The 54812-nt window shown below is 70.8% G+C and carries 56 protein-coding genes (2 of these 56 only partly in view); 38 read left to right on the forward strand and 18 right to left on the reverse strand.

Annotated elements, in window-relative coordinates; all coding sequences use genetic code 11:
- Positions 1-1074: the 3' portion of an alpha/beta hydrolase gene (locus ACW5E8_RS13610; protein ID WP_456966069.1), read on the forward strand. Its footprint begins 108 nt before the window's first position; only the last 1074 of its 1182 coding nucleotides appear in the window; the start codon falls outside the window, past its left edge; the stop codon is at positions 1072-1074.
- 35 nt (positions 1075-1109) lie between these two features.
- Here the strand turns inward: ACW5E8_RS13610 and ACW5E8_RS13615 are convergent, their stop codons facing one another.
- Positions 1110-2597: an AAA family ATPase gene (locus ACW5E8_RS13615; protein ID WP_456966070.1), complete on the reverse strand. Its 1488-nt coding sequence runs from the start codon at positions 2595-2597 to the stop codon at positions 1110-1112.
- 108 nt (positions 2598-2705) lie between these two features.
- Here ACW5E8_RS13615 and ACW5E8_RS13620 point away from each other — a divergent pair, with 108 nt between their 5' ends.
- The 10 genes from ACW5E8_RS13620 (at position 2706) to ACW5E8_RS13665 (ending at position 11747) form a co-directional block, all read left to right on the forward strand.
- Positions 2706-3341: a nucleotide-binding protein gene (locus tag ACW5E8_RS13620; protein WP_456966071.1), complete on the forward strand. Its 636-nt coding sequence runs from the start codon at positions 2706-2708 to the stop codon at positions 3339-3341.
- 32 nt (positions 3342-3373) lie between these two features.
- Positions 3374-3862: a SixA phosphatase family protein gene (locus tag ACW5E8_RS13625; RefSeq protein WP_456966072.1), complete on the forward strand. Its 489-nt coding sequence runs from the start codon at positions 3374-3376 to the stop codon at positions 3860-3862.
- Positions 3859-4428, forward strand: coding sequence for a YceI family protein (locus ACW5E8_RS13630; RefSeq protein WP_456966073.1), 570 nt, complete (start codon positions 3859-3861; stop codon positions 4426-4428). The genes ACW5E8_RS13625 and ACW5E8_RS13630 overlap by 4 nt, the downstream gene beginning before the upstream one ends.
- On the forward strand, positions 4425-6305 hold the full coding sequence (locus tag ACW5E8_RS13635; RefSeq protein ID WP_456966074.1) for a phospholipase D family protein: 1881 nt from the start codon (positions 4425-4427) through the stop codon (positions 6303-6305). Before ACW5E8_RS13630 ends, ACW5E8_RS13635 begins: the two co-directional genes overlap by 4 nt.
- A gap of 135 nt (positions 6306-6440) precedes the next feature.
- A complete protein-coding gene (locus tag ACW5E8_RS13640; protein WP_456966075.1) occupies positions 6441-6629 on the forward strand; it encodes a hypothetical protein in 189 nt (62 codons plus the stop codon).
- Positions 6630-6708: 79 nt separating this feature from the next.
- Positions 6709-7143 carry a hotdog fold thioesterase gene (locus ACW5E8_RS13645; protein WP_456966076.1) on the forward strand — a complete coding sequence of 145 codons (435 nt, stop codon included), beginning with the start codon at positions 6709-6711 and terminating at the stop codon, positions 7141-7143.
- A 51-nt stretch (positions 7144-7194) separates the two neighbouring features.
- The gene (locus ACW5E8_RS13650) at positions 7195-7995 is read left to right on the forward strand and encodes a lysophospholipid acyltransferase family protein (protein ID WP_456966077.1); all 801 of its coding nucleotides are present in this window, start codon (positions 7195-7197) and stop codon (positions 7993-7995) included.
- Positions 7992-8984, forward strand: a complete 993-nt coding sequence (locus tag ACW5E8_RS13655; protein ID WP_456966078.1) for a YheT family hydrolase — start codon at positions 7992-7994, stop codon at positions 8982-8984. Before ACW5E8_RS13650 ends, ACW5E8_RS13655 begins: the two co-directional genes overlap by 4 nt.
- 64 nt (positions 8985-9048) lie before the next feature.
- The gene (locus ACW5E8_RS13660) at positions 9049-11118 is read left to right on the forward strand and encodes a tetratricopeptide repeat protein (RefSeq protein ID WP_456966080.1); all 2070 of its coding nucleotides are present in this window, start codon (positions 9049-9051) and stop codon (positions 11116-11118) included.
- 17 nt (positions 11119-11135) lie between these two features.
- Complete coding sequence (locus ACW5E8_RS13665) at positions 11136-11747, forward strand: YbhB/YbcL family Raf kinase inhibitor-like protein (protein ID WP_456966081.1); 612 nt, start codon at positions 11136-11138, stop codon at positions 11745-11747.
- Between the two features lie 124 nt (positions 11748-11871).
- On the opposite strand, the gene ACW5E8_RS13670 is transcribed toward ACW5E8_RS13665, so the two are convergent.
- Both ACW5E8_RS13670 and ACW5E8_RS13675 read right to left on the reverse strand, forming a co-directional pair.
- A complete protein-coding gene (locus tag ACW5E8_RS13670) occupies positions 11872-12699 on the reverse strand; it encodes a DUF4377 domain-containing protein (RefSeq protein WP_456966082.1) in 828 nt (275 codons plus the stop codon).
- A 64-nt stretch (positions 12700-12763) separates the two neighbouring features.
- Positions 12764-13558 (reverse strand): undecaprenyl-diphosphate phosphatase, encoded by a 795-nt coding sequence (locus ACW5E8_RS13675; protein WP_456966083.1) that lies wholly within the window; start codon positions 13556-13558, stop codon positions 12764-12766.
- Positions 13559-13832: 274 nt separating this feature from the next.
- Between ACW5E8_RS13675 and glnA the strand changes: the two genes are divergently transcribed.
- The 6 genes from glnA (at position 13833) to ACW5E8_RS13705 (ending at position 20304) form a co-directional block, all read left to right on the forward strand.
- Positions 13833-15242, forward strand: coding sequence for a type I glutamate--ammonia ligase (gene glnA / locus ACW5E8_RS13680; RefSeq protein WP_456966084.1), 1410 nt, complete (start codon positions 13833-13835; stop codon positions 15240-15242).
- Between the two features lie 371 nt (positions 15243-15613).
- Positions 15614-16372, forward strand: coding sequence for an N-acetylmuramoyl-L-alanine amidase (locus ACW5E8_RS13685; protein ID WP_456966085.1), 759 nt, complete (start codon positions 15614-15616; stop codon positions 16370-16372).
- 121 nt (positions 16373-16493) lie between these two features.
- Positions 16494-17630, forward strand: coding sequence for a two-component system sensor histidine kinase NtrB (locus tag ACW5E8_RS13690; protein ID WP_456966086.1), 1137 nt, complete (start codon positions 16494-16496; stop codon positions 17628-17630).
- A complete protein-coding gene (gene ntrC / locus ACW5E8_RS13695; protein ID WP_456966087.1) occupies positions 17617-19062 on the forward strand; it encodes a nitrogen regulation protein NR(I) in 1446 nt (481 codons plus the stop codon). Before ACW5E8_RS13690 ends, ntrC begins: the two co-directional genes overlap by 14 nt.
- Before the next feature lie 70 nt (positions 19063-19132).
- Positions 19133-19687, forward strand: a complete 555-nt coding sequence (locus tag ACW5E8_RS13700) for a superoxide dismutase family protein (protein WP_456966088.1) — start codon at positions 19133-19135, stop codon at positions 19685-19687.
- 5 nt (positions 19688-19692) lie between these two features.
- A complete protein-coding gene (locus tag ACW5E8_RS13705) occupies positions 19693-20304 on the forward strand; it encodes a superoxide dismutase family protein (RefSeq protein WP_456966089.1) in 612 nt (203 codons plus the stop codon).
- A gap of 1 nt (position 20305) precedes the next feature.
- Here ACW5E8_RS13705 and ACW5E8_RS13710 read toward each other — a convergent pair whose 3' ends face one another.
- Positions 20306-21223 carry a hypothetical protein gene (locus ACW5E8_RS13710; RefSeq protein WP_456966090.1) on the reverse strand — a complete coding sequence of 306 codons (918 nt, stop codon included), beginning with the start codon at positions 21221-21223 and terminating at the stop codon, positions 20306-20308.
- A gap of 76 nt (positions 21224-21299) precedes the next feature.
- Here ACW5E8_RS13710 and ACW5E8_RS13715 point away from each other — a divergent pair, with 76 nt between their 5' ends.
- Entirely contained in the window at positions 21300-22577 is a 1278-nt protein-coding gene (locus ACW5E8_RS13715) for an acetyl-CoA C-acetyltransferase (RefSeq protein WP_456966091.1), read from the forward strand.
- Positions 22578-22583: 6 nt separating this feature from the next.
- Here ACW5E8_RS13715 and ACW5E8_RS13720 read toward each other — a convergent pair whose 3' ends face one another.
- The 3 genes from ACW5E8_RS13720 to ACW5E8_RS13730 form a co-directional block, all read right to left on the reverse strand.
- Positions 22584-23831 carry a heme biosynthesis HemY N-terminal domain-containing protein gene (locus ACW5E8_RS13720; RefSeq protein ID WP_456966092.1) on the reverse strand — a complete coding sequence of 416 codons (1248 nt, stop codon included), beginning with the start codon at positions 23829-23831 and terminating at the stop codon, positions 22584-22586.
- An 82-nt stretch (positions 23832-23913) separates the two neighbouring features.
- A complete protein-coding gene (locus ACW5E8_RS13725; protein WP_456966093.1) occupies positions 23914-24939 on the reverse strand; it encodes a uroporphyrinogen-III C-methyltransferase in 1026 nt (341 codons plus the stop codon).
- A gap of 36 nt (positions 24940-24975) precedes the next feature.
- Positions 24976-25752, reverse strand: a complete 777-nt coding sequence (locus tag ACW5E8_RS13730) for a uroporphyrinogen-III synthase (protein ID WP_456966094.1) — start codon at positions 25750-25752, stop codon at positions 24976-24978.
- 70 nt (positions 25753-25822) lie between these two features.
- On the opposite strand from ACW5E8_RS13730, the gene ACW5E8_RS13735 reads away from it, so the two are divergent.
- The 6 genes from ACW5E8_RS13735 (at position 25823) to ACW5E8_RS13760 (ending at position 29767) form a co-directional block, all read left to right on the forward strand.
- The gene (locus ACW5E8_RS13735; RefSeq protein WP_456966095.1) at positions 25823-26290 is read left to right on the forward strand and encodes a YiiD C-terminal domain-containing protein; all 468 of its coding nucleotides are present in this window, start codon (positions 25823-25825) and stop codon (positions 26288-26290) included.
- Positions 26291-26320: 30 nt separating this feature from the next.
- Positions 26321-26752 (forward strand): hypothetical protein, encoded by a 432-nt coding sequence (locus ACW5E8_RS13740; protein ID WP_456966096.1) that lies wholly within the window; start codon positions 26321-26323, stop codon positions 26750-26752.
- Between the two features lie 81 nt (positions 26753-26833).
- Positions 26834-27274, forward strand: a complete 441-nt coding sequence (locus ACW5E8_RS13745; protein WP_456966097.1) for a rhodanese-like domain-containing protein — start codon at positions 26834-26836, stop codon at positions 27272-27274.
- A gap of 57 nt (positions 27275-27331) precedes the next feature.
- Positions 27332-27871, forward strand: coding sequence for a protein-export chaperone SecB (gene secB / locus ACW5E8_RS13750; RefSeq protein WP_456966098.1), 540 nt, complete (start codon positions 27332-27334; stop codon positions 27869-27871).
- A 19-nt stretch (positions 27872-27890) separates the two neighbouring features.
- Positions 27891-28919 carry an NAD(P)H-dependent glycerol-3-phosphate dehydrogenase gene (locus ACW5E8_RS13755; protein WP_456966204.1) on the forward strand — a complete coding sequence of 343 codons (1029 nt, stop codon included), beginning with the start codon at positions 27891-27893 and terminating at the stop codon, positions 28917-28919.
- Between the two features lie 59 nt (positions 28920-28978).
- Entirely contained in the window at positions 28979-29767 is a 789-nt protein-coding gene (locus ACW5E8_RS13760; RefSeq protein WP_456966100.1) for a DUF481 domain-containing protein, read from the forward strand.
- A gap of 102 nt (positions 29768-29869) precedes the next feature.
- Here ACW5E8_RS13760 and ACW5E8_RS13765 read toward each other — a convergent pair whose 3' ends face one another.
- From ACW5E8_RS13765 to ACW5E8_RS13775, 3 genes are all read right to left on the reverse strand, one after another.
- The gene (locus tag ACW5E8_RS13765; RefSeq protein WP_456966102.1) at positions 29870-30436 is read right to left on the reverse strand and encodes a porin; all 567 of its coding nucleotides are present in this window, start codon (positions 30434-30436) and stop codon (positions 29870-29872) included.
- Positions 30437-31069: 633 nt separating this feature from the next.
- Complete coding sequence (locus tag ACW5E8_RS13770) at positions 31070-31534, reverse strand: tRNA (cytidine(34)-2'-O)-methyltransferase (protein ID WP_456966103.1); 465 nt, start codon at positions 31532-31534, stop codon at positions 31070-31072.
- 60 nt (positions 31535-31594) lie between these two features.
- Positions 31595-32308, reverse strand: a complete 714-nt coding sequence (locus ACW5E8_RS13775) for an SDR family oxidoreductase (RefSeq protein WP_456966104.1) — start codon at positions 32306-32308, stop codon at positions 31595-31597.
- Between the two features lie 114 nt (positions 32309-32422).
- Between ACW5E8_RS13775 and ACW5E8_RS13780 the strand changes: the two genes are divergently transcribed.
- From ACW5E8_RS13780 to ACW5E8_RS13795, 4 genes are all read left to right on the forward strand, one after another.
- Complete coding sequence (locus ACW5E8_RS13780; protein ID WP_456966105.1) at positions 32423-35287, forward strand: M16 family metallopeptidase; 2865 nt, start codon at positions 32423-32425, stop codon at positions 35285-35287.
- 182 nt (positions 35288-35469) lie between these two features.
- A complete protein-coding gene (locus ACW5E8_RS13785) occupies positions 35470-35778 on the forward strand; it encodes a DUF4156 domain-containing protein (RefSeq protein WP_456966106.1) in 309 nt (102 codons plus the stop codon).
- A gap of 101 nt (positions 35779-35879) precedes the next feature.
- A complete protein-coding gene (locus ACW5E8_RS13790) occupies positions 35880-36896 on the forward strand; it encodes a 3-oxoacyl-ACP synthase III (RefSeq protein ID WP_456966107.1) in 1017 nt (338 codons plus the stop codon).
- A gap of 110 nt (positions 36897-37006) precedes the next feature.
- A complete protein-coding gene (locus ACW5E8_RS13795; protein WP_456966108.1) occupies positions 37007-37795 on the forward strand; it encodes a TSUP family transporter in 789 nt (262 codons plus the stop codon).
- Here ACW5E8_RS13795 and ACW5E8_RS13800 read toward each other — a convergent pair.
- The 3 genes from ACW5E8_RS13800 to ACW5E8_RS13810 form a co-directional block, all read right to left on the reverse strand.
- Positions 37779-38426: a hypothetical protein gene (locus ACW5E8_RS13800; RefSeq protein WP_456966205.1), complete on the reverse strand. Its 648-nt coding sequence runs from the start codon at positions 38424-38426 to the stop codon at positions 37779-37781. The genes ACW5E8_RS13795 and ACW5E8_RS13800 overlap by 17 nt on opposite strands.
- A gap of 156 nt (positions 38427-38582) precedes the next feature.
- Positions 38583-38852: a hypothetical protein gene (locus tag ACW5E8_RS13805; protein ID WP_456966109.1), complete on the reverse strand. Its 270-nt coding sequence runs from the start codon at positions 38850-38852 to the stop codon at positions 38583-38585.
- Between the two features lie 108 nt (positions 38853-38960).
- Positions 38961-39287, reverse strand: coding sequence for a hypothetical protein (locus ACW5E8_RS13810; protein WP_456966211.1), 327 nt, complete (start codon positions 39285-39287; stop codon positions 38961-38963).
- Between the two features lie 154 nt (positions 39288-39441).
- On the opposite strand from ACW5E8_RS13810, the gene ACW5E8_RS13815 reads away from it, so the two are divergent.
- The gene (locus ACW5E8_RS13815; RefSeq protein ID WP_456966110.1) at positions 39442-40359 is read left to right on the forward strand and encodes an alpha/beta fold hydrolase; all 918 of its coding nucleotides are present in this window, start codon (positions 39442-39444) and stop codon (positions 40357-40359) included.
- 99 nt (positions 40360-40458) lie between these two features.
- Here ACW5E8_RS13815 and ACW5E8_RS13820 read toward each other — a convergent pair whose 3' ends face one another.
- Together ACW5E8_RS13820 and ACW5E8_RS13825 are read right to left on the reverse strand one after the other, a co-directional pair.
- A complete protein-coding gene (locus ACW5E8_RS13820; protein WP_456966111.1) occupies positions 40459-40914 on the reverse strand; it encodes a YkgJ family cysteine cluster protein in 456 nt (151 codons plus the stop codon).
- Between the two features lie 84 nt (positions 40915-40998).
- Positions 40999-41667: a TenA family protein gene (locus tag ACW5E8_RS13825; RefSeq protein ID WP_456966112.1), complete on the reverse strand. Its 669-nt coding sequence runs from the start codon at positions 41665-41667 to the stop codon at positions 40999-41001.
- A gap of 117 nt (positions 41668-41784) precedes the next feature.
- Between ACW5E8_RS13825 and oleC the strand changes: the two genes are divergently transcribed.
- The 9 genes from oleC to ACW5E8_RS13870 all read left to right on the forward strand — a co-directional run bounded on the left by oleC (position 41785) and on the right by ACW5E8_RS13870 (position 50240).
- Entirely contained in the window at positions 41785-43476 is a 1692-nt protein-coding gene (gene oleC / locus ACW5E8_RS13830) for an olefin beta-lactone synthetase (protein WP_456966113.1), read from the forward strand.
- 17 nt (positions 43477-43493) lie between these two features.
- Positions 43494-44498, forward strand: a complete 1005-nt coding sequence (oleD, locus tag ACW5E8_RS13835) for a 2-alkyl-3-oxoalkanoate reductase (protein WP_456966114.1) — start codon at positions 43494-43496, stop codon at positions 44496-44498.
- 62 nt (positions 44499-44560) lie between these two features.
- The gene (locus tag ACW5E8_RS13840; protein ID WP_456966115.1) at positions 44561-44719 is read left to right on the forward strand and encodes a DUF1328 domain-containing protein; all 159 of its coding nucleotides are present in this window, start codon (positions 44561-44563) and stop codon (positions 44717-44719) included.
- 67 nt (positions 44720-44786) lie between these two features.
- Complete coding sequence (locus ACW5E8_RS13845) at positions 44787-45443, forward strand: ubiquinone biosynthesis accessory factor UbiJ (RefSeq protein WP_456966116.1); 657 nt, start codon at positions 44787-44789, stop codon at positions 45441-45443.
- A complete protein-coding gene (gene ubiB / locus ACW5E8_RS13850; RefSeq protein WP_456966117.1) occupies positions 45440-47110 on the forward strand; it encodes a ubiquinone biosynthesis regulatory protein kinase UbiB in 1671 nt (556 codons plus the stop codon). The genes ACW5E8_RS13845 and ubiB overlap by 4 nt, the downstream gene beginning before the upstream one ends.
- Before the next feature lie 227 nt (positions 47111-47337).
- A complete protein-coding gene (locus ACW5E8_RS13855) occupies positions 47338-48021 on the forward strand; it encodes a pseudouridine synthase (RefSeq protein ID WP_456966206.1) in 684 nt (227 codons plus the stop codon).
- Positions 48022-48055: 34 nt separating this feature from the next.
- On the forward strand, positions 48056-48472 hold the full coding sequence (gene arfB / locus ACW5E8_RS13860) for an alternative ribosome rescue aminoacyl-tRNA hydrolase ArfB (protein ID WP_456966118.1): 417 nt from the start codon (positions 48056-48058) through the stop codon (positions 48470-48472).
- Between the two features lie 12 nt (positions 48473-48484).
- Positions 48485-49090, forward strand: a complete 606-nt coding sequence (locus ACW5E8_RS13865; RefSeq protein ID WP_456966119.1) for a lysophospholipid acyltransferase family protein — start codon at positions 48485-48487, stop codon at positions 49088-49090.
- Positions 49091-49127: 37 nt separating this feature from the next.
- Complete coding sequence (locus ACW5E8_RS13870; RefSeq protein WP_456966120.1) at positions 49128-50240, forward strand: isoaspartyl peptidase/L-asparaginase family protein; 1113 nt, start codon at positions 49128-49130, stop codon at positions 50238-50240.
- A gap of 12 nt (positions 50241-50252) precedes the next feature.
- On the opposite strand, the gene ACW5E8_RS13875 is transcribed toward ACW5E8_RS13870, so the two are convergent.
- The 3 genes in view from ACW5E8_RS13875 to ACW5E8_RS13885 are tightly spaced (each overlapping or abutting the next) and all read right to left on the reverse strand, a layout consistent with a single transcriptional unit that may run on beyond the window.
- Positions 50253-51764: an efflux transporter outer membrane subunit gene (locus tag ACW5E8_RS13875; protein WP_456966121.1), complete on the reverse strand. Its 1512-nt coding sequence runs from the start codon at positions 51762-51764 to the stop codon at positions 50253-50255.
- Positions 51757-51891 (reverse strand): hypothetical protein, encoded by a 135-nt coding sequence (locus ACW5E8_RS13880; protein WP_456966122.1) that lies wholly within the window; start codon positions 51889-51891, stop codon positions 51757-51759. The genes ACW5E8_RS13875 and ACW5E8_RS13880 overlap by 8 nt, the downstream gene beginning before the upstream one ends.
- On the reverse strand, positions 51884-54812 hold the 3' portion of the coding sequence (locus ACW5E8_RS13885; protein WP_456966123.1) for an efflux RND transporter permease subunit. It continues 248 nt past the right edge of the window; the window shows 2929 of its 3177 coding nt (coding positions 249-3177); the start codon falls outside the window, past its right edge; its stop codon occupies positions 51884-51886. The genes ACW5E8_RS13880 and ACW5E8_RS13885 overlap by 8 nt, the downstream gene beginning before the upstream one ends.

Here is a 54812-nt window from a genome sequence, read left to right on the forward strand (position 1 = left end):
GTGGTTCCGGTCACGCTGCCCGACTCCGAAACCACGCTGCTGCGCTCGCGCACCGGGCTGGAATACCGGGTGTTCGTGGCCTGGCCGGACTATCCGGCGCCCGAAGGCGGCTACCGCGTGATCTACGTGCTCGACGCCAATGCGATGTTCCTGACCACGGTCGAAGCCGTGCGTGCACATGCACGCAGGGGTGACGCCGGGCCGGATCCCGGTGCGCTGGTGGTGGGCATCGGCTACCCACCCGGTGCCGACATCGGCGCGCGGCGCACCTGGGACCTGACGGTGCCCGTGGCCGAGCCGCGTGCAAAGGCGCCCACGGGCGGCGCGGCGGACTTCTTCGAGTTCATCCAGAGCGAGCTCAAGCCCCGGATCGAACGCGACTACAGGGTCGACCGCGCCCGGCAGACGCTGATGGGGCATTCGCTTGCGGGCATGTTCGCAACGCGCGTCATGACGCGCCATCCGGATGCCTTCGAGAGCTACGTCGGCATGAGCAGTTCATTCTGGTTTGGCGGCCACGGCCTGAGCGGTGAGGTCGAAGCCTTCGCGAAGGCACGCACGCCGGGCGATACGCCGGTGCGGGTGATGCTGCTGGCCGCGGAGTTCGAGGAGGCTGTGCATCCGCGCGCTTGGGCCAGCAGCCCGGACAGCGCGGCGAAAGCCCGGGATGATCTCACGCAGCGCGGGCAGGTCACGCGAGCGCGCGCCGCGGCCCAGCAGCTGGCGGCGGCCCCGGGCATGATCGTGGACATGGCCGAGATCGCGGGCGAGGACCACGGCAGTGTGGTGCCCGCGGCCATCGGACGCGGGCTGCGGTTCGTGCTGTCCGGACCGACCGCGGTGCCGGCCCTGCCCAGCGCCCGCGAGTACATGGCGATGACGCCGGAGGCGCGCTACCAGCTGCGGCTGGATGTGCGCGCGCTGCCCGATCCCCACCGCGTCCCGTGGCTCAACGGACTCAAGAGAACGCTGCACGGCGGCCTGGCCAAGGAAGAGCTCGAGCTGCTGCACACCGAGCGCAACGCCATGGACGCCCGCCACGGCACGCGCCCGCATCTGATCAACGCCGACTGACCGGCGCGCCTGCGCGTTGCCCGCGCGCAGGCCCTTCAGTCCGCCGGCACCGTCCGTCCCCGCGCCCAGCCGCGCAGCGCCTCGACCTGCTCGCGCATCACCACCGACAGCGGCCGGGTGCGCTTGATCTCGGCGCGCAGCATGAAGTCGTTGAGTGGCGTGCCGGCGGCGTGCGCGGCGTACAGGCCGGAGACGATCGCCTGCTCGATCTCGGCGCCGGAAAAACCGTCGGCCGCGGCGGCCAGGCCGTCGAGATCGAAAGCCGTCGGGTCCAGTTCGCGCTTGCCCAGGTGCAGCGCGAACAGTTCACGCCGCGTGTCCGCACCGGGCAGGTCGACGAAGAAAATCTCGTCGAAACGCCCCTTGCGCAGCAGTTCCGCCGGCAGCTCGTGCACCTGGTTGGCGGTGGCCACCAGGAACACGTGTGACCTGCGCTCTGCCATCCAGGTCAGCAGGTAGCCGAGCACGCGCCGCGAGACGCCGCCGTCGCCGTCGCCGGTCGACGAGGCAAGGCCCTTCTCGATCTCGTCGATCCAGAGCACGCAGGGCGCGAGCTGCTCGGTCGATTCTAGGGCGGCGCGCAGGTTCTTCTCGGTCTCGCCGTGGAACTTGTCGTACAGGGTGCCGAAATCCAGGCGCACCAGCGGCACGCCGAAACCGCCGGCGATCGACTTCGCCAGCAGCGACTTTCCACAGCCCTGCACGCCCAGCAGCAGCACGCCCTTGGGCGGGTCCAGCCCGGGCGGCGCGCTGCCCGAGGTGAACACCGCGCGCCGCTGGTCGATCCAGCGCTTGAGCGCGCGTGCGCCAGCGACGTCGGCGAAGCCGGCGGTGTCGTACTCGTAGTGCAGGTGGCCGCTGCGGTTGAGCAGCTCGAACTTGAGCTTCGCCAGGCGGGGCAGGTCATCGTGGCGCAGCGCGCCGTCGTTGAAGATCAGCTGGCGGGCGATGCGGCCGGCGTCGCCCAGCGACAGGCCCTGCAGGTTGCGGACGATCAGCTGCACCGCCTCGGCATCGGCCTCGACGCGGCGGCCGCCGTGTTCGACCTGGTAACGTTCGGCCTCCTCGCGCACCAGCTTGAGCAGGGCGCGGGCGTCGGGCAGGCGGGTGCGGAAGCGCACCGCCTTGGCCTCGAGTTCGGCCGGCAGTTCCACCTTGTGGCCCACCAGCACCAGCACGTGCGGCAGGCAGCCGCGGCGCTGCACCAGGTCGCGCAGCATGCGCTGGGTGCCGGCGTAGCCCAGGTAGGGGTGGAAATCGAGCAGCAGGTAGACGCCACGCTGTTCCGCGGCATGGATCGCGCGCAGCGTGGTGGTTGCGTCGGGCGCGTCTTCGGCCGGGTCCTCGCCGTCGAGGTCCAGGCGGCGCAGGCCTTCGGTGATGGTCCAGCGGTAGAGCGCGCGCCAGACGTGCAGCAGGGATTGCCGGAACAGTTCGACCACCCGCGGCTCGTCGGGGGTCTCGACGATGATCAGCGGGGTGTCGGCGCGGATCAGCGCGGCCAGGTCCTTCAGGTCACTCATCTGTCACACGCGGAGGGTGTCGGGAACGGAGGCATTCTATGTGCGCGATCCTGCGCCGGGCGGTGTACCCTCGACTGCCGTACGTTGGCGAACGTGACCGGAGGGCGCATGAAGACAGTGCTGGTGGCCAGTTCCAAGGGCGGTGCGGGAAAGACCACGATCGCGACCCACATCGCCGCGCACGCCGCGGTCGAGGGCCTGCATACGGCGATCATCGATGCCGATCCGCAGCAGTCCTCCACGCGCTGGGCGGAACGCCGTGCCGGGCTGGACGCCGCGGTACTGCCGATCGCCGGCGCCAGCCGCGCGAAGACGGCGTGGAAGTCGCTCCCCGAGGACACCCAGCGCGTGGTGATCGACGCCCCGGCCGGGGCGATGGCGGCGGACCTCGAACACTGGCTTGAACACGCCGACGCCGTGGTGGTGCCGGTGCAGCCTTCGGCGCTGGACCTGGACGCCACGGTGCCCTTCCTCAATACCCTGGCCCAGCATCACCGCGTCCGCCGCGGCGACCTGCGCGTGGGCCTGGTGGCCAACCGCATGAAGCCCTGGACGAATGCGTCGCAGGCCACGCTCGAGCTGCTCGACCAGTGGCCCTATCCGGTGGTGGCCTCGCTGCGCGACAGCCAGGCCTACATCCTGCTCACGGGACTGGGCCGGAGCATGTTCGACTATCGTTCGGCCCAGGTGCGCAAGCACCAGGAAGACTGGGCGCCGCTGCTGAAGTGGCTGCGCAAGGCGTGACGGGCCCACGGAACGGCATGGAGGATCGCGCGATGGAAAACGACACCAGGGACATCCTGCTGCTGCGCCATGCCCACGCCGAGGCGGCAGGGCCCGGCCATGCCGACATGGACCGGCCGCTGTCGCCGGAAGGCCAGGCCGAGGCCGAAGCCGCCGGCCGCTGGCTGCTCGAGCAGAAGCTGTTGCCCGACCAGGTGCTGTATTCGCCTTCGCGACGCACCCGCGAAACGCTGGAGGCGGTGCTGGGCGTGATCGGCTATGTCGACCAGCGCCTGGAACCGGCGATCTACGACGCCACCGCGGGCACGCTGGCGGCGCTGGCCGACCAGCACCGCGACGTCGGGCGGCTGATGATCGTCGGCCACAATCCGGGACTCGAGCGCCTCGCCGCGCTGCTGCACAGCGGCCAGTCGGGCGATTACCGGGGCATGCCCCCGGGGGCGGTCGCGGTGCTGCGGCTGCAGGTGGGTGCCGAGGTCGAACCCGGCGCGGCCATGCTCGTCGACTTCTGGTGGCCGTGAGCCGTGCCGGCCTGCACGCCTGCGTACTCGTGGTGGTCGCCTTGCTGGCGGCCGCGGCCCCTGTCCGCGCGGCCGAGATCGACCCGCTGCGGTCCGAGGTTGGATTCAGCCTCGTCACCCGCTGGGGCGAGGTGGTCGACGGCCGCTTCCCGGTCTTCGATGGCCGCCTGAGCGACCTCGGCGACGGCCGCCAGCAGGTCTGGCTGTCGCTGTCGGCGACCGACGTCGAGATCCTCGGCAACCTGCGCCACACGCACCTCACGCGCGGCAAGGGTTTCTTCGAGTCCGAGCGCTATCCGACCATCACCTTCGTGTCCGACCCTTTCGTTCTCGCGCTGCTGGTGGATGGCGGCGCGCTGCCCGGCGTGCTCCAGATCCGTGACGTGCAGCAGCGGGAGGTGTTCACGATGCTGCCTTCGGCCTGCAGCCGGCCGGCGGTGGACTGCCCGGTGCTGGCCGCGGGCATCATCGACCGCGCCGACTACGGCATGACCCGCTGGAGCTTCGCGATCGGCCGCAAGGTCCGCTTCCAGCTGCGCATTCGCGCACAGGGCGGCGTGGAGTGACGATGCGGGCACGACTGCTGGTTCTCGCCTGGTTGCTGCTGGCCGGCGGCGGCTGCGCGCTGACCCCCGAGCAGGGTGCGGCTGCGACGCGCATCGCGGACGAGGCGCGCTCGGTGCTGGTGGACTGCGCCCGCGAAGACGCCTGCGCCACCCCGTCGCCGCTGCGCACCCTGGGTGTCGACGCGCTCGCGGCCAGCGCGCCCGACGCGCCGCGCCACCACGCGCTGATCCTCGACTACGGCCAGGACGCCCTGCTGGCGCGGCTGAGCATGGTGCGGTCGGCGCAGCACAGCGTGGACGTGCAGACCTACATCTTCGACGAGGACGACGCCGGCCACATGTTCCTCGACGAGCTGCTGGCGGCGGCGCGGCGCGGCGTGACGGTGCGGGTGCTGGTGGACCAGCTCTCGGCGCTGCGCGAGGTCGAGACCCTGGCGGCGCTGGCCGGCGCCCACGTCAACTTCGAGATGCGCATCTACAACCCGGTGCTCGGGCGCGCGCGCATCAACTATCCGCAGTACGTGCTGGCGGCGGCCTGTTGCTGGCGCCGGCTCAACCAGCGCATGCACAACAAGTTGCTGCTGGTCGACGGCGTGGCCGGCATCACCGGCGGCCGCAACTACCAGGACAGCTATTACGACTGGGACCCGGAATACAACTTCCGCGACCGCGACCTGTATGTCGCCGGCCCGGTGGTGGCGGAGATGGCCGCAAGCTTCGAGCTGTACTGGGACGCGCGACTGACCCGCAGCCTGCCGGGCCTCTCGGATGTCGGCCGCCTGCTGCTGCGCGACGGCGTGCCGGAACTGCCGCACGAACCCTTCACGCTGCCGGCCCGGGTCGAGCGGATCTCGCGCGACGCCGACGACGCGATGCTGGTCGGCGCGCTCGCGGCCCAGTCGCTGCCGGTGGGGGAGGTGGTCTTCATCTCCGACCTGCCGCAGAAGCACCGCGCCGGTCATGACGAGGTCGCGCCGTCCACGCGCGGCTTGCTGGAGCTGATCGAAGGGGCGCAGGAGGAGATCCTGCTGCAGACGCCCTACCTGGTGCTGTCGCCCTCGGCGCAGGACCTGTTCCGCCAACTTCGGCAGCGCGAGGATCCGCCGCGGGTGCTGGTGTCGACCAACAGCCTGGCGGCCACCGACGCCTTCATCACCTATGCGCTGTCGTACAAGTACAAGCGCCGCCACTTGCGCGAATTCGGCTTCGAAATCCACGAGTTCAAGCCCTTTCCGCAGGACGCGCCGATCGACGTCGAGGCGACCGGCACCGTGGATCTGGGCGATGCCGGCGCGGCGCAGGCCGACGAAGGCCGCTCGCGGCCGCGGCCGCTGGAGCGCGAGTACTCGGCGCTGCGCTGGTCGGGCTTCTCCGCGCACGACCGCGTGCCGCTCAAGCGTGGCGGCGTGCGCTTCGGCCTGCACGGCAAGTCGCTGGTGGTGGACGAGCGCATCGGCGTGGTCGGCACCCACAACTTCGATCCGCGCGGCGACAACTACAACACCGAGAGCGCGGTGGTGATCGAGGACCCCGCCTTCGCGCAGGCGCTCGCGGCCAGCATCCGCCGTGACATGGCGCCCGCCAACGCCTGGACCATCGCCCCGCGCGATCGACCGGTGGTGCTCTCCGGTCTCGACTACTCGCTGGGCAAGGTTTCGGAATCGCTGCCGGTGTTCGACCTCTGGCCCACGCGCTATGCCACCAGCTACGAGTTCCGCCCCGGCCCCGACTGCCCCGAGCCGCCGTCGATCCGTGACCCGCACTTCCGCGCGTGCCACGAGCCCGTGGGCGACTTCCCGGAGGTCAGCATCGGCTTCCGCAGCCTGCTGACGCGCATCTTCACCGCCTTTGGCGCCGGGCTCGCCCCGATCCTCTGAACCTCCTTCCGGATGACCGTTCGTCGGCAGGACCGCCGAAACGGGCGATCATGACCTTTGACCTATTGCAGTAGGCGGGTGGTGTAGTAGTCTACCAACACACCAAGCCACACCCCCCCAGCAAAGGACACCGCCATGTACCGCACCGACTCCAACGCCCTGGTCGCCCCCGCCGCCTCCACCGCCACCAGCCGCAATGCAGCGCTCCCCTCTCGCTACCCGTCACGCGATTTCGGCACCGGCTACGGCCGCAGCAGTGGCTACGCCGCCGCCCACCGCTACGCCCCGGCCAGCCAGCCGATCGCACGCTTCCGCCTGGTCTGATCGATGCTGTTTGACCCGGGGGGGAACCGAACCTAGGCTGGCGCGCCCCTGCCGCCAGCCCGGGAACCGGAATCCCCTCATGAACACCCCGACTTCGATCTTCCGCCAGCGCCTGGACCTGGCCGCCCTCAACACCCTGTCCAAGGGCACCGCGATCGAAGCCCTGGGCATCGAGTTCATCGATATCGGCGACGACCATCTCGTCGCGACCATGCCGGTGGATGCCCGCACCCTGCAGCCCCATGGCCTGCTCCACGGCGGCGCCTCGGTGCTCCTGGCAGAAACCCTGGGCAGCAGCGCCGGCAACATGTGCGTCGCCCAAGGCGAGGTCTGCGTCGGCATCGAGATCAACGCCAACCACGTCCGCGGCGTGCGCGATGGCCGCGTCACCGGCACCGCGCGCGCGCTGCACGTCGGGCGCAGCACCCAGGTCTGGGAGATCCGGATCGAAGACGCCCGCGGCCGCCTGGCCTGCATCTCGCGACTGACCCTGGCGGTGGTGCCGGCGGCCTGAGCGTCTGTCCGCTGCTACCCGGGCCCGGGGCCATCCGGTATCGTTCCGGCCATGCGTTCCCCCCATGTCCACACCACGCCCGCCGGCGACCGCCTGGCGCGCGCGGGCCGTTATGCGCTGCGCGTACCGATGCTGCTCTGGCACGCGCTGGTGCACCTGCCGCTGGTGATGATCGGCCTCATGCTGCCCAGCGATCGCATCGACCTTGGCGGCGAAAGCCTGCGCGCCCGCCTGGTCCGTTCCTGGCAGGGCGGCCTGTTGCGGATCTTCGGCCTGCGCACGCGCCGCCTGGGCACGCCGCTGCCCGGCGCCACACTGTTCGTGGCCAACCACGTCAGCTGGATGGACATCTCGGCGCTGCACAGCCAGCGGATGATGGGCTTCGTCGCCAAGCAGGAGATCGAAGGCTGGCCGCTGGTCGGGCGCATGGCCCGCCGCGGCGGGACCATCTTCCACGCGCGCGGCAGCCAGGAATCGCTCGGCGGCGTGCTGGACGTGATGATCGCGCGGCTGCGCACCGGCCAGTCGGTGGGCGTGTTCCCGGAGGGACGCACCCGCGACGGCAGCGAGGTCGGGCCGTTCCATGCCCGCATCTTCATGGCCGCGGTGGAGACCGGTGTGCCGGTGCAGCCGGTGGCGCTGCGCTATGGCGCCGGCGGCGAGGCCCAGCGCGATGTCGCGTTCTGGCCGCGGGAGCACTTCCTCGGCAACTTCCTGCGCCTGCTCGGCGAGCCCTCGCGGGTTGCCGAGGTGGTGTTCCTGGAGCCGGTGATGCCGGGCGAGGCCGAGGGCCGCGCGGCGATTGCCAGGGTCGCCCGCGAGCGCATCGTCGCCGCCCTGCAGGGGCCGTGAGTCCGGCGCACGCCAGCGGCTACCGTCCGCCGCGCTGGCTGCGCAACCCCCACGTGCAATCGGTGCTGGCCGGCAGCCTGCCGCGCCGGCGCAAGGGCCTGGCCGCGCTGGCCGCCGCCGGCGCGCGGACGCAGCAGTTGATCGTCGATGGCGGCAACGGCGTGCGCCTGATCGGCCTGCACACCGGGCTGCCGGGCGTGGAGCCGCGCGGCATGGCCCTGCTGCTGCACGGCTGGGAGGGCAGCGCCGAATCGGCCTACGTCTGCCTGGCCGCGGCCGGCTTCCTGGCGCGCGGCTACGACGTGTTCCGGCTCAACTTCCGCGACCACGGCGACAGCCACCACCTCAACCCCGACATCTTCCATTCCGCGCGCATCGATGAAGTGGTGCACGCGGCGCTCGACGTCGCCACCCGCATGCCGCGCCCGCGGCTGGTGGTGGCCGGGCATTCGCTGGGCGGTAACTTCGCGCTGCGCCTGGCGCTGCGGGCGCCCGCGGCCGGCCTGCCGCTGGATGCGGTGGCGGCGGTGTGCCCGGTGCTTGATCCGGCGCGCACCATGGAGGCGATGGAGCGGGGGCTGCCGCTGTACGTACGCCACTTCGAGCGCAGCTGGCGGCGGTCGCTGCTGCGCAAGCGGGAACTGTTCCCCAGCCATGTCGGCTTCGACGACGCGGTGCTGCGCCTGCGCATGCGCGAACTCACCGAGTGGCTGGTGCTGCGGCACACCGACTTCGGCAGCCTGGAAGGCTACTTCGACCGCTACTCGATCGCCGGCGACCGCCTGGCCGGCCTCACGATCCCGACCTCGATCCTGACCAGCGCCGACGATCCGGTGATCCCGGTGGAGGGCTTCCACCAGCTGGTCTTGCCGCCCGCGGCGCAGCTGGAGCTCGCGCAGTGGGGCGGCCACTGCGGCTTCATCGAAGGCCCGCGACTGGGCGGCTACGCCGAGCGCTGGGTCGCCGCGCAGCTGGCCGGCGCCAGCTGAGGCGCGTCGACAGCAAGCTACAATCCGGGTTTTCGGCGCGCCGCGCCGGCAGGACAGCCTCTTTATGCAAGAACAGATCCTCGATGCGCTGCGCGGCGGCGATACCGAAGCCGCCCTGGATGCAGCACGCGCCTTTGCCGCCGAGGCTCCCGGCAATGTCGAAGCGCAGCGCATGCTGGCGCTGGCGCTGCGCGTCAGCGGCGATCTCGAGGCGGCTCGCAACGCGGTCCTCGTCGCCATCGCGCTGGCACCCGACGACGCCGACCTGCACATGGAACACGCCAGCCTCCAGCTCGGCATGCGCGACCCGGAAGCGGCGCAGCAGGCGCTGCGGGCCACCGTGGGCATTGACCCCAACCATTTCGCTGCCTACGCCACGCAGGGGCACTTGGCCCTGGCGCGCGGCGACCTCGCCGAAGCCGAGCGCCAGGTCCGGCTGGCCGAGCGGGTGGAGCCGGAGCACCCCGCGCTACAGGCGCTGACGGGCATGATCGCGCTACGTCGCGGCAACGGTGCCGCCGCGGTCGCGCAGCTGTCCGCGGCCGCGCAGCGGGCCCCCGGCGATGCGCTCACGCTGCAGTCGCTGGCCTTTGCGCATTTCCACGAGGGCCATTTCGCCTTTGCCGAGCAGGCCTTCCGCAAGCTGCTGGAGATCTCGCCGCCAGGCAGGGACGCCCGCCTCATGATCGCGCTCCTGCAGGAGCGCCAGGGGCGCCCACGGGACGCCATCGACGAACTGGCGCCGCTGCTGGCCGACACGGCCACCGCCACGCCCCAGGTCCGGCGCTTTGCCGGCGAGCTCGAGCTCGTGGCGGACCGGCCGGCGCGTGCGCTGGAACACCTGCGCGAGGCGTTCTCCGCGCTGCCGGGCGAACCCCGCGCCACGACCGCGATCGTCGAGGCCTGGCGGCGCCTGGGCGCTGTCGACGAAGCGCGGGCGATGCTTGACGCGGCGCTCGCGACCGCGCCGGACAACGACGGCCTGTGGCGCGCGCGCCTGGTCTTCGACCCGTTCGGCGAGGCCGCCGGCAGGCTGATCGAACGCTGGCGCCGGCACAGCCCCACGTCGATCAATGCCCTGGATGCGGAGATGGCCTTCCATGCCAGCGAAGGGCGACCGTCGGACGTCGCGGCCGCGGCGCACGCGCTGCTGGAACTCGCCCCGGGCCATTTCGGCGCCGAGGTGCGGCTGGCGGACGCGCTGCTCGAGACCGATCCTGCACAGGCGCTGCGGCGCATCGAGTCGGTGCTTGGGCGCGAAAACCTGCGCCCGGAAGCGAAGGCGACGTTTGAAGTGCGCCTGGGCCTGGCGCGGCACCGCACGGGCGATTTCGCCGGCGCGCTGGCGCATTGGAACCGGCCCGACGCAGCGGCTCCCGGCAATCGCCTGCCGCTGCCCGAGGCCACCCCTGCGCCGGCCGAATGGCCCGAAGCCGCGGCCCCGGCACCCGACGCCCCGCCGGTGGCGTTCCTGCTGGGCCTGCCGGGCGGGCTGTCCGAGCGCGGTGCGCAACTCCTGCGCCCCGTGCCGACCTTCCGCGACGACCGCGTCGGCGGCTCGCCACCGGCCGATGTCTTCCAGGACATCGGTTCCTGGACGGGCGTCGCCGCCGGCAAGCTCGATGCACCAACGGTGATCAACACCTGGCGCGCCGCACTGCCGCGACGCGGCATCCGTGGCGCGGTGATCGACTGGCTGCCGTGGTGGGACAACAGCTACACCTCGGTGGTGCGCGCGGCGTTGCCCGAGGCGCGGCTGCTGGTCATGCTGCGCGACCCGCGCGACATGCTCATGGACTGGATCGCGTTCGGCGCCAGCACGCCGTTCACGGCGGGGACGCCGCAGGCCGCGGCCGACTGGCTGGCCGTCGCGCTCGCCCAGATCGCCACGCTGCATGAACTCGACCTGGTGGCCCACCACCTGCTGCGCGTCGATGACATCGCCGACGACCCGCCGGCGATGTCCGCCCGGATGGGTGAGGCGCTTGGCGTCAAGCTGCCAACGCCGCCACGCGGCCTCTTCGGCAACCCGCGCTTCAGCGCCGGCGCGTGGCGCAGCTATGCCGACCTGCTTGCCGGACCGTTCGCGGCGCTGGCGCCGGTGGCGCGCCGCTTCGGCTATCCGGACGCCTGACCCCGAGGAGCACGACCATGCACGTCACAAGCGAGAGCTTCGCCCACGGCCAGCCGATCCCCGTCGGGTTCGCCTTCGGCGCGCCCGACGGCCTGGGCGGCAACCGCAATCCGCAGCTGTCCTGGGGCGACGCGCCCGACGGCACGCGCTCGTTCGCGCTGCTCTGCATCGATGCCGACGCGCCCACGGACCCGGCGCTGGCCGCGGACGACGGGACCGACATCCCGGTCGACCATCCGCGCGGCGACTTCGTGCACTGGGCGATGGTGGACATCCCGCCGCAGGTCACCGCGATCGCCGCCGGCAGCTGCAGCGAGGGCGTGACCAAGGGCGGCAAGCGCGCGCCGGCCGGTCCGGCCGGCACGCGCCAGGGCCTGAACGACTACACCGGCTGGTTTGCCGCCGACGCCGACATGGCCGGCGATTGGCTGGGCTACGACGGTCCGTACCCGCCGCCGCACGACCTGCGGGTGCACCGCTATTTCTTCCGGGTGTTCGCGCTGGACGTCGAGCGGCTGGAGCTGCCGGAACGGTTCACCGCCGGCGACGTGCTGCGGGCAATGCAGGGCCATGTGCTGGCCGAAGCCGCCACCTGGGGCAGCTACAGCCTGCACGCTTCCCACGCCTGAGACGACTGCACCAGCGACCTGTGGGAGCAGCCATCGCAGCTATAGCTGCGATGGCGACGGACCCCGTCGCTGCGACAGCCCCTCCCGCAGGAGGATCCGGCCGCCGCCGCCTCGCGACTCCCGCCTATTCGGCGGCAGCCACCTGCTCCTGCTCCACCACCATGTCGAGCACGTGCACCACGGCCGATGCGTCGGCCGGCACGTTCTGGCGCTGGTAGCGGTCCAGGCGCAGCACCGTGCGCACGCCGGGCGTGTGTTCGAAGCCTTCGATCTCTTCGTACATCGGCCCCCATTCGCCGATGTCCTGCTTGAGGCCGCTGTCGTCGTAGTGGATCTCGCGGACCTGCAGGCAGCGATACTCGGGCATCAGAGGATGGTGGCAGTCGACGCGCTCGGCGGCGACTTCAAGGAACACGCGCTCGGGCTCGCCGCCATGGCGGGTGCGCGCGGTGGGCGCGCCGATAAAGACCAGGCGGTCGCCCAGGCCGTTGGTGAGCGCAAGCCGCGGTGGCTCGCCGCCGTCGAGCGCGAGCGCATGGCTGCCCGACAGCCGGGTGTGGGCCTCGCGCTCCATCGCCATCAGTGGTTCCGCGCAGGCCATCTGGGTGCTCACCATCGGGCCGAAGGCGACGGCGTCGGCCTCGAGGTTGAAGTCGCCGCCCATGTGGTTGCAGGCGTTGGACACCGAGACCCGGCCGTCAGCGAAATCAAGCTGCAGCGCGGCGTCGGTGTTCGCGAAGAGGGCGTCGATGCGGCTGCCATCGGCGGCCGTCGCGGCGTCGAGCTGCCAGTGGTGGGCGCCGAGCGTGGCCGCGAGGTCCGGTGCGGGCGCGGTGCCGGGCGCCGCCGGGGCCGCGGCGGGCGAGGGTGTCGCGGGGGGCGCGGCGTCGTTGGTGCCGGGCGAACAGGCGGCCAGCGCGAGCGGCAGGACAAGTGCGAACAGTGGCTTCATGGTGTGGCTCCGGGGCAGGGACCTGGGTTAACGCGCAATGCGCGGGAACGGGGTTGCGTGGACCTCAATCGCCCACCGGCAACCACAGCAGCAGCGCCGCGCCGAGCAGGATGCGATACACCGCGAATCCGGTGAACCGGTGGTGTTCGATGTAGCCGAGCAGCCATTTGACCACCATGAAGCCGGTGATCGTGGCCGCGGCGAAGGCGATGCCGACGTCGGCCCAGGCTTCGCCGCCCAGCCCGCCGTCCATCGCGAGCTCGAGGAAGGTGTAGGCACTGGCCGCGAACATGGTCGGGATGCCGACCAGGAACACGAATTCGGCTGCGTCCCGGCGCCGGCTCAGGCCGGCGAGCATGGCGATGAAGATCGCCGCCGCCGAGCGCGAGGTGCCCGGGAACACGCCCGCCAGCACCTGCGCCAGGCCGACCAGGATGGCGATCGTCCAGGTGACGTCGGTGCCGTCGGGGCGGCGTTCGGCCAGGCGTTCGGCGACGATCATCCACACGCCGCCGATCACCAGCGCCCAGGCGATCGGCGTGACCGTCTCCGGCAGCTCCCAACCCAGCAGCCGCACCGGCAGGCCGACCGCGGCGGTGACCAGGAAGGCGACTGCGAGCTTCATCGCGTAGTCGCGGTTGCGGGCGTCGCCCAGGCCCGTCACCAAGGCGGTGATGCGCTCGCGGAACACCAGGGTGATGGCGAGGATCGCGCCGGCCTGGATGACGATGTTGAAGAAGTCCGAGCGCGCGCCCAGCCAGCGCTGGGCGATCAGCAGGTGGCCGGTGCTGGAGATCGGCAGGAACTCGGTCAGGCCTTCAAGGATGCCCAGGAGCAGGGCGGCCAGCGGGTCGGTCATCGGTCAGGATCCAGGCGGTGGTCGTGCTGTGGGTGGGGAGGATGGCCACAGGCCGGGCGGCCGCGGCGATCAACGCGGCAGCATAGCCGATGCCCTGGCCGCACCCGTTTGGTGCGATCTATCTTGGATCCGCACCTGATTGGTGCAGTGCGGGGCTGCCGTCCCGGTCTGCCCCAAGGAATTCAATCACCTGGGGCATGGCACGGCGCTTGCGATACTTCCTCCCCGACACCCGGGCGCGCCCGGGACCCATCCTTGAGCACCGGAGCCCTCCATGTCCCTCGACACCGTTGAAAAGCTGATCAAAGACCACCGGGTCGAATTCGTCGACCTGCGCTTCTCCGACATGCGCGGCGTCCAGCACCACGTCACCTACCCGGTGTCGGTCATCGAGCCGGCGTTGTTCGAGGACGGCAAGATGTTCGACGGCTCCTCGATCGGCGGCTGGCGCGGCATCCACCAGTCGGACATGGTGCTGCTGCCCGATCCCGGCACCGCCTTCCTGGATCCCTTCACCGCCGACCCGACGATGGTGCTCACCTGCGACGTGCTCGATCCGACCACGATGCAGGCCTACAACCGCGATCCGCGCGGCATCGCGCGTCGCGCCGAGGCCTTCCTCAAGTCCAGCGGCATCGCCGACCAGGCCTTCTTCGGCCCCGAGCCCGAGTTCTTCATCTTCGATTCCGTGCGCTATGCCAACGACATGGGCCACACCTTCTTCCACGTCGACTCCGAAGAAGCCGCGTGGAACTCCGGTCGCGAGTACGAGGGCGGCAACACCGGCTATCGGCCCGGCGTGAAGGGTGGCTACTTCCCCGTGGCGCCGCTGGACTCGCTGCACGATATCCGCGCCGAGATGTGCAAGACGCTGGAGCAGGTCGGCATCGAGATCGAAGTGCATCACCACGAAGTCGCCAACGCCGGCCAGTGCGAGATCGGCACCAAGTTCAGCTCGCTGGTGCAGAAGGCCGACGAACTGCTGACCACCAAATACGTGGTCAAGAACGTCGCCCACCGCAACGGCAAGACCGCGACCTTCATGCCCAAGCCGCTGGTCGGCGACAACGGCAGCGGCATGCACGTGCACCAGTCGCTGGCGAAGGGCGGGACCAACCTGTTCTCCGGCGACGGCTACGGCGGCCTGAGCCAGACCGCGCTGTGGTACATCGGCGGCGTGTTCAAGCACGCGCGCGCGATCAACGCCTTCACCAACGCGAGCACCAACAGCTACAAGCGCCTGGTGCCGGGCTTCGAGGCGCCGGTGATGCTGGCGTACTCCGCGTCCAACCGCTCCGCGTCCTGCCGCATCCCCTACGTGTCCAATCCCAAGGCGCGCCGTGTCGAGTTCCGCTTCCCCGATGCGATGAACGCCGGCTACCTGACCTTCACCGCGCTGATGATGGCGGGCCTGGATGGCATCCGTAACCAGATCGACCCGGGCGGCCCCAGCGACAAGGACCTCTACGACCTGCCGCCGGAAGAGGCCAAGGGCATCCCGACCGTCTGCCACTCGCTCGACCAGGCGCTGGAAGCGCTCGACGCCGACCGCGAGTTCCTCAAGGCGGGTGGCGTGATGAGCGACGACTTCATCGACGCGTACATCACGCTGAAGATGAAGGAGGTCACTGCGTTCCGCTCGGCGACGCATCCGTTGGAATACCAGATGTATTACGCGATCTGACGCAGGGCGCTGGGGCGCCGAGGTGCCGAGGTACCGGGGGCCAAGGCCCTTGAGTGCTCATGTCCCCCGGCGCTGGCCTGCGGCCATCGCCTCCTCCTTGACTTCGCTCTCAAGGGCCTTGGCCCCCGGTGCGCAGCAATACGCAGTGGCCCCAGGAGCAAAGCCGGTATCCCGCGCACCTGCAGCAACGCCGAGCCCCGTCGTGGCCGGGAGGCCTTCGCGGGGAAGTAAAGGAGGAGGCATCCGCCGCCAGGCGGATGCCGGGGGACATGAGCCGCGAAGGCCTCCCGGCCGCGGCGGGGCCCCTCAGGTCACGGCGCCGCTTCTTCCGCCACCTTGCATTGCCTGGCCATCAGAGGTTCGATTGCCGCATGAACGTCAAACCCCTTGCGGCAGTCCTTTGCCTTGCCCTGCTCGCCGGTTGCGCCCACCAGCCGCCTCGCAATCCGATGGCGACCTGGGTGCCGTCGCCCAACCACGACGAACGACGCCCGGTCGTCATCGTCCTGCACTACACCGAGCAGGACTCGGTCGAGCAGAGCCTGCACACCCTGCGCACGCGCAACAGCGGCGGGCCGGTGAGCTCGCACTACCTGGTTGGCGATGACGGTGCGATCTACCAGCTCGTCGCTGACGGCCACCGCGCCTGGCACGCCGGCGGCGGCCGCTGGGGCACGATCACCGACCTCAACTCGGCATCGATCGGCATCGAGATCGACAACAACGGCCGCGAGCCTTTCACCGAGCCGCAGGTGCAAGCGCTGCTGCGCCTGCTCGACGACCTGTGCGAACGCCTGCGCATCCCGCGCAGCCAGGTGATCGGCCATTCCGACCTCGCACCGTCGCGCAAGATCGACCCGGGTGCGCTGTTCCCGTGGAAGCGGTTGGCCGAGGCCGGGTTCGGAATCTGGCCGGCCGACGATGCACCGCCGGCGCCGGAAGGCTTCGATGCCATGCGCGCGCTGCGGCTGGTGGGCTACGACACCAGCAACCCGGAGGCTACGATCCGCGCCTTCCGCCTGCGCTTCCGCGGTGATGCGCAGACGACGCTCGACGTCGAGGACCTGCGCGTGCTGCATGCGCTGACGCTGCCCGATGGGGCGGGGCTTGCGACACAGGGCGCGGACTGACGCGTGTCGCGGATCGCATCGGCACGGGGGTGCAGGACTGCCCGATGACGAGGCGCGGCCCTGCATGGGTGACAGGCATCTTCCAGGTGCCATCGCCCCCGGCATGCACTAGATTGGTGCAATGCAGCCCGGACTCGATCGCGCCCATGACCAGCTGAGCACGCCCGTGCTGGCCGTGTCGGCCATGGGTCTGATCGAGGCGGGGAACCTGGCGAGCGGGCAGTGGCTGGGCGTGTCCCTGCGCAGATTGGCGGGCCTCCCGCTGGGGGCCTTGGAAGCGCAGGGCGATGCGCTGGCGCGCGCGGTTTCCGGCGACCGGGGCGCGGACCATCCTTCGGCTGCGCCCGGCGTGCTTCGCCTGCCCCGATTGCCGCTCGCGTATCCCGGTGCCGCGCCACGGTTCGCCGAGGCCTGGCTGACCCCGCGCGAGGCCGGCGGCTGGCTGCTGGAGTTGCATCCGGTCGACGAATTCCCCGGCGGCGACCCGGTCGCGGCCCTGCCCCTGGCCATGTCGGCAGCGCTCAAGGGGCTGGCCCACGAGCTGCGCAATCCGCTCGCCGGGCTCAAGGGTGCGGCGCAACTGCTGGCGCGGCGCATTCCCGGCGGCGACGCCTCCGCGCGCGAACTGGTGGAGCTTGTGGACTCCGAGGTCGCGCGCCTGGCGCAGCTGGTCGACCGCATGCTCGATCCCGCGCCGCCGCGGCCGCACGCCCCGCTCAACGTGCATGCCGTACTCGAGCGCGTGCTGCGCCTGGCCGAGGCCGACGCCGGGTGGGCGGTGAAGCTGACGCGCGACTACGACCCCAGCCTTCCCGAGATCGAGGGCGATCCCGACCGGATGGTGCAGGCCGTCTGGAACCTGGTTCGCAACGCCCTCGAAGCCGGCGCGGGCGAAGTGGTGCTGCGCACGCGCGCCGAGCACGGCGTGCGCATCGGCAGCGTGCTGCACGCGCTCGCCTTGCGCCTGGAGATCGTGGATGACGGGCGCGGCGTGCCCGAGGAGCTGGCCGAACAGGTGTTCGTGCCGCTGGTGTCGGGTCGCGCCGAGGGCAGCGGGCTTGGCCTCGCGATGGCGCAGCAGGCGGCGCGCGAGCACCGCGGCAGCCTCGCCTACCGATCGCGGCCGGGGCATACCGTCTTCACCCTGCTGCTGCCCTATGCAGCGGCGATCGCGGTTGATGACTCGGGTCACGAGGTCCCGGATCCGGCGCGAGGCGTGGCTGGCAATGTCGAGGAGAAGGGTGATGACCAGCACTGACGGTGCCCGCATCTGGGTCGTCGACGACGACCGTGCGGTGCGCTTCGTGCTCGCCACCGCGCTGCGCGAGGCGGGCTACGCGGTTACCGGCTTCGAGTCCGCGACCGACGTACTGTCCACGCTCGACCGCGGTGGCGCGCGACCGCAGCTGCTGTTCACCGATGTCCGCATGCCCGGCGACGACGGCCTGGCCTTGCTCGATGCCTTGAAGCGGCGGCTGCCATCGCTGCCGGTGGTGGTGATGAGCGCGCACACCGATGTTGCCAGCACCGCCGGGGCGTTCCGCGGCGGCGCGCAGGAGTTCCTGTCGAAACCCTTCGACCTCGACGACGCCGTGGCCCTGGCCGCGCGCGCGCTGGGCAAGGTCGGCGACGCAGCCACGGTCCCGGCCGCCGTGGCGAGCGCGACCGACGGCGACGACATGCTCTTCGGCGAGTCACCAGCGATGCAGCAGCTGTTCCGTGCCATCGGCCGCCTGGCGCAGGCGCCACTGTCGGTGCTGGTCACCGGCGAGACCGGCACCGGCAAGGAACTGGTGGCGCGCGCGCTGCACCGCGAGTCGCCGCGCGCGCGCGGGCCCTTCGTCGCACTCAACACCGCGGCGATTCCCGCAGAGCTGCTGGAAAGCGAACTCTTCGGCCACGAAGCCGGCGCCTTCACCGGCGCCCAGCGCCGCCACGTCGGCCGCTTCGAGCAGGCCCACGGCGGCACCCTGTTCCTCGACGAGATCGGCGACATGCCGCTGCCGCTGCAGACGCGCCTGCTGCGCGTGCTGGCCGAGGGCGAGTTCTTCCGCGTCGGCGGCCGCGAGCTGATCCGCGTCGACGTGCGCGTGGTCGCGGCCACCCATCAGGATCTCGAGGCCAAGGTCCGCGACGGCAGCTTCCGCGCCGACCTGCTGCATCGCCTGGACGTGGTGCGCCTGCGGCTGCCGCCGCTGCGCGAGCGCCGGGGTGATGTCCCGCGCCTGGCCGAAGGCTTCCTGCAGCGCGCGGCGGGGCGCTTCGACGCGTCGCCCAAGCGCCTGTCGCGCCCGGCACTCGAGCGCCTGCAGGGGTACGACTGGCCGGGCAACGTGCGCGAACTGCAGAACGTCTGTTGGCGGCTGGCCGCGCTGGCGCCGGGTGACGTCATCGGCGCGGCGGATCTCGCGGATGCGCTGGGGCCGGACAAGGTTGCTACCGGCGCCTCCAGTGCGCCCGCAGCCGGCGAAGGCCCGGAGTGGGCCGCCCACCTGCGTGACTGGGCGCGCGCGAAGCTGGCCGCGCACGGCGACGGCATCCATGCCGAAGCCCGCGAGCGCCTGGACCAGGTGTTGCTGGATGTCGCGCTGGAGCATACCGGCGGCCGTCGCAGCGAGGCCGCCGCCCGCCTCGGCCTGGGGCGCAACACGCTGACGCGAAAGCTCGGTGCGCGCCGCCCAGGACGCTGAATCCGTGGCTCACGTATCCGACACCGCGGCGCGGCTACCCTTGTCGCTTCCGCGAACCACCGTGAGACCGATGCGTCACCCGATCACCGCCCTTGTCGCCGCCGGCCTGCTCGCCGCGTGTGCCAGCACGCCGCCCGCCCAGCGCGAGCCCGTGCCACTGCCGCCCCCGCCGCGCGCGGATGCCGGCACCGCGCGCCTGGCCCATGCCAACCTGACCGCGGCCTCGGCCACGCTGGCCAGCGGCCGCATCACCCTGCGCGCCGAAGCCGACGGCGTGCGCCTGGGCGGCGACGTCGGCGGCCTCAGCCGCAATGGCGCCCATGTCCTGCAGGTGCACGCACTGGGCGACTGCAGTGCTGTCGACGCCTCCAGCGCCGGTCCGTACTTCGATGCCAGCGGCAGCGGCGCGCTGGACGGTGGCAGCGACCGCATCATCGCCAACGAACGCGGCGTGGCCCGCGTCGACCAGCGGGTCCGCGGCGCCGTGCTCGGCGGCGGCTCGGCCAACGACATCGCCGGGCGTTCGCTCGTCGTGCTCGGCTCCACCGCCGGCGCGACCGGCGCGCGGATCGCCTGCGGCGTCATCACCATCGCGCCCGACGGCGCCTCACTGGAACAGGAGTAACACCCATGCGCACGATCCAGACGACCCTGCTTGCGGCTTCGCTCGCACTCGGCCTCGCGGCCTGCAACCCGCCGCAGGATGCACCCGACGCGGCGGCAACGCCTCCCGCCGGACCGACGGCCATGCCCGCGGACACCGCGCCCGACATGACCACCACGCCGCCAGCGCACACGGTGGCCATCCTGTCGGCGACCGAGGGCAATTCGGTCACCGGCGAGATCGCGTTCGCCGCCGTGGACGGCGGCGTCGCGATCACCGGCCAGGTCAACGGCCTGCCACCCAACAGCGAGCACGGCTTCCACGTGCACGAGACCGGCGACTGCAGCGCGCCCGACGCCACCAGTGCCGGCGGCCACTTCAATCCCGCGGGCGCGGCCCACGGCCGCATCGGTTCCGACGAACACCACGTCGGCGACACCGACAACATCGTGGCCGACGATACCGGCGTGGCGATCATCGACACTCGCCTGGACGGCGCCACGCTTGCCGACGGCGCGCCGTCGGACGTGCTCGGCCGCGGGGTGATCGTGCACGCCGATCCGGACGACTACGCCACCCAGCCGACCGGCAACGCCGGTGCGCGCCTGGCCTGCGGCGTGATCACGCAGTCGATGTGACTCAGCGCGCGGGCGGGGCCTCGAGCTCCGCCCGCGCGTCGCCGCGGCAGTGGATGAACTCCACTGCCAGGCCATGGGCGCGCAGCAGGCTGGACAGCTGGCGCTGGCGGGCTTCGAAGTGGGCGTACAGGCGCTCAAGCCGGGCGCGCGCCTCATCGTCGGCGCCTGCGGCGTCCGGGGCATGGCGGGCCAGCCAGCCGGCATGCGTGAACAAGGCCATCCGCACCTCGCCCGCGGCATAGCGCAGCAGCGGTTCCGGCGGCGCGTCCAGCCAGGCCTCGCGCGTGGGCGACAGCAGCGCGGTTTCCAGCACCGGCCACAGCGGCGCCAGTCCGGCGTGCTCGTACTGCATCGCGGTGAGCGCACAGAGGTCGTGCACGGTGAGGTAGCGCGCGTGCTCGACCTGCATGCCGAAGGCCTCCTGAGCCGCCAGCGCGGTGCCGGCACCGGCCATGCCTTCTTCCATCAGGTCGGCCTCGCAGCGCGCGGACACGCGGGCGAGCGCGGCGGCGTCGCCGTCGAGGACGAAGGGCAGCAGCCGCAAGGGGCCACCGGAGTACTCGGGCGCGGGCGACAGCGCGCCCGGGAGCTGTCCTTCGTGGCTGCCGAACGCGAGCACGCGTGCGCCGCCGCCCGGCGCGCGCGGCGCCTTGGCGGCGAGCTGCCACAGCTCCTGGTGCAGGGGCCAGCCGGGGCGCAGCAGTTCGACCGGGTCGAAGTGCGCCGCGACCAGGGTCAGGTCGAGCCCGGTGGCATCTGGGGCGAACTTCGCGAGGTCGGCGGCAACCAGCGCGGCCAGTGCGCCGCCGTCGGCCTGCGGGACCGCGTCGCGCGCGGCGCGGGTGCCCGGTGCCAGCTCCAGCGCGAGCGCGCCGAGCACTCGCGGGCTACGGGGGGGATTGGATGCGGTCTTGTTCATTGGCCCTGCGCATGGGCGGCGCTAAACTCGCTCCATTATGCCCGCCATGGTCGGTGGGTCGCCCGCGAGGTCCCAGATGCTGCATGGTCGCCCCGTCGCCGTCCTCGGCGGCGTCCGCATTCCCTTCTGCCGCCAGAACACGGCCTACTCCGACGTCGGAAACCTCGGCATGTCGGTGCGCACCCTGGGCGCGCTGGTGGAGAAGTTCGGCCTCCACGGCCAGCGCCTGGGCGAGGTCGCGATGGGTGCGGTCATCAAGCACTCCAGCGATTGGAACCTCGGCCGCGAAGCCGCGCTGTCGTCGGGGCTGTCACCGCTGACCCCCGGCATCACCCTGCAGCGCGCTTGCGGCACGTCGCTTGATTCGATCATCACCATCGGCAACAAGATCGCCACCGGCCAGATCGACAGCGGCATCGGCGGCGGCAGCGACACCACCTCCGACGTGCCGATCGTCTACGGTCGCGCGCTGCGGCGCCGGCTGCTCGCGGCCAATGCGGCCAAGACCACGAAGGACAAGCTGGCGCAGTTCAAAGGCTTCCGCCTGGGCGAACTGAAGCCTGACTTCCCGGGCGTGGCCGAACCCCGCACCGGCAAGTCGATGGGCGAGCACTGCGAGGACATGGCCAAGGAGTGGAACATCGCGCGCGACTCGCAGGACGAGCTCGCGGTGGCGTCGCACCACAAGCTGGCCGCGGCCTATGAGCGCGGCTTCTTCGACGACCTGATCGTGGCCTTCCGGGGCGTGTCGCGCGACAACATCCTGCGCGCCGACAGCACGCTGGAAAAGCTGGCCACGCTGAAGCCGGCCTTCGACCGCACGTCGGGCCGCGGCACGCTGACCGCCGGCAATTCCACGCCGCTCACCGACGGCGCCGCCGCCTGCCTGCTGTCCACCGACGAGTGGGCGGCGCAGCACGGCCACGAGGTGCTGTGCCACGTCCGCGACGCGCACGTGTCGGCGGTCGACTTCGTCCACGGCGAGGGCCTGCTGATGGCGCCGACCGTGGCCGTGGCCGAGATGCTCGCGCGCAACAATCTGACGCTGCAGGACTTCGACATCTACGAGATCCACGAGGCCTTCGCCGCCCAGGTGCTGTGCACGCTGCGCGCCTGGGAGAGCGAGGACTATTGCCGCAACCGGCTCGGACTCGACGCGCCGATGGGCCGCATCGACCCGGTGAAGATCAATCCCGTGGGCTCGTCGCTCGCCACCGGCCATCCCTTCGCCGCCACCGGCGCGCGCGTGGTTGCGACCGCCGCGCGCCAGCTGCAGGAACGCGGCGGCGGCCGCGCGCTGGTCTCGATCTGCACCGCCGGCGGCATGGGCGTGGTCGCGATCCTGGAGCGCTGAGCGGGCTCACTCGCGCAGGCGCGGCATGCCGTGTTCGTCGCGGTCCTCGATGGCGGCGGCGTCGTGGATGCCCTGGCGCAGGTCGCGGTCCGCGAACGGCGTGACCGCTTCACCACGCTGCGCGCGCAGTGCGTTGGCGTAGGCGGCGCGGGCGCGGGCGTCGTCACCGGCCATGGCATGGCCGTCACCCAGCTCTTCCCAGGCCTCGGCGCCGGCACCCTGCGCGATCGCGCGGTGCAGATGGTCCTCGGCCTGCGGCCACTGGCCGCGCGCGCGCGCCAATCGGGCGAGGGTCAGCAGCAGGGCCGGGCTGCCCGGGTGCTGCTGCAGCCAGCGCTGCGCCGCGGCTTCGCGGTGCTCGATGCGCTCCACCGGCAGTCGGCCGTAGCGCAGGGCGAGGTCTTCGTCCCAGCGCGTGTCCAGCGCGTGTTCGATGCTCGACGTCGCGGCGTCCTCCCAGCGCAGCGCGGCGGCGCGTTCGGAATAGGCCGCGACCACGGCGGGCTCGCTGCGCAGGGGCTTGGGCAGGACTTCCCAACGCTCGGCCAGCGCATTGGCGTCGGTGGCCTCGTCCAGCGCCTGCGCCGCCCACACGCGCTCGCGATCGGCCAGCGCCGCGTCCGGCCAGGCCTGCTGCTGGCGCAGCGCACCCAGCAGCGAATAGGCCTCGGCGGCCTGGCGGGACGACGCCAATGCGTCGGCGCGCAGGGCCAGGCCTCGGGGCGACAGCGGCTGCGCATCGGGATCGTCCAACGCCACAAGGGCATCGGTCGGGCGGCCCTCGGCCAGGGCCAGCTCGGCGCGCCCGATGGCGCGGGTCAGGGCGTGGCGTGCGTCGATCGCATCCAGGTGGCTGCGCGCGGCGGCATGGTCACCGCGGGCCAGCGCGGCGCGGGCCGCGGCCAGCCGGGCAACCGCGGCGTCGCTCTCGTCGGACGCCTGCGGCAGCAGCTTTTCAGCGCGCGCGTAATGGCCCTGGTGCAGGGCTTCGAGCCCCGTGCCCAGGCGTTCGCGCGACTGGCGCTCGCGGCGGCGGCGGAAGGCGCGCAGCGGCACCGCCACCAGCGACCACAGCAGCCACAGTGCGAACAGCGCGACAACCACGGCCACCGACACCCACAGAAGGTTGGTGGTGTAGTCCCAGCCGCGGTAGCGCACGAGCACGTAGCCGGGATCCTGGGCGAGCAGGTTCCAGGCGAGCGCGCCGATGATGGCCAGCAGGATCCAGACAAGCAGGTTGCGGAACAGGTTCATGGCAGACCTCCAGATACTCGGACCACCGTAGCGACGGGGATGTCGTGGCTGTGTTCATGGCCACCGGACCGCGAGCCTGCGTTCAGCCAGCCAGCGCGGGGACAGGCGCCGCCGCGGGACGATCGCGGCGAAGCCGCAGCTGGTCCAGCGTGGTGCCAAGCTCGGGCAGCGCGAGCTCGAGCGGCATCGCGGCGATGGCATCCAGCTCGCGCCGGTGCGCGTCGCGCGCGGGGGAATCCGGCCACAGCCGCGGCAGCCAGGTCGCCGCCCGCGCCAGTGCTGCGGCATGCCCGCTGCCGTCGCGGCGCTCGGCGGCGGTGCGTGCCAGCGCCAGCTCCAGGCGCAGCGCGGCGAGTCCGGCGGCCTGTTCGCCGGAGTCCACCGCCAGACGATCATCACTGCGGCGGACGGCGACGATGCGCCCGGCCAGGCGCTGCCACCAGGGCGCTGCCGCGTCCGAGGCGGGATCCGTGGTCGGAAGGCCCGCCGGCAAGGCCCCGATATCGGCCTCGAAGGCGTTGATGCGGGCGACGGCGGCCACCCGCGGGTCCGCGCCAAGCGCGTCGAGCACCGCGCGTTCCTGGGCCAGTACCTGGCGCAGGTCGATGTCCGCGGGGTCGGTCAGCGCGTCGAGCAGGCGCGCCGCCAGGGCGTAGGCCCGGCGCGCGCCTTCGAGGTCGCCGGCAAGCAACAGGCGCTGCTGGCCCTGGGCGAGCAGCAGTTCGATCTCGTCCAGGCGCAGGGCGCGCGCGGCGTCCAGCGCCGGATCGGCCAGGCGCTGCACGCTCTCTTCCAACAGGGCGGCGCGCTGGCCGATGGCCAGCAGTTCATCGCGAAGCAGGCGGTTGGTGGCTTCGGCCTGCTGCATGCGTTTGGCCTGCGCCTGCTGGCCTTCGCGGAACTGGGCCAGGCGCTGCTCGAGCGCATCCACGCGGACGGCCTCCTGCGCGTCGGCGGCGCGCCGCGCTCCGGTCTCGGCCTGCCAGGCACGCCAGGCCAGGGTGCCGGCGACCGGCAGCAGGACCAGCAGCAACAGCCAGGCCAGGGCAGAGGTGCGACGTCGCGGCGCGGGCTGCGTGGCGGGCTGGGGAGACTCGGTGGCGTTCACAGGGTGCGGCGGAATGCGCGGATGGGGGCGCCCATGTTAGGGCTTCGGCGCTGCCCCGGAGCACTGGGCCAGCATCGCCGCGGGGCGCGCGCTGGCAGCGACGGCGGCCACACGCAGGCCGCGCTCGCGGGCAAGCCCGGCCAGGCGTTCGCTGGCAGCCACCACGGCGGCTTCCTGCAGGCGCGCGAGGGCGTCGCCAGGCAGGGTGGCCAGTACGTGCTCCAGCGCCTCGCCGCTGCTCAGCAGCAGCCAGGCCGGCGCATCCAGTGCGCGCAGCGTGGCGACCGCGCGTGGCGACGGTGCGATCGGCACGCGTTCGTAGACGTTGGCCCGCAGCACGCGCGCGCCGCGGCGGGCCAGCGTCGCGGCGATCACCCCGCGGCCGCCCGGCGCGGTCACCAGGCCCACGTCCAGGCCCTGGACATCGCGCAGTGAGGGCAGGGCCAGCAGGCCTTCGCTGTCCATCCGTTCCGGGGATCCGACGTGGCCTGCGCCCGCACGGCGCAGCGCCAGGGCGGTGCCGGCGCCCACGGCCGCCCAGGCCTGGTCGGGGCGTGGACGCAGCGGCTGCAGCGTGGCCGCCGCGGCCACCGCGGCCGGACTGGTGAACACCACCCGCGGCGACGCCAACGTCCGCTGCAGCGTGCCGCGTACGTTGGGGTCATCAAGCTGCGCAATGCGCCACGGGGACAGGGCCAGGGTGCGCGCGCCCAGCGCCGCGGCGGCGCGGCGCACGGTGCCGTGGCCACCGACCGGTCGCAGTGAGATGACGTAGCATCCGGACAGTCGCCCGGGGGTGGCGTGCGCAGGCATCGCATCAGCTTGGTGCCTCGCGGCGACGCCCGCAAGGCGGCGGCCCCACGACCCACGGACACGACACCGAATGCGCTCGATGCAACTGGACGACGAACTCCGCGCACTGGATGCGCACTACCGCTCGATGCCGCCGGTGGCGGCCATGGACATCGCCATCGCCGCGCGCGTGGGCGACACGCTCACCCTGCGCGCGCCGCTGGCCTTGAACGTCAACGACAAGGCCTGTGCCTTCGGCGGCAGCCTGGTGTCGCTGATGACCCTGGCCGGCTGGGGCCTGGTCACCCTGCGCTGCCACCAGCTCGGCATCGACGCCGACGTGTTCGTGGCCGACAGCGAGATCCGCTACCTGGCGCCGCTTTTCAGCGACCTGCAGGCCACCGCCGCGCTGGCCGACGGCAGCGGCTGGGCGCCGTTCGACGACGCGCTGCGCAGCCGCGGACGCGCGCGGGTGCGCATCGCCGCCACCGTGCCGCTGCCCGATGGCGGCATCGCCACCACCCTGCGCGCGGGTTACGCCGCCATCGCCAGGGGTTAGCATGGCCGCCGACGCCACGGGGACCCTGCCATGCGACTGACGCGCCACCGCACCGCCTTCGCCATCCTCGTGCTGCTGGCCTGCGCGCTGCTGCTGCCCGGCTGCGCCAGCACCGGCAAGGGCGAATCCCTGAACCGCGCGCAGTACGCCTGGTCGGCCGCGATCCGCTGGGGCGACTTCGAGGGCGCCTGGAACCTGGTCGACCCCGGCTACCGCGAGCAGAATCCACTGACCGAGGTCGAGTTCGAGCGCTTCAACCAGATCCAGGTCTCCCACTACCGCGAGATGGGCGCCCAGCAGGCGACCGGCGACATCGTGGTGCGCGACATCGACATCGGCGTCATCAACCGTCACACCATGGCCGAGCGCGGCCTGCGCTACCGCGAGTCCTGGCGCTACGACGAGCAGGCGCGCACCTGGTGGATCACCGGCGGCCTGCCCGACTTCTGGCGCGGCGAGTAAGGCCTGCCGCCGCAGGCCCGGCTTTGCGCCGCCGCCTGCACTGGGCGACAATCGCTGCCCGCCGACGCAAGGCCACGCAACGTGAATTTCGAAGAACTGTCGGCCTTCCTTGGCCGCAACCCCATGCTGGCGCTGGCACTGGCCGGCATCACCGTGGCGATCGTCTACACCGAGGTCATGCGCGTGTTCCGCGGCTTCAAGGGCCTGCGTCCGGCCGAGCTGACCGCGCTGGTCAACCGCGAGAACGCGCTGGTGGTGGACCTGCGCCCGTCGGCCGAATTCGAGAAGGGGCACATCCCCGGTTCGAAGAACGTGCAGATGGCCCAGTTCGACCCCGAAGCCAAGACCCTGGCCGGCGCCAAGGCGCTGCCCGTGGTCGCGGTGTGCAAGATGGGCACGACCGCCGTCGACGCCGCCAAGCGCCTGCGCAAAGCCGGTTTCGAGCGGGTCTACGTGCTCGAAGGCGGCATCGCTGCCTGGCAGGGCGAGAGCCTGCCGCTGGCCAAGGGACGCGGAAAGTAGCCGTCCCCGGCATGCGATAATCCTCCTCTTACCTGAACTCCGCTGGAGCTACACCCGATGTCCGACCAAGAAGCCACGAACGCCAACGGTGCCGCCGGTGCCGCCCCCGAGCAGCCTGCCGGGCCGCAGTTCACCGTCGAGAAGATCTACGTCAAGGACGTCTCGTTCGAGTCCCCGAAGTCGCCGCAGGCGTTTGCCGAGACGGGCCAGCCGCAGCTGCAGATGAACCTCAACCAGCGCGTCACGCGGATCTCCGAAGTGGCGTTCGAGGTCGTGCTCGGGATCAACCTCACCTGCAAGGTGGGCGAGGACACCCTGTACCTGGTCGAGATGCAGCAGGCCGGCCTGTTCAACATGGCGGGCTTCGACGAGCAATCGCTTGACGCGATGCTCGGCACGCACTGCCCGGCCATCCTGTACCCGTACGCGCGCCAGGTCGTTGCCAGCCTGATCCAGGCCGGCGGCTTCGCTCCGTTCGTGCTGCAGCCGATCAACTTCGACGCGCTGTACGCCGAGGGCCTGCGCCAGCGCGCGGCCGGGCAGCAGGCTGCCGGTGCGACCGACCTGGCCACCAGCGGGACCGGCGGCAACGCCTGAGGTGGTTGAGCAGCCTTCCATCGCATCGCCGGCCAAGCCGGCGGTCGCGGTGCTCGGCGCGGGCTCCTGGGGCACTGCGCTCGCCGCGCTGATCGCGCGCCACGACCACCCGACCCGGCTCTGGGGCCGGGACGCGGACGTGGCCGAAGCCATCAACGCCGGCGATGGGAATCCGCGCTACCTGCCGGGCATCGCCCTGCCGCGCGGGCTGCGTGCGGGCACCGACCTCGCCACGACGCTGGCCGGCGCGGACCTCGTGTTGGTGGCGGTGCCGTCGCATGCATTCGCCGACACGATCCGCACGCTGGCGCCGCTGCGTCCGGCGCATGCCGGCGTGGCCTGGGCGACCAAGGGCTTCGAACCCGGCTCGGGCCGGTTCCTGCACGAAGTCGCCGGCGAGATGCTGGGTACCGACGTGCCGCTGGCCGTGGTCACCGGCCCATCGTTCGCCAAGGAAGTAGCGGCCGGGCAGCCGACCGCGGTCACCGTCCACGGTGACAACGAAGCCTTCGCCCAGTCCGTGGCCGATATCCTCCACGGCCCCGCGTTCCGCGCCTATACCGGCAACGACATGCGCGGCGCCGAGCTGGGCGGCGCGATGAAAAACGTGCTGGCGGTGGCCACCGGCGTGGCCGACGGCATGAACCTCGGACTCAACGCCCGTGCCGGCCTCATCACCCGCGGGCTCAACGAGATGCTGCGCCTGAACCTCGCCATCGGCGGCCGCTCCGAGACCCTCATGGGCCTGGCCGGCCTCGGCGACCTGGTGCTGACCTGCACCGGCGACCTGTCGCGCAACCGGCGCCTGGGCCTGGCCCTTGGCCGCGGCCAAAGCCTGGACGACGCGGTGCGCGAGATCGGCCAGGTGGTGGAGTCGGTGCAGACCGCCGACGAAGTCATGCGCCAGGCCGAGGCCCACGGCGTCGAGCTGCCGATTTCGGTGAATGTCCGTGCAGTCCTGCATGGCGACATCACCCCCGCCGAGGGCCTGGCCCGGCTGCTCGCGCGCGAGCAGAAGGCGGAGTACGCCGGCAAGCTGATCGGCTGAGCCGCCGCCGCCCGGCGGCGCACGAAAACAAACCGCAAGACCAAGGGATCACTGCACCCATGCATCATCGCGCCACCCGTTTCGTACCTGTCCTGGCCCTGGCCCTGATCGCCGTGCCCCTGCCGGCTTCGGCGCAGGACGATGCCAGTGCCGCGCCGCCCGAAGGCTGGTCCGGCACCGGCGAGCTGGGCTTTGCGCTGTCGCGCGGCAACGCGCGCTCCGAGAACCTCAATGCCAGGCTTGCCTTCGGCCGCGAGACCGACAGCTGGAAGCACGACTGGTACGCCGCCGCCATGCGCGCCAAGGGCGAGGCCACCGGCGACTTCGATGGCGACGGCACCGAAGAAACGCGCTACGACCTCAGCGCCAACCGCTACGAACTCGGCGCGGCCAGCGGCTACAAGTTCGACGATCACAACTACCTCATCGGCAGCGGCCGCTACGAGAACGACGACTTCGCTCCTTTCGATTACCAGGCCACGCTGGCGATCAGCTATGGCCGCAGGATCATCGATGCCGAACGCACCCGCCTGCTGGCCGAGGTCGGCCCCGGCTACCGGCGCGCGCGCGACGCCGAAACGGGCTCGGTGGAGACCCGGGCCATCGTGCGCAGCCTGGTCGACTTCTCGCACCGGCTCACCGAGAACACCGTGCTCGGCAACAAATTGCTGATCGAAGCCGGCAGCGACAACACCTTCGCGCAGAACGACCTGGGCGTGGCGGTGGCGATGAACGAGGCCTTCGCGCTGAAGGCCGGGCTGCAGCTGCGGCACAACACCGATGTCGGTACGGGGACGAAGAAGACCGACACCCTGACCACGATCAACCTGGTCTACAGCTTCCTGTAATCGGCGGAGCGCGCAAAAAAAGACCCCGACCTTGCGGCCGGGGTCATGCATCGCGGAGCGGGGAGAGAGTCGCGCCGCGAAGTCACACGGGTGCCACGGGATTTACCAGGTGAAGCGCGGGCCGACGAACCATTCGGTCACGTCGCCGTTGAACTTGACGTCGCCGTTGATGCCCCAGTTCGGGCTGAAGCGGACGTTGGCGCCCAGGCGGCCATAGAAGTCGCCGTCGATGCCGCCGTCGTAGTCCTCGTAACCGACCAGCGCGTAGCCGTCGAAGTTGTTGGCGAGCAGGCTGCGCGCGCCGACTTCGGTGCTCCAGCCGTCGAATTCGAGGTCGTTGCCAAGCACGCGGCCGGCGTCGAGCTTCTGGTACGCGACGCGGGCCAGCAGGTCGGTGCGCTGCGAGATGCCGAGGTTGTAGCCGAGGCCGATGCGGTACTGGTCGACGTCGATGCGGGTGTTGTCGATCTCCTGGCTGTTGAAGCCGCCGAAGACGTGGAAATTGTCGTGGAAGGCGAACGAACCGTTGGCGGCATAGCCGTCGGCGTCGATGTCGCCGTTGGACGCCAGGTAGCCGGCCTCGAGGTAGTTGTAGGAGATGCCTTCGGCCGCGTTCGCGGCGAACGGCAGCGATGCCGCCAGTGCAATGGCGATCAGGGAACGCTTCATCGGGGGGAGTCCTCTATTTCGTTTTTGCTTTAGGGAGAGGACCGGCCACGGGGGCAGGGGAGGGAGAGAACCGATCGGGGAAATCGGATACCGCCCGTGGCCGGTGAGACGCATTCTGGCCAAGCGAAGGCAACCTCACCTGAATAATGAACCCGAGAGTGCAGGAACTTTCCGGGATGCTGTGTGTCATCTGCGCCACGCCACCGGCCCGGCTTTCGCGGAGACGAGCTCACGGGTCTGCTGATAGCAGGCTGCCTCGGCTTCAGCCGGTGGGCTGATTCCGATCGGCTCCAGCAGGCGTTGGTGGTTTATCCGCAAGTGGCGAAGAGCCGAAAGTTGTGATGCTTTCAACGGTTCACTACGTCGCGTATGGCGTAGATGCAGACTCGTTCGAGCATGACGTTTCCTGCCTGTCTGGCGCGAGCGGCATCGGAGGTTCGACGTCCGTTCAGATGTGACGCTGGTCTCGTCAACGGCCATCAGGGAAGGGCTTGGTCAGGGGCGAATCATTTGCTTGAGGGCTTCGGCAAGCGCTTTAGATTGGCATCAAGGTGAGATTCCAACGGAAGTCATCGACCGCCCGGCGTGCGCGTCCACGCGCGCGTCGGCGCGGTACGCTTGCAGATGAACCTCTCAGCCGGCGCCCGCGAACTCCGATTGCCGCCACGCCTCGTACGACACCACCGCCACCGCGTTCGAGAGGTTGAGGCTGCGGTTGCCGGGGCGCATCGGCAGCAGCAGGCGGTGTGCGTCAGGAACGGCTTCGAGCACCGTGTCAGGCAGCCCGCGGGTCTCGCAGCCGAACAGGAACGCATCACCGGCGGCATACCGAGGGGCGTCGTAGCGCACCTGCCCACGCGAACTGAGTGCGAACAGCCGCGGCGGCGCGATGGCCGCCAGGGCCGCTTCAAGGCTGTCGTGCACCGCCACCCGCGCGTACTCGTGGTAGTCCAGGCCCGCGCGCCTGAGCTGCCGGTCATCCATGTCGAAGCCCAGGGGCCGCACCAGGTGCAGCCGGGCGCCGGTGTTGGCGCACAGGCGGATCACGTTGCCGGTGTTGGGCGGGATCTCGGGCTGGTGGAGGATGATCTCGAACATCGGTGTCGGCGCGTGGCACGGGGCCGTGGCAGGGCGCGGCAGGATACCCGCCGTGGCCGGCTACCAGGCGATCGCCTCGCCGCGCCAGTCGAGGAAGTGGCCGCTGTCTGCGGCGCCCAATCCATCGATGACGCCCAGCAAGCCGGCGGCCGATTCGCCCACCGACTCCGTGGCCTGCTCGCCGCCCATCTCCGTCTGCACCCAGCCCGGATGCAGCGCGACCACCAGGATGCCGCGCTCCGCCAGCGCCTGCGCCAGCAGCGCCGTGACCATGTTCTGCGCGGCCTTGCTGATGTTGTAGCTGGGCGTGCCGAAGCGCCTGCAGCCGGCGATCGAGCCCAGCTGCGATGACAGGTTGGCCACTTTGGCGCCGTCCGCCAGCAGCGGGGCCAAGGCCTGGGTAAGCAGCAGTGGCCCCGCGGCGTTGACCCGGAAGCTGTGCTCCAGGTTGGCCTCGCCAAGCTTTCCGAAGCGCTCGCCGGAGTGCAGCACGCCGGCATTGTTGACCAGCAGGTCGATGCGGCCGCCGTCGCCGAGCACCAGCGGCAGTTCGGCGGCGAGTGCCGCACGGGAGCGCGCGTCGGCGACGTCCAGCGGCAGCACGTGCAGGCGCCCGGGATGCTCGCCGGCCAGCGCATTGAGCGCCGAAGCCCGCCCCGGCTCCCGGCAGGCGGCGATGGCATGGTCGCCGCGGGCCAGCAGGCGTTGGATGAATTCCAGGCCCAGGCCGCGGTTGGCGCCGGTGACCAGGGACGTGCGCGATCGAGTATCCATGTCGCGAGCATGCACCAGCCGGGGTCGCGACGCCGTGGCCATCGGGACCTATGACCCGGTCACCCGCGCGGGAAGGCGGCTTACCATGGGGGCTGACCCGACAAGGAAGATCCCATGCCGACGCTCAAGACCTCGCCGCGCCGCGGCACCCTGCTCGCCATCGCGCTCGCCGCCGCCCTCGGAACGGCCGCGCCCCTGGCCTGGGCGGAATCGCCGCCGGTCGCGGCCAAGGCCGGCGTCGACATCCCCTATGAGCAGTTCACCCTGCCCAACGGCCTGCGCGTGGTGGTGCACACCGACCGCAAGGCGCCGATCGTGGCGGTGAACATCTGGTACCACGTCGGCAGCAAGGACGAACCCTCGGGGCGCAGCGGCTTCGCCCACCTGTTCGAGCACTTGATGTTCCAGTCCTCGGAGAACCACCAGGGCGAGTACTTCGCGCCCTACACGCAGATCGGCGTGACCAACCAGAACGGCACCACCAACACCGACCGCACCAACTACTTCCAGAACGTGCCCACCACCGCGCTCGATACCGCGCTGTGGATGGAGTCCGACCGCATGGGCCACCTGCTGGGCGCGGTCGACCAGGCGGCGCTCGACGAGCAGCGCGGTGTGGTCCAGAACGAAAAGCGCCAGGGCGAGAACCAGCCCTACGGCCAGGCCTGGACCAAGCTGATGCAGGCCCTGTACCCGGCCGGCCACCCCTACAACCACACCGTCATCGGCTCGATGAACGACCTTGATGCCGCCGCGCTCGAGGACGTGCACGCCTGGTTCCGCGCCTGGTACGGCCCGAACAACGCGGTGCTGGTGCTGGCCGGTGACATCGACGTCGCCACCGCGAAGGAAAAGGTCGCGAAGTACTTCGGCCACATCCCGGCCGGCCCGGACATGGCGCAGCCCGCGGTGGACATCGCGCGGCGCACGCAGTCCACGCGCGAAACGATGCACGACAAGGTCCCGCAGGCCCGCATCTACCGGGTCTGGAACGTGGCCGAGGTGGGCGACGCCGATCTCGATCGCCTGCAGCTGCTGGGCCAGGTGCTCGGCGGCAGCCGCTCCTCGCGCCTGGATGCGCGCCTGCTCCACCGCGACCAGCTGGTCGACAGCATCAGCGCCGGCACCTATGCCAAGCAGCTGGGCTCGAACTTCATCGTCATGGCCAACGTCAAGCAGGGCGTGGACCCGGCGAAAGTGGAAGCGGTGATCGACGAGGAGATCGAACGCCTGCTGGCCGAAGGCCCGACCGCCGATGAGCTGGAGCGCGCGCGCACCGTGTTCCGCGCCGGCTTCGTCCGCGGCATCGAGCGCATCGGCGGCTTCGGCGGCAAGGCCGACGCGCTGGCCGAGTGCGCGGTCTATGCCGATGACCCGGGTTGCTTCCGCGAGTCGCTGCAAATCATCGAGACCAGCACCGGCGAGCAGGTGCAGGCGGCCGGCCGCGAGTGGCTGGCGCAGGGCGACCACACCCTGGTGATCCTGCCCGGCGAGCGCACCGCGCTGGTCGAGGCGCCGGCCGGCACCCCGCAGCCCTGGGATCTTCCGGAGGTGGACAGCCGCTACAGCGTGCAGCCGGCCACGGTCGATCGCAGCCTGGGCGTGCCGATGCCCGAGGAATTCCCGGAGCTGAAGTTCCCCGAGGTCGAGCGCGCCACGCTCGGCAACGGCAGCACGGTGGTGCTCGCGCGCCGTACCGGCGTGCCGGTGGTGCAGATGCGCTACCAGTTCCCGGGCGCCGGCTACACCGCCGACGCCGGCAAGAAGATGGGCACGGCGAGTTTCGCCATGGCCATGCTCGACGAAGGCGCCGCCGGCCTGCCCGCGCTGGAATTCGCCGATCACGCCGAGGCGCTCGGTGCGCAGCTCGGCGCGAGCTCCGGGCTGGACGCCGGCACCGCCTGGCTGTCGGCGCTGAAGGGCAACCTTGATGCGTCGGTGGCGCTGTTCGCCGACATGCTGCGCAGGCCCGACTTCACCGCGGCCGAGATCGAGCGCGTGCGCGCCACCTGGATCGCCAACATCGCCCAGGAAAAGGCGAGCCCGCAGACCGCGGCGCTGCGCGTGCTGCCGCCCCTGCTCTATGGCGAAGGCCATCCGTATGCGATGCCGTTCACCGGCAGCGGCACCGAGGCCTCGATCGCTTCGCTCGACCGCGACGACCTGGTGGCCTTCCACCGCACCCAGCTGCAGCCCGAGGGCGCGACCCTGATCGTGGTCGGCGACACCACCCTGGCCGAGATCGTGCCCGTGCTCGAGAAGCACCTGGGCGACTGGTCGGGCAGCGGCGAGGCGCGTGCCGCGGCCGCCGAGATTCCGGCCGTTGCCCGCCCGTCGGCGGCGCGGGTGTTCCTGATCGACCAGCCCGGCGCGGTGCAGGCCAACATCTATGCCGGCCAGGTGGTGCCTTCGACCATGGACGATGGCGCGGTGCGCTTCGACATCGCCAACGGCGTGATCGGCGGCGACTTCACCGCACGCCTGAACATGAACCTGCGCGAGGACAAGCACTGGTCCTACGGCGCCCGCAGCGGTGCCTCCGGGGCCCTCGGCCAGCGTCCGTGGCTGGCCTCCGCCCCGGTGCAGATCGACAAGACCGCCGAGGCCATGGCCGAGATGCAGCGCGAGATCGCCGGCTACGCCAGCGGCGACATGCCGCCGACGGTGGAAGAGGTCGAGCGCATCCGCGCCATCAACACCCTGAGCCTGCCGGGCGCGTACGAGACTGCGTCGTCGGTGGCCTCGACCATCGCCGGCAACGTCATGTACGGCCGTCCCGACGACTATGTCGTGCGCCGCAAGGCCGAGATCGAAGCGATGACCCCTGCGCAGGTGGCGGAGGCCGCGAAGACCATCGATGCCGGCACCCTGACCTGGGTGGTGGTGGGCGACCTGTCGCAGATCGAGGCCCCGGTGCGCGCGCTGGAACTCGGTGAAGTGACGGTGCTCGACGCCGACGGAAACCCCGTCGCGCGCTGAAGCCGTCTTTCTCTGGAGCCGGCTCCCGCCGGGCCGGCTTCCACCAGCGCTCCTGCAGGAGCGACGGGCCTGCCTCTGTGGGAGCGGCTATAGCCGCGATCGCGGTATTCCGACAATCGCGGCTATAGCCGCTCCCACAGCCGGCGGGGCACAATCCACCGGTTCCGACACGGAGTCATTCCATGCGCCAACTGCTGCTTTTCCCCCTCCTGGCCGCACTATCCGCGTGCACCTGGGTGCATATGGCGCCGGGCGCTTCTTCGGTGCGCATCGCCGCCTCGCCGCCGGCGGGCTGCGAGAAGCGCGGCGAGGTCGAGGTCGCGGTGAAACACAGCATCGCATTCATCGACCGCAATGCCCTGCGGGTGCGCGAGGAGCTGGAAACCCTGGCCCGCAACGAGGCCCCCGGGCTGGGTGCCGACACCATCAACCCGCTATCCGATCCCGTGCGCGGCGCACAGCGCTGGGCGGCCTGGCGCTGCGGCGGTTGAGCGCCGAGCGCTGAACGGGGCCGGGTGGCCGCAAGTGCGCGTGGGGCCGGAAGCCGGTACCCTAGGAAATCTTTGTTCCTGTTCCCCACGGCGGCCAGCCCATGTTGTTTCAGCACGTAGCCATTGCGGGTCTCGCGCACATCGACGCCCCGCGTCGACTGTCTTCCGACGAGATCAACGCCCGCCTCAAGCCGACGCTCGACCGCCTCGGCATCAAGACCGACGTCCTGAAGGACATCGCCGGCATCCACGCCCGGCGCCTGTGGGATGGCGACATGCTGGCCTCCGACGCCGCGACGCTTGCCGGCGTGAAGGCGCTGGCCGACGCCGGCATCGACCCCGCGCGCGTGGGCCTGCTGGTCAACACTTCGGTCAGCCGCGACTACCTCGAGCCGTCCACGGCCAGCATCGTCAGCGGCAACCTCGGGCTGCCCGACACCTGCCAGAACTTCGACGTCGCCAACGCCTGCCTGGCCTTCATCAACGGCATGGACATCGCCAGCCGCATGATCGAGCGCGGCGAGATCGAGTACGCACTCGTGGTGGACGGCGAAACCGCCGACCTCGCCTACGAGAAGACGATCGAGCGCCTCACGCGCGCCGACGTCACCGACGAGGACTTCCGCAACGAGCTCGCCACGCTCACGCTCGGCTCCGGTGCCGCCGCCATGGTGCTGGCCCGCGCCGAACTCGCCCCCGGCGCCCCGCGCTACAAGGGCGGCGTGACCCGCGCGGCCACCGAGTGGAACAAGCTCTGCCGCGGCAACCTCGACGGCATGGTCACCGATACCCGCACGCTGCTGATCGAAGGCATCAAGCTGGCGACCAAGACCTTCGAGGTCGCCAAGCACAAACTGGGCTGGGTGGCCGCCGAACTCGACGAGTTCGTGATCCACCAGGTCAGCAAGGTGCACACCGCGGCCTTCACCAAGGCCATGGGCATCGACCCGAAGAAGGTCATGACCATCTTCGGCGAGCACGGCAACATCGGCCCGGCTTCGGTGCCGATCGTGCTCAGCAAGCTGCGCGAGATGGGCCGCCTGAAGAAGGGCGACCGCGTGGCGCTGCTGGGCATCGGCTCGGGCCTGAACTGCTCGATGGCCGAGGTGGAGTGGTAAGCGCCGGCTGATACAGGCGCTCGGGGGCCGGCTTGTCCGGCCCTCGTCGTATGTGGATCCCGGCAATCCCGGGCGATGCCGCGGCCGCGGCCGGGTGATGGAGGATGTCCATGGAATTCGGGCTTGAAGTCCTGGCCCTGCTGGCGCTGGCGGCCTTCGTCGCCGGCACCATCGACGCGCTCGCGGGCGGCGGCGGCCTGATCACCATCCCGGCACTGATGGCCGCCGGCATTCCGCCTGTGCAGGCGATCGCGACGAACAAGCTGCAGTCCAGCTTCGGCACCGCCGGCGCCGTGCTCGCGTTCGCGCGCCAGGGACGGATCGACTTCCGGCGCTTCCTGTGGCCGGCGGTGGGGGCGTTCGCCGGCTCGGTGGGCGGCGCGATCGCGATCCAGCTGGTGGATCCGTCCTTCCTCGCCGGCCTGGTGCCCGTGCTGCTGGTGGCGATGGCGGCCTACTTCCTGCTCGGGCCCAAAGCCAGCGAAGCCGAGCGCCACGCCCGCCTGGGCGACGCCGCCCTGGTCACGATCATGTTCGCGATCGGCTTCTACGACGGCTTCTTCGGGCCCGGCACCGGCTCGTTCATGGCGACCGTGCTGGTGGCGCTGTTCGGCATGGGGCTGGTCTCGGCCACCGCGCACACCAAGTTGCTGAATCTCGCGAGCAACGTCGCTGCGCTGGCCACCCTGGTCATCGGCGGCCAGGTGTTGTGGGTGGTGGGGCTGGTGATGGCGGTGGCGAGCATTGCCGGCGGCCAGCTGGGTGCGCACCTGGCGCTTGGCAAGGCGGGCGCGCGGGTGATCCGGCCGCTGCTGGTGGTGATGTCGCTGGCACTGACGGTGAAACTGCTGATGGAGCCGGGGAATCCGCTGGTGGCGTGGGTCAGGGGTGTGCCGTGACGCGACTTTGCGCGAACTCCGGGAAGGTTTCCGCTATCGGCGCCGCATCCGGCAAGACGTAAAACACACCGCCCCGCTCGAACGTAGGGCGGATGATCCCCTCGTAGAACTCGGGCGAGACATTGATGCAGCCGTGGGTGACGCGGTTGTCGTCCGGCGTAGGCGATGCAAGGCGTTCGGCGCGTTTCTCGGCCGGGACGCCTGTCGCGGTCGGGTGGATGGAGACTGCGGAATCGTAGTCCACCCACAGCACGCGCCCGGCGTCGATCGACGGACCGTAACCGCCCACGAAGCGGCCCGCGGGCGTGGTGCGATCGCGGCCAGGAATCTCGCGAAGCGCGAGGCCGGCGATGCCGGGGGCCGTGTGATCGCCGACCGCGGAGCCAAAGAGCCCAGGTGCGGCGCCGCGAAGTCGGCCGTCGCCGCCGAACACCAGGACCTGTGCGGCGGCCTTGTCGATGATCGCGAACGGATAGCCCTGGTTGTCATTGGCGGCGACAACCCAGCCCGCCAGCTCGATTACCGTGGCGGACACATCCTGGCCTCGCGGAAGCTGGTCGACAGTGGCGACCGGTTGCGCGGCGGCATCCTCGGCGCTGGCCACGCCGAAGCTCGCGAACGCCAACGCCAGTGCCAGCGCTGCATGAACGGACCGGATCGCGGGGTGTGTGTACGTACGGATAAACGGTTCCTTGGAACGAAGACTGGGTAAAGCCAGGAGACCGGTGGCCAGTAAAGACCACCGGGTCCCGGCTCAGGCCGTTCGTCGCGATTCGTGCAGGAGCGACTAACCGCGCGGCACGCGGCGCGGCGCCGCTTCGAGCTGCTGGACGCGGCTTTCCATTTGATCCAGTCGTTGGTTGGCCTGCGTCGCGGACTGATTGGCGGATTCGGCGCTCTGGGCCGCGCCCTGCACCCTCGTGTCGAGTTGATCGAGGCGCGAGTTGATCCCGGCAAACTCGTCGTCATACGTGGCGCAGGCGGAAAGGCCCACGGTAGCGACGATCGCCACGCCGAGCGTACGCGCCATCACCAGATGTTGCTTGTTCAGGAACATGTCGTTCTCCTTCGTCTGGGTATCGGAATATAGCGGCCTTTTTGCCGGGTCCATGACCCGTCTTCAGCTGACGTTGGAGTGCGTGCATGGAGTGTGAAGATGTGGCAGTCAGTGAGAATTGCGGCTTCCCCAATTCATAAACGTGGTCGGAACACGCAGCAGGGGCCGTTTCGTACACCACCGGTTGCCCTCATCCAGATAGATCATTTCGTCCTGCTGGCGCTGCGACTCGAACGCGTGCGTGCGAACGGGGTGCGGATAGTCGAAGCCTTCGAGTCGCGGGCCGTAGACGATGTCCTCGTCCTCGGACGCGGCCGCCATGTCGGCCATGCCAAGCAGGCCTGCGAGCGCTCGATCGCCACCAGCGCATACATGCGCCACGTTGCGCGCCACCGGATTGTCCGGCCAGCCTGCATAGGCCTCGGCGGGCGGCATGAGTTCGGTGAGTTCCGTCGCCTCGCCCTCGGTGCCGTTGATCTCCCACAGCAGGTTGGTGGTCTACATGGATATGGCAGTTCCGGGACCACAAGGGTAATGAATCAGTTCGCCAACCGGGGGGGGGCGCGGGGCCGCGGGATACAATCAGCGGATGGAATTTCCCGGTTATCCCGCCACCCGCCACCGCCTCCAGGTTCGCCCGGGTATCGAGCTGAGTTACCTCGATGAAGGTCCGCGCGACGGCGAAGTCGTGGTCATGGTCCACGGCAATCCGTCATGGAGCTATTACTGGCGCACGCTGGTCGCGGGGCTGTCCGACACCGCTTCCGGCAAGGGCTACCGCTGCATCGTGCCTGACCATGTCGGCATGGGCCTGTCGGACAAGCCTGACGACGGCCGTAATGCCGTGCCGCGGTATGACTACACGCTGCAGTCGAGGGTCGAGGACCTGGCGACCCTGCTCGACCATCTCGGCATCGATGGCCCGGTGACGCTGGCGGTGCACGACTGGGGCGGGATGATCGGTTTCGGCTGGGCGTTGTCGCACCAGGCGCAGGTGAAGCGACTGGTGATCCTCAACACCGCGGCGTTCCCGATGCCCGAAGCGAAGGCCATGCCATGGCAGATCGCGCTGGGCCGCGACTACAACGTGGGCGAGATCGTGATCCGCGGCTTCAATGCGTTCTCGGCCGGCGCGTCCCGGCTGGGCGTGGAGCGGCGGATGCCGGCCGAGGTGCGCCGCGCCTACGTGGCGCCCTACGACAGCTGGAAGAACCGCATCTCCACTATCCGCTTCATGCAGGACATCCCGCTGTCGCCCAAGGACCGTGCCTGGCCGATGCTCGACGCGGCGGGCCGGCGCCTGCACGAGTACGCGGGCGTGCCGGTGTTCATCGGCTGGGGGCTGAAGGATTTCGTGTTCGACCGCCACTTCCTGGAGCGCTTCCAGGCCGAACTTCCGGGCGCCGAAGTGATGGCGTTCGACGATGCAGGGCATTACGTGCTGGAAGACAAGCACGAGGTGCTGGTGCCGGCGATCCGCGACTTCCTGGAGCGCAATCCACTCTGATTGCCCGCGACCCCTGACAAGGCCGTGGGCGACCGATCGCGGCTATAGCCGCTCCCACAACGCCCGCGGGTTATAGCCGCTCCGACGGCATCCGCGGGTTCAGGCCGCGATCGGGGGAGGCAGGGCAGGCGGCGTGGGCGTGCCGCCGTCGTTCGGCGCATCGTTGTCGTCGGGGTTGCCATCGCGGTCGTTCGCCGCGGCTTCGCGCCAGACCCAGTCGGCCGCGGTCAGCGGTGGCAGGCCGTAGGCGATGCGGGCGTTGTCGCACTGCCGGCTCGGTTCGCCGAATTCCAATGACGCGGGGACGTCGCGGCAGGCCTGCGGGCGCACGGGATGGATGCTGCAGCGGGAATAGCGACCGATGTCGGCATCCAGTGCCACGCAGCGCGGCACGCCGCCGCCCTCGGTGCCGCGCATGGCGCGCTCGTGGGTGCGCAGCGGCACGGTCAGCTCCGGCGGCACCGTGCCTCCAAGCGCGGGCTCTGCTTCGGACCAGTGGAAGCTCACGCGGTAGTGGGCGCAGCAGGCGCCGCAGCTCAGGCAGGGGTGCGGCATCGGCGGGTGGCCGGGTTGGGGCGAAGCGGAATTTTTCTCCGTCCCGGGGCGCCGCGCAAGGGGCACGTGGCTGCGCCGCGCGGCTCAGTCCTGCGCCGCGTCCAGCCCTTGCTGCCAGAAGTCCGCTTCCAGGCGCGCCGCCTTGGCAAAGATGCCGACGAGTTCGCTGAAGCGGTTCTCGCTGGCGTAGCGGCGGCCCAGGTCGTCCAGCCATGCGTGCGCGGCGGCGCCGGCCTGCTGGAAGGCATCGCCGGAGTACTCGGCAATCCAGTCGCGATAGGGGTGGTCGGCGGGAATGGCGTCGATGCCGCGGGGCGCCAGGCGGCGGCCGATCTCGGCATACCCCAGTGTGCAGGGAATCAGCGCCACCTGCAGGTCCAGCAGGTCGCCGGACATGCCCACGTCCAGCACGAAGCGGGTGTAGGCCACGGTCGCCTGCTGCTCCTCGGTGGCCTCGACGTCGGCAGCGCCCAGGCCCCAGCGCTCGCACACGCGCAGGTGCAGGCCCATTTCGTCGATGATCGCCGCCAGCCCGTCCCTCGCGGCGCGCATGTCGGCCATGGTGCGGCTCTTGTACGCGGCCAGCGCGTGGGCGCGCGCGAACTGGATCAGGAACAGGTAGTCCTGCACCAGGTAGTTCCGGAACGCGGCCTGGGGCAGGCTGCCGTCACCAAGGCCGCGCACGAAGGCGTGGTCGACGTAGGCGTTCCAGTCGTCGGCGGCGGCGGACTTGAGGCGTTCAAGCAGCGACATGGTCGATCGTTCTCCGCGGCCGTGGCCGCTGCGAAGGACGTGGGATTGTCAGCCATCGGGCTCGGCGGGGTCCATTCACGCCGTGGACGCCGCCCACCGGCGGGCGATAATCACCCGATGACCGCCACCTGCAACATCGCCGCAGCGCTCCCGCGGCTTGCCGCCGAAGCGCCGGACCGCATCGCCATGCGCTGCGCCGGCCGCGGCGGCCGCTACGACATCGCCCTCGGCTACGGCGAGCTGGACCGGCGCAGCGACGCCATCGCCGCGGGCCTCGCCGGGCGCGGCATCGCGCGCGGCAGTCGCACGGTGGTGATGGTGCGGCCCACCCCGGAGTTCTTCCTGCTGATGTTTGCGCTGTTCAAGGCCGGCGCGGTGCCGGTGCTGGTGGACCCGGGCATCGACAAGCGTGCGCTGAAACAGTGCCTGGACGAAGCCCGGGCCGATGCGTTCATCGGCGTTCCGCTGGCGATGTTCGCGCGCATGCTGCTGGGCTGGGCGAAGTCGACGCGCGTGCGCATCACCACCGGCGCCCGCCCGCTGCTGGCCGACGCGACGCTGGCCCAGGTCGAACGCGAGGGCGCCGGCGCCGGGCCGCAGCTGACCGCCACGCAGCCTGACGACGTGGCGGGCATCCTGTTCACCAGCGGCTCGACCGGCGTGCCCAAGGGCGTGGTGTACCGGCACCGCCATTTCGTGGCCCAGGTCGACATGCTGCGCGACGCCTTCGGCATTGCGCCCGGTGGCGTCGACCTGCCGACCTTTCCGCCGTTCGCGCTGTTCGATCCCGCGCTTGGCCTGACCTCGATCATCCCGGACATGGACCCCACGCGCCCCGGCAGCGCGGACCCGCGCAAGCTGCACGCCGCGATCAAGCGCTTCGGCGTGACCCAGCTGTTCGGCTCACCGGCGCTCATGCGCGTGCTTGCAGACCATGGTGAGCCGTTGCCCACCGTGACGCGCGTGACTTCCGCCGGCGCGCCGGTGCCCGCGGATGTGGTGGCGAAGATGCGCGAACTGCTGCCCGCCGATGCGCAGTTCTGGACGCCCTACGGCGCCACCGAATGCCTGCCGGTGGCGGTGATCGAGGGCTGCGAGCTGATGACGCTGCGCGAGCGCACCGAAACGGGCGCCGGCACCTGCGTCGGTCGCCCGGTGTCGCCGAACGAGGTCCGCATCATCCGCGTCACCGACGAGTCCATTCCGGAGTGGTCCGACGATCTCGTGGTGAAGCCAGGCCAGGTCGGTGAAATCACCGTCGCTGGCCCCAGCACCACTGATACGTACTTCAATCGGGAGGCGCAGACGCGGCTGGCGAAGATCCGTGAGGCAGGCCGCTCTTCCGCAGGCTTGCCCGCGGGAGAGTCCCGCATCGTCCACCGCATGGGCGACCTCGGCTATTTCGACGCTGAAGGCAGGCTCTGGTTCTGCGGCCGCAAGTCCCACCGCGTGGTCACCCGGGACCGCAGCCTGTGCACGGACCAGGTCGAACCCGTCTTCGACACGCATCCAGACGTCCGCCGCACCGCCCTGGTCGGCATCGGGGAACGTGGCGCGCAGCGCCCGCTGCTCTGCGTGGAAGTGCGGCCCGGGATCGCGAAAGCGGAACACGCCCGCATCGCCGACGAACTGCGCCACCTCGGCGAGGGCTTCGTGCACACCGCGCACGTCGACACCTTCGCCTTCCACCCCGCATTTCCGGTCGACATCCGCCACAATGCGAAAATCGGCCGCGAGAAACTGGCTGCCTGGGCCACGCGCGAACTCCGCGCCGGCAGGGCGTTCGAACCGGCGGCCAGCCCTGATTGACGTGATGGAGGATTGAAGTGCGGGTACTGGTGACCGGCGGTGGCGGATTCCTCGGCCAGGCGCTCTGCCGTGGCCTGGTTGAACGGGGACACGATGTCACCAGCTTCAACCGCGGGCATTACCCCGAACTCGACGTGCTCGGCGTGCGCCAGCTGCGCGGCGACCTCGCCGACCGCCACGCCGTCATCGACGCCTGCGCCGGCATGGACGCGGTGTTGCACAACGCCGCCAAGGCCGGCGCCTGGGGCAGCTACGACAGCTACCACCGCGCCAACGTCATGGGCACCGGCAACGTGCTGGCCGGCTGCCGCGAACACGGCATCACGCGCCTGGTTTACACCTCCTCGCCCAGCGTGACCCACCGTGCGACGCATCCGGTGGAAGGCGGCACCGCCGACACCGTGCCCTATGGCGGGGACCTGAAGGCGCCGTACCCGGCCACCAAGCTGATCGCCGAGAAGTGCGTGCTCGCCGCGAATGACGAGACCCTGGCCACGGTCGCGCTGCGCCCGCGGCTGATCTGGGGCCCGGGCGACAACCAGCTGGTGCCGCGCCTGGCTGAGCGCGCCCGTGCGGGGCGCCTGCGCTTCGTCGGCGGCGGCATGAACCGGATCGACACCACCTTCATCGACAACGCCGCCCAGGCGCATTTCGATGCGCTCGAGCACCTGGACATCGGTGCCGCCTGCGCCGGCCGCGCCTACTTCATCAGCAACGGCGAGCCGATGGCGGTGCGCGAGATCGTCAACGCGCTGCTGCGAGCTTCTGGCGCGCCCGAGGTCGAGGGTTCGATTCCGTTCGGCGTCGCCTATGCAATCGGCGCGGCCTGCGAAACCCTTTGGCCACTGCTGCGCCTGCGCTCGGAACCGCCGATGACCCGCTTCCTGGCCGAGCAGCTCAGCACCACCCACTGGTACGACATGGCGCCGGCCACCCGCGACTTCGGCTACGTGCCCCGGGTGTCGATCGCCGAAGGCCTCGAGCGGATGGCCGTGGCACGCCGGGGCGCCATCACTTCCTGACGACCCCGGCCACCTGAACATGGCTCCATGCCGTCCGCGTCGTGACGGACTGGAGAACCGCCATGCTGAGCTACGCCGTCATCTTCCTCGTCATCGCCCTGATCGCCGCCGTGCTGGGTTTCAGCGGCATCGCGGGTGCCGCCAGCAACATCGCCTGGATCCTCTTCATCGTGTTCCTGGTGCTGGCCGCGATCTCGTTCTTCCGCGGTCGAAAGGTCTGATCCACGCCGCCGGCCGCCGCTCACGCAGCGCGCCGGCGGCCCTGGGCTGGCCGCTACAATGCGCGCCATGGCCCGTTCCCCATCCCCGCTGTCCGGCTTGAAGCCGTTGGCCGGTCGCGCGCTGGAGTCAGCGCTCAACCGTGCGCTCGCCCTTGACGACGACACCCGCCAGGCCCTGTCCAGGCTGGATGGCCGCCATGTGGCCTTGCATCTCGCGTCCCCGCCGCTGGCGATGTCGATCCGCGTGGACGGTGAAGCGCTGCGGGTTGGACCGGTGGATGCCGATGCCGCGCCCGACCTCTCGGTGCGCACCACGCTCGGCGGCCTGCTGGGCCAGCTGCAGGGGATGCTGGGCGCCGCCGACGAACACGCCACGCCCAGCGGCCGGCTTCGGATCGAAGGCGATGCCGAGCTGGCCCGCGCGCTGCAGCGGTTGGCGCAGCGCTTCGATCCGGACTGGCAGCGACCGTTCGTGGCTGCGTTCGGGGACGTCGTTGGCGTGCAGGTCGCGAACGCCGCGGCGTCCGCGCTGAAGGGCGCGCGCCGCGCGGGCGAGGGCTTCGCCGCGACCGCGGCCGAGTACGTGGTCGAGGAGTCACGCGACGTCGTTGGCCGCCACGAGCTCGATGCCTTCCATGACGACGTGGACACCCTGCGCGATGACGTCGAGCGCATCGCCGCGCGCGTTTCGCGCCTGGCCTCGGCCGTCGGGGGCGTCCGGTGAGGTCCGCCCTGCACGCCCTGAAGATCGGGCGCGTCCTGCTCCGCTATCGCCTGCACACCCTGTTCGAGGGCACGCCGGCCGGGCGCTGGCTGTGGCTGCTGCGGCCCTTCGTGCCGCGCGCCTCGCGCGAGATCACCGACCTGCCGCGCGGCGCGCGCGTGCGCCTGGCGCTGCAGGAGCTGGGTCCGATCTTCGTCAAGTTCGGCCAGGTGCTGTCGACCCGTCGCGACCTGGTGCCGGCCGACGTCGCCGACGAGCTGGTGCTGCTGCAGGACCAGGTGGCGCCGTTCGACGGCGAGGTCGCGCGCGCCATCGTCGAGCGCGAGCTTGAGCGTCCCGTGACCGACGCCTTCGTCGCCTTCGACACCGTGCCGTTGGCGTCCGCGTCCGTCGCGCAGGTGCACGCGGCGCGGCTGCCGGGCGTCGACGGCCAGCCGCCGCGCGAGGTGGTGGTGAAGGTGCTGCGCCCGGGGATCGCCGCGCGCATCGCCGCCGACATCCGGCTGCTTGAACGCATCGCCGCTTTCGTCGAGCGCACCCATCCCAATGCCGGCAAGATCCGCCCGCGTGAAGTGGTGGACGAAGTCGCCAGCACGCTGGCCGCCGAGCTCGACCTGCAGCGCGAAGGCGCGAATGCGTCGGTGCTGCGCCGCAACTGGGAGAACTCGACCGACCTCTACGTGCCGGCGCCGGTGTGGTCGCACAGCACCGAGCACATCCTGACGCTGGAGCGCGTGAGCGGCATCCCCAGCGACGACATCGCCGCGATCGAAGCCGCCGGCATGGACCGCAAGCTGCTCGCCGCCAAGGCCGTGCGTGTGTTCTACACCCAGGTGTTCCGCGACAACTTCTTTCACGCCGATGCCCACGCCGGCAACATCTGGGTGGACGACGATCCGTCGCGGCGCGTGAACCCGCGCTTCATTGCGCTGGACTTCGGCATCGTCGGCCAGCTCTCGGGCGACGACCAGTACTACCTCGCCGAGAACTTCATGGCGATCTTCAACAAGGACTACCGGCGCATCGCCGAGCTGCACGTGCAGGCGGGCTGGATGCCGTCGACGCTGCGCCTGGACGAACTCGAGGCCGCGGTGCGCGGCGTTTGCGAGCCCTACTTCACGCGGCCGCTGTCGGAGTTCTCGCTGGGCGAGGTGCTGCTGAAGCTGTTCCGAACGGCGCAGCGCTTCCAGCTCACTTTGCAGCCGCAGCTGATCCTGCTGCAGAAGACGCTGCTCAATGTCGAGGGCGTGAGCCGCCACCTGGACCCGACCATCGACATCTGGGCGGTCGCGCGGCCGGTGCTGGAACGCATCCTCGCCGAGCGCTACAGCCCGCAGCGCCTGGGCGCCGAGTTCCGCCGCCGCCTGCCGGAGCTCGCCACGCGCGCGCCGGAAATGCCGGGCCTGCTGCATGCCTGGCTGACGCAGCAGGTGGAGGGGCGGCATCGGCTGGAGATGCAGTCCACGGAGATGGCCGAACTGGTGCAGGTGATGCGCGCGATGCAGCGCCGCACGGTGGCGGCGATCCTCGGCGTCGGCCTGCTGGTGGCGGCGGCGGTGCTGCATGGCCTCGACGCCGGCGGGCCGCGGCTGTGGTCGGTGCCGGTCGCCGCCTGGGTCGCGGGCATCGGCGGCCTCTGGGCCATCACTGCCGCCCGCCCGCGGTGATGTACCCCAGCGGCAGCACCCCCTCCAGCGGGAGCAACAGTTCTTGTGGGAGCGGCTATAGCCGCGATGGGAGAGCAATCGCGGCTATAGCCGCTCCCACAACTGCAGGTGCTTCCACAGCTGAAGGTCCCCCCACAGCTGAAGGTCCCCCCACAGCTGGAAGTCTCCCCTCAACTGCAGCTTCTTCCACAGCCGCAGAACGCACCACGGCATCTCCCCCCTCAGCCCTGCCGGTCCTGCATCTGGAAGACACCTTCGCGGTGGTCGACAAGCCCGCGGGGCTGATGGTCCACGACAGCAAGCTTGCGCGCGGCGAGAGCGACTTCGCTGCCGACCGCCTGCGCGCGCAGTTCGGCAAGCCGATCTTCCTGGTGCATCGCCTCGACCGCGCCACCAGCGGCTGCCTGCTGCTGGCCTTCGACCGTGAGACCGCATCCGCGCTGGGCAAGTCGCTGATGGCCGGCGACGTCGACAAGGCCTATCTTGCGGTCTGCCGCGGGTGGCCGGCGGAGGCGGAATTCGTGGTCGACCATCCACTGGATGGCGGTCCCGGCAAGCCACAGAAGAAGCCTGCCGTGACGCGTTTCGAACGCCTGGCGATGGCGGAACTGCCGGTGCCGTCCAGCGGCTTCGAGACCTCGCGCTACGCGCTGCTGCGTGCCTGGCCGGTGACCGGCCGCTTCCGCCAGATCCGCCGCCACCTCAAGCACCTGTCGCATCATCTCATCGGCGACACCAGCCACGGCGACGGCCGCCACAACCGGAGCTTCCGGATGATGGGCATCCACCGCATGCTGTTGCACGCGGAGCAACTTTCGTTTCCGCATCCGCATGATCCGGCGACGCGCGTGCAGGTCACCGCGCCGCCCGTCACGGAATTCGGGCGTGCGCTGGCATTCTTCCAGCAGTGACGGCACGCCGGATGCGCGCGATGATCGGACAGCCATGACGACCCCCCCGCCCATCGCGATTCCCGAGGACGAACTCTTCGAGCGCTTCGTGCGCGCGTCGGGGCCGGGCGGACAGAACGTCAACAAGGTCGCGACCGCGGTGGAGCTGCGCTTCGACATCGCCAACTCGCCCTCGCTCCCTGATGCCGTGCGCGAGCGGCTGCTCGCCAAGCGCGATCGCCGCCTTACCGACGACGGCGTGCTGGTGCTCAACGCACAGCGCTTCCGCACCCAGGACCGCAACCGCCAGGACGCGCGCGAGCGGCTGGCGGCGTTCATCGAGTCCGGCCGCCAGGCGCCGAAGAAGCGCGTGGCAACCAAGCCCAGCCGCGCCGCCAAGGCCCGGCGCCTTGATGCCAAGCGCGAGCGCAGTACGATCAAGCGCGGGCGCACCGTGCGCGATTGGGACTGACCGGCAGGGGACATGAGGGGACCACGCGAGGACATCCTTCCGGCGCTGCCGCCCAACGTACCGCGCCTGCGGCCGAACCGGTTCGCGCGCTGGTTCGGCCGCAGCATCCTGCGGCTGGGCGGCTGGCGCGTGGTCGGTGAATTCCCGGACGTGCCGCGCCTGGTGCTGATCGCCGCGCCGCACTCGTCCAACTGGGATGGGGTCTGGGGCTTTGCCGTGAAGCTCGGCCTGGGCCTGGACATCAAGATCCTGGGCAAGCGCGAACTGTTCTGGTGGCCGCTGTCGCGGCTGCTGCACGCGCTGGGCGTGATCGCGGTCGATCGCGGCCGCTCGGCGGGAGTGGTGGAGCAGGTGGCGGAGAGGATCCGCGGCGCCGACCGCCTCTGGTTCGGGCTGGCGCCCGAGGGTACGCGCAAGCCGGTCGAGCACTGGAAGAGCGGCTTCCTGAAGATCGCCCGCGCCGCCGACGTGCCGGTGCTGCGGGTGTATTTCCATTACCCGGACAAGGTGATCGGCGTCGGCCCGCTGTTTCACGCCGGCGAAGACGCGGACGAGGACATGCGCCGCATCCGCGAGTGGTACCGGCCGTGGCAGGGGCGCAATCGCGGTACGGTGTAATGCGCTGTCGGCAGGCGGAGATTCCGAGGAAAAGTACATGAAGCCACATCGTCGAATGGATGCCATCGGGGCGGCGCTTGCGTGCGGGATGCTGGCGGCATTGCTGTCCGTGGCCGCGGCTGCCCAGGAAACCCGGAGCGAGGCGGGCGAGGCGCCCGGGGCCTCGCGCCAGGTGGCGCCCACGAAGCCCGTGCTCGCGATCCACGGCGGTGCCGGCGTGGTGCGCGCGGGCCTCTCGCCCGAGGATGAGGTGGCTGCACGCGCGGGGCTCGAGCGCGCGCTGCTGGCGGGCCACGCCAGGCTGCGGGCCGGCGCATCGGCGCTCGATGCCGTGACCGCCGCGATCACCGTGCTCGAGGACGATCCCGCCTTCAACGCTGCGCGCGGCGCGGTGTTCACGCATGAAGGCCGCAACGAACTCGATGCATCGCTCATGGATGGCCGCGACCGTCGTGCGGGCGCGGTGGCCGGGGTGCAGCGGGTGCGCAACCCGATCCTGCTGGCGCGCGCGGTGATGGAGCATTCCCCGCACGTGATGCTGAGCGGCAGCGGCGCGGAAGCGTTCGCCCAGGGACAGGGCATCGAGCTGGTCGACCCGTCCTACTTCCGCACCGAACGGCGCTGGGAGCAGCTGCAGCGTGCGCTGCGTGCAGAAGCCGCAGAGGGTGCCGAAGCCGGTGCCGGGGAGGACGCGGGACGCGGCGGCCTGAAGTACTTCGGCACCGTCGGCGCAGTAGCGCTGGATGTCGAGGGCCACCTTGCAGCAGGCACATCGACCGGCGGCATGACCAACAAGCGCTGGGGGCGGGTCGGCGACGCGCCGATCATCGGCGCCGGCACCTGGGCCGACGCCCGCTGCGCGGTGTCGGGCACCGGCTGGGGCGAGTTCTACATCCGCACGGCCGCGGCGCATGAGATCTGCGCACGCGTGCACCATCGCGGCGACGGCATCGCGACCGCCGCCGAGGCCGTGATCAACGGCGAGGTCGTGCGCGCGGGCGGCGACGGCGGTGCGATCGCGCTGGACGCCGCCGGCAATATCGCCTTCCCCTTCAACACCGAAGGCATGTACCGCGGCTGGATCGGAGCCGACGGGGTGCCGCACGTGGCGGTGTTCGCGGACGAGGTGCTGCCGCTGCCCGCGGAATGACGGCGACGGACGTCAGCGCCGGCTGACGCCCTCCTGCAGCGCCAGCGCATGCGGCCAGCCGCCCGCCAGCGCGCGGTACAGCGCCACCGCGCCGGTCGCGCTGCGGGTGCGGCCGGCGGCAAACGCGTCTTCGGCCTGCAGGCGGGTGCGCTCGGCGTCGAGCACTTCCAGCAGGCCGATGGCGCCGGCGTCGAAGCGGATGCGGGCGAGCTCGGCGGCGCGTGCGCTGTCGCGGGCGGCGCGTTCGAGATGGACATCTTCGGCGCGCGCGCGGTCCAGGCGCACCAGCGCGTTCTCGGTGTCTTCCAGGGCCAGCAGCACGGACTGCTGGTAGCGCGCGAGTTCGCCGGCGGCATCGGCATCGGCGGCGGCGATGCGCGCGCGCACGCGGCCGACGTCGAGGAAGGACCAGTCGATCCCGAGCGCGACCAGCCGCGTTTCGCTGCCGCGTTCGAACAGCGCGCCGGCATCGATGGCCTGGCTTCCGATCAGGCCGCCCAGCGTGAAGCGTGGGAAGAGGTCGGCCGTGGCGACGCCGATGCGTGCGGTTGCCGCGTGCAGCCGCGCTTCGGCCGCGGCGATGTCCGGACGTCTGCGCAGCAGCTCGCCCGGCGTGCCGGGATCGATCGCGCCCGGCAGCTCGGGCAACGGCGCGGCAGTGCCAAGCACCGCGGCCAGCGCGTCGGGCGTGCGCCCGGTCAGCACGCCCAGGCGATGGATGGCGAAGGCGACCTGGGCCTCGAGCGCGGGGATGCGGCTCAGCGTCGCCTCCAGTTGGGCGCCGGCGCGCGCGGTGTCGAACTCGCTGTCGCGGCCGGCATCGAAACGCGCCTGAACCAGTTCGACGGTCTCGCGCTGGTTGTCGGCGTTGCCGCGGGCCACGCGCAGGCGCTCCTGGGCGCCGCGCAGTTCGAGATAAGCGTGTGCGACCTCGCCGGCGATGGCCACCTGGGCGGCCTGCAGGTCGGCGTAGCCGGCGAGCGCCTCGGCGCGGCCCGCCTCGATGCCGCGGCGGATGCGTCCGAACACGTCGAGTTCCCAGGCCGCGGCGATGCCGGCGCTGTAGCTGTCGCCGTCGCGGTCCGCCCGCGCGACGCCCGGCGCCTGGTCGGCGCTGGTGCGTGACGTGGCGGCTTCGGCACCGGCGGTGAGAGTGGGGAAGCGATCGAACTTCGCACCGCGCAGCAGTGCGTTGGCGCGGTCGTAGCGGGCGAGCGCGATGCGCAGGTCGTGGTTGGCGGCCAGCGCGTCTTCGACCAGATCCACCAGCAGGGGATCGCCAAAGCCGCGCCAGAAGCGGTCGTCCGCCGTGGCAGGGGTGGGTGTGCCGGCTTCCGCAGCGGCGGCGGTCCCGACGGCGGCTTCAGCGGGTCCCGGCGCGGTCGCTGCTGGCGCGCCCTGGAACACGGTCAGCGCGGGCAGCTCCGGCCGCACGTAGTCGGGTCCGACGCTGCAGGCGGCCAGGGCGAGTGCCAGCACCGTGGCGGTAAGCACCGGCGTCGCGGCGCGTTGGATGTCAGTCATCGTCGTTCTCCAAGGTGTCGTCGGGCCGTGCGTCCGGCGCGTTGGTCGCTGCACGGGCGTCGTCGTCGTGGCCGAAGATGCGGCGGATCTCGTCGAGCGATGGGATTTCGAGCAGGCGCTCAGGCACGGACCACCTCCGTCGACGCGTCGGGTTGCGCAGGCCCGGATGCCGCCACCGGCCGCGTCACCAGCTTGCGCAGCGCGACGTAGAACACCGGCGTCAGGAACAGGCCGAACAGGGTCACGCCAACCATGCCCGCGAACACCGTGATGCCGGTGGCCGAGCGCACTTCGGCGCCCGCACCCGACGACAGCACCAGCGGCACGGTGCCGGCGATGAAGGCAATCGAGGTCATGACGATCGGGCGCAGGCGCAGGCGGCAGGCTTCGAGCGCCGCCTCCACGATGCCCAAGCCCTGCAGTTCGAGCTCGCGCGCGAACTCCACGATCAGGATCGCGTTCTTGCACGCCAGGCCCATCAGCACCACCAGGCCGACCTGCACGAAGACGTTGTTGTCACCGCCGGTCAGCCACACGCCCAGCAGCGCCGAGAGCATGCACATCGGCACGATCAGGATCACTGCCAGCGGCAGGGTCCAGCTTTCGTACAGCGCAGCCAGCACCAGGAAGGCGAGCAGGATCGCCAGCGGGAACACCACCAGCGCCGCATTGCCCTGGGTGGCCTGCTGCCAGCTGAGGTCGGTCCACTCGATCGCCATGCCGTTGGGCAGGATGCCCGCGGCCAGCTCCGTGACCTTGGCCATGCCCTCGGTGGACGACATCACCCGCGGGTCGACGTCGCCGGCGAGGTCCGCGGCCGGATAGCCGTTGTAGCGCAGCACGGGATCCGGGCCGTAGGTCTGGCGGATCTCCACCATCGAACCGATCGGCACCATCTCGCCGCGGTCGTTGCGCGTGCGCAGGTTGGCGATGTCCTCGACGCTGTCGCGGAAGGGCGCATCCGCCTGCGCGATCACCTGCCAGGTGCGGCCGAAGCGGTTGAAGTCGTTGACGTAGGCCGAGCCGAGGTAGGTCTGCAGGGTGTCGAACAGTTCGGTCAGCGGCACGCCCTGCGACTTGGCCTTGACCCGGTCGACCTCGGCGTCGAGCTGCGGCACGTTGGCCTGGTAGGTGGTGTTGGCGAAGCCCATGCCCGGCGTCTGCATCAGCGCGCCCTGCATGGCGCTGGTGGCGTCCTGCAGCGCGCCGTAGCCGAGATTGGCGCGGTCTTCGATGAACAGCTGGTAGCCGGCACCGTTGCCCAGGCCGAGGATCGGCGGTGGCATGACCGAGAAGGTGAAGCCTTCCTGCAGCCCTGCGATCTTCTGGTTGATCTCGGCATTGATCTCCAGCGCGCTGCGCGAGCGCTCGCCGAACGGCTCCAGCGGCAGGAACACCACGCCGGTGTTGGGCGTGTTGGTGAACTGCACGGCGTTGAGCCCGGGGAAGGCGATCGAATGCGCGACGCCGTCGGTCTCCATGGCGATCTCGCTGACCTTCTGCAGCAGCGCATCGGTGCGCGAGATCGAGGCGCCTTCGGGAAGCTTCACGCCGGCGACGAGGTACAGCTTGTCCTGCACCGGGATGAAGCCCGGCGGCACCGCCTTGAACATCAGGCCGGTGCCTGCCAACAGCACGGCATAGACCAGGAACACCATGCCGCGGCGGCCGAGCGTGCGCGCCACCGCGCCCTGGTAGCGCTCCGAGCTGGCGCCGAAGAAGCGGTTGAACGGACGGAACACCCATCCGAACAGGCGGTCGATCACGCGCGTCGGCGCGTCCTTCGGCGCGTCGTGCGGCTTCAGCAGGCGCGCGGCCAGGGCCGGCGACAGGGTCAGCGAGTTGATCGCCGAGATCACCGTCGAGATCGCGATGGTGACCGCGAACTGCTTGTAGAACTGCCCGGTCACGCCGGACAGGAAAGCCATCGGCACGAACACCGCGCACAGCACCAGCGCGATGGCGATGATCGGTCCGGACACCTCGCGCATCGCCTGGTGCGCTGCTTCGCGCGGCGTCAGTCCCTGCTCGATGTTGCGCTCGACGTTCTCCACCACCACGATCGCGTCGTCGACCACGATGCCGATCGACAGCACCAGCCCGAACAGGCTGAGCGTGTTGATCGAAAACCCCAGCAGGTACAGTGCCGCGAAGGTGCCGACGATCGACACCGGTACCGCCAGCAACGGGATGATCGAGGCGCGCCAGGTCTGCAGGAACAGGATCACCACCAGCACCACCAGCAGCACTGCTTCCAGCAGCGTGGTGACCACGGCCTTGATCGAGTCGCGCACGAAGATGGTGGTGTCGTAGACGGCCTCGTACTCGACGCCTTCGGGAAAACGCTGCGAGACCTCGTCCATGCTCGCGATCACGGCGTCACGGATCTCGAGCGCGTTCGCGCCCGGCGCCTGGAAGATGCCGATGCCGACCGCGTCCTTGCCGTCGAGCTGCGAGCGCAGGGTGTAGTCGCCGGCACCCAGTTCGATGCGCGCGACGTCGGACAGGCGCACGATCTCGCCGTTGGTGCCGGCCTTGAGCACGATATCGCCGAATTCCTGTTCGGTTTCCAGGCGGCCGCGGGCGTTGATCAGGGTGAGGAAGTCGCTGTCGGGCATCGGCTCGGCGCCGAGCTGGCCGGCGGACACCTGCACGTTCTGTTCGCGCATGGCGCGCAGTACGTCGCTTGCGGTGAGCCCGCGTGACGCGATCTTCTCCGGGTCGAGCCAGGCGCGCATCGCATAGTCGCCGCCGCCGAAGACCTGCGCATCGCCCACGCCGCTGATCCGCGCCAGCGCGTCCTTCACGTGCAGGCGCGCGTAGTTGCGCAGGTACAGGGTGTCGTAGCGGCCGTCGGGCGAGGTCAGGTGCACCACCATCAGGAACACCGGCGACTGCTTCTGCGTGGTCACGCCCTGCCGCCGCACGTCCTCGGGCAGCCGCGCCAGCGCCTGGCTGACGCGGTTCTGCACGCGCACGGTGGCCTCGTCGGGATCGGTGCCGGGTTCGAAGGTCACCGTCATCTGCAGCACGCCGTCGGAGCCCGCC

Source organism: Luteimonas sp. A649 (assembly GCF_054072735.1).

What these genes read in the sequence shown, in the direction of transcription:
- secB (WP_456966098.1), top strand. Translation starts at nt 27,332, where the DNA reads ATGTCCGACCAAGAAGCCACGAACGCCAACGGTGCCGCCGGTGCCGCC.
- ACW5E8_RS13865 (WP_456966119.1), top strand. Translation starts at nt 48,485, where the DNA reads ATGAGGGGACCACGCGAGGACATCCTTCCGGCGCTGCCGCCCAACGTA.
- ACW5E8_RS13765 (WP_456966102.1), bottom strand. Translation starts at nt 30,436, where the DNA reads ATGAAGCGTTCCCTGATCGCCATTGCACTGGCGGCATCGCTGCCGTTC.
- ACW5E8_RS13790 (WP_456966107.1), top strand. Translation starts at nt 35,880, where the DNA reads ATGTTGTTTCAGCACGTAGCCATTGCGGGTCTCGCGCACATCGACGCC.
- glnA (WP_456966084.1), top strand. Translation starts at nt 13,833, where the DNA reads ATGTCCCTCGACACCGTTGAAAAGCTGATCAAAGACCACCGGGTCGAA.
- ACW5E8_RS13615 (WP_456966070.1), bottom strand. Translation starts at nt 2,597, where the DNA reads ATGAGTGACCTGAAGGACCTGGCCGCGCTGATCCGCGCCGACACCCCG.
- ACW5E8_RS13795 (WP_456966108.1), top strand. Translation starts at nt 37,007, where the DNA reads ATGGAATTCGGGCTTGAAGTCCTGGCCCTGCTGGCGCTGGCGGCCTTC.
- ACW5E8_RS13710 (WP_456966090.1), bottom strand. Translation starts at nt 21,223, where the DNA reads ATGAACAAGACCGCATCCAATCCCCCCCGTAGCCCGCGAGTGCTCGGC.
- ACW5E8_RS13805 (WP_456966109.1), bottom strand. Translation starts at nt 38,852, where the DNA reads ATGTTCCTGAACAAGCAACATCTGGTGATGGCGCGTACGCTCGGCGTG.
- ACW5E8_RS13840 (WP_456966115.1), top strand. Translation starts at nt 44,561, where the DNA reads ATGCTGAGCTACGCCGTCATCTTCCTCGTCATCGCCCTGATCGCCGCC.
- ACW5E8_RS13620 (WP_456966071.1), top strand. Translation starts at nt 2,706, where the DNA reads ATGAAGACAGTGCTGGTGGCCAGTTCCAAGGGCGGTGCGGGAAAGACC.
- ACW5E8_RS13705 (WP_456966089.1), top strand. Translation starts at nt 19,693, where the DNA reads ATGCGCACGATCCAGACGACCCTGCTTGCGGCTTCGCTCGCACTCGGC.
- ACW5E8_RS13700 (WP_456966088.1), top strand. Translation starts at nt 19,133, where the DNA reads ATGCGTCACCCGATCACCGCCCTTGTCGCCGCCGGCCTGCTCGCCGCG.
- ACW5E8_RS13810 (WP_456966211.1), bottom strand. Translation starts at nt 39,287, where the DNA reads ATGCCGCCCGCCGAGGCCTATGCAGGCTGGCCGGACAATCCGGTGGCG.
- ACW5E8_RS13845 (WP_456966116.1), top strand. Translation starts at nt 44,787, where the DNA reads ATGGCCCGTTCCCCATCCCCGCTGTCCGGCTTGAAGCCGTTGGCCGGT.
- arfB (WP_456966118.1), top strand. Translation starts at nt 48,056, where the DNA reads ATGACGACCCCCCCGCCCATCGCGATTCCCGAGGACGAACTCTTCGAG.
- ACW5E8_RS13690 (WP_456966086.1), top strand. Translation starts at nt 16,494, where the DNA reads ATGCAGCCCGGACTCGATCGCGCCCATGACCAGCTGAGCACGCCCGTG.
- ACW5E8_RS13820 (WP_456966111.1), bottom strand. Translation starts at nt 40,914, where the DNA reads ATGCCGCACCCCTGCCTGAGCTGCGGCGCCTGCTGCGCCCACTACCGC.
- ACW5E8_RS13770 (WP_456966103.1), bottom strand. Translation starts at nt 31,534, where the DNA reads ATGTTCGAGATCATCCTCCACCAGCCCGAGATCCCGCCCAACACCGGC.
- ACW5E8_RS13760 (WP_456966100.1), top strand. Translation starts at nt 28,979, where the DNA reads ATGCATCATCGCGCCACCCGTTTCGTACCTGTCCTGGCCCTGGCCCTG.
- ACW5E8_RS13875 (WP_456966121.1), bottom strand. Translation starts at nt 51,764, where the DNA reads ATGACTGACATCCAACGCGCCGCGACGCCGGTGCTTACCGCCACGGTG.
- ACW5E8_RS13780 (WP_456966105.1), top strand. Translation starts at nt 32,423, where the DNA reads ATGCCGACGCTCAAGACCTCGCCGCGCCGCGGCACCCTGCTCGCCATC.
- ACW5E8_RS13825 (WP_456966112.1), bottom strand. Translation starts at nt 41,667, where the DNA reads ATGTCGCTGCTTGAACGCCTCAAGTCCGCCGCCGCCGACGACTGGAAC.
- ACW5E8_RS13675 (WP_456966083.1), bottom strand. Translation starts at nt 13,558, where the DNA reads ATGACCGACCCGCTGGCCGCCCTGCTCCTGGGCATCCTTGAAGGCCTG.
- ACW5E8_RS13665 (WP_456966081.1), top strand. Translation starts at nt 11,136, where the DNA reads ATGCACGTCACAAGCGAGAGCTTCGCCCACGGCCAGCCGATCCCCGTC.
- ntrC (WP_456966087.1), top strand. Translation starts at nt 17,617, where the DNA reads ATGACCAGCACTGACGGTGCCCGCATCTGGGTCGTCGACGACGACCGT.
- ACW5E8_RS13625 (WP_456966072.1), top strand. Translation starts at nt 3,374, where the DNA reads ATGGAAAACGACACCAGGGACATCCTGCTGCTGCGCCATGCCCACGCC.
- ACW5E8_RS13645 (WP_456966076.1), top strand. Translation starts at nt 6,709, where the DNA reads ATGAACACCCCGACTTCGATCTTCCGCCAGCGCCTGGACCTGGCCGCC.
- ACW5E8_RS13640 (WP_456966075.1), top strand. Translation starts at nt 6,441, where the DNA reads ATGTACCGCACCGACTCCAACGCCCTGGTCGCCCCCGCCGCCTCCACC.
- ACW5E8_RS13650 (WP_456966077.1), top strand. Translation starts at nt 7,195, where the DNA reads ATGCGTTCCCCCCATGTCCACACCACGCCCGCCGGCGACCGCCTGGCG.
- ACW5E8_RS13735 (WP_456966095.1), top strand. Translation starts at nt 25,823, where the DNA reads ATGCGCTCGATGCAACTGGACGACGAACTCCGCGCACTGGATGCGCAC.
- ACW5E8_RS13730 (WP_456966094.1), bottom strand. Translation starts at nt 25,752, where the DNA reads ATGCCTGCGCACGCCACCCCCGGGCGACTGTCCGGATGCTACGTCATC.
- ACW5E8_RS13720 (WP_456966092.1), bottom strand. Translation starts at nt 23,831, where the DNA reads ATGAACCTGTTCCGCAACCTGCTTGTCTGGATCCTGCTGGCCATCATC.
- ACW5E8_RS13670 (WP_456966082.1), bottom strand. Translation starts at nt 12,699, where the DNA reads ATGAAGCCACTGTTCGCACTTGTCCTGCCGCTCGCGCTGGCCGCCTGT.
- ACW5E8_RS13870 (WP_456966120.1), top strand. Translation starts at nt 49,128, where the DNA reads ATGAAGCCACATCGTCGAATGGATGCCATCGGGGCGGCGCTTGCGTGC.
- ACW5E8_RS13715 (WP_456966091.1), top strand. Translation starts at nt 21,300, where the DNA reads ATGCTGCATGGTCGCCCCGTCGCCGTCCTCGGCGGCGTCCGCATTCCC.
- ACW5E8_RS13775 (WP_456966104.1), bottom strand. Translation starts at nt 32,308, where the DNA reads ATGGATACTCGATCGCGCACGTCCCTGGTCACCGGCGCCAACCGCGGC.
- ACW5E8_RS13815 (WP_456966110.1), top strand. Translation starts at nt 39,442, where the DNA reads ATGGAATTTCCCGGTTATCCCGCCACCCGCCACCGCCTCCAGGTTCGC.
- ACW5E8_RS13660 (WP_456966080.1), top strand. Translation starts at nt 9,049, where the DNA reads ATGCAAGAACAGATCCTCGATGCGCTGCGCGGCGGCGATACCGAAGCC.
- ACW5E8_RS13785 (WP_456966106.1), top strand. Translation starts at nt 35,470, where the DNA reads ATGCGCCAACTGCTGCTTTTCCCCCTCCTGGCCGCACTATCCGCGTGC.
- ACW5E8_RS13685 (WP_456966085.1), top strand. Translation starts at nt 15,614, where the DNA reads ATGAACGTCAAACCCCTTGCGGCAGTCCTTTGCCTTGCCCTGCTCGCC.
- ACW5E8_RS13740 (WP_456966096.1), top strand. Translation starts at nt 26,321, where the DNA reads ATGCGACTGACGCGCCACCGCACCGCCTTCGCCATCCTCGTGCTGCTG.
- oleC (WP_456966113.1), top strand. Translation starts at nt 41,785, where the DNA reads ATGACCGCCACCTGCAACATCGCCGCAGCGCTCCCGCGGCTTGCCGCC.